Raw genomic sequence first — 56,008 nt, 5'->3', positions numbered from 1 at the left:
ACCGCCCCGAGGATCGGCCAGAGCGCGCCGTTCAACAGGTCGCTCATCATGCCGATCAAGCGAAGGGCGCGTCCGAACGTTCCGGGCGCGCCCTGTTTCGGACGATCAGCCGACGATGGCCTGAAGCTGGGCGGCGGCGTCGGCGATGCTGGGACGGCCGCCCCGGCCCCGACGGGCGGCGTCCAGGGCGGCGGCCGACATGGCGGCCTCGGCCCGGACGCTTTCCAGATCTTCGCGCAGGGCGCTGATCTGCTGGTTCAGGGTCTGGACGCGCTTCTCATGCTCGTCCTGGGCCGCGCTCAGCTTGGCCTGCAGCTTGACCATCCGGTCCTCGGCGCGGGCGATGGCCTTGTCGTGGCCGGCGGCCGCCTTGGCCAGGGCGTCGGCGCGGTCCACGGCCGCCACGCGGGCGACCTCCATGGCGGCCTGACGCTGACGCGCCTCCTCGATCTCGCTCTCCAGGGCGCGCACCCGCTCCACGGCGCGGTCCAGATTGATCTGCAGCGTGTCCGCCCGGCGCTCGGCCGCATGGCCCCCGGTCTGAAGTTCGCCCAGGCGCGAGGTCAGTTCGCTGTTCAACACCTCCAGGCCGTTGGCCCGGGCCGTGGCCGTGTCCAGCCGCGCGGTCAGGGAGGCGGCCTCGGCGCGGGCGGCCTCGACCTGGCTTTCCAGGGTGCGGATGGCGCGGGCCGCCTCGGCCTGTTCGGAGGCGGCGCGGGCCCGTTCGGTGGCCAGCTGGCCCTCGCCGGTCGCCGCGGCGCGCGCCAGGGCGGCCACCTCGGTCCCCACCTCGTCCACGCGGCGGCGCAGCACGGTGTTCTCTTCCAGCATCAGGGCGTGGTCGCGCTGGATCTGGGCGCGGGCGGCCTCAAGCTCAGACCGCGCCGTCTCGGCCTGGGTCAGCTGGATGCGCAGCGACTCCTGGTCCTGCTCCAGTTCGCGGATGCGCTGGACGGCGGCGCGATCGACCGCCTCGAAGCCTTCGATCCGGGTGGCGGACTGGGCCAGGTCGGCGCGCAGCCGGCCGATCTCGACCCGGGCCTCCTGCAGATTGGCCGCGCTCTCGGCGCCGCGCGCCTCCAGATCGTCCACCTTGGCCTCGGCCTCCGCCAGGGCCTCGGACAGGCGGCGGACCTCGGCGTTGGCCAGACCCAGCTGCCGGGCCGCCTCGTCATGGGCGTTGCGCAGATTGACCAGTTCGACATGATTGTCGCGCCGCGACCGGAACTCGGCCTCCAGCGGATCGCGCAGCTGACCCAGCAGGGTCTCGAAGGTCCCGAACCGCTGGGCCATTTCGGCCAGCTGATCCAGACTGTCCTGGATGGTTTCGAACCGTTCGCCGATCAGGCCGGCGACGTCCTGCTCCTCCGCCCGGGAAACCGGGGCGGCGGCCGGGGCCTCATTGCTCTGGGCCTTGCCGCCGCGGGACAGAACCCGGTCTATTCTGGTCAACTTCATGATCGCGCCCCTCCGTCTTCGCTCCGGCCAGCCGGCTCGGCCCCAGGTCGAATCAGCCGCTCCCCAAACGTTGACGAAAGGTTAATCCGAGGGAGCCGTCCAAGTCGAGACCCGCGTTCGCCGATCAGCCAGCGTATTTCGCCGCATCCTCGTCGGAAATATCCTCATTGGAATAGACGGCGGACACGTCGTCCTCGGCGTCCAGGGCGTCCAGCAGTTTGAACAGGGTTCCGACCGCCTCGCCCGTCACCGTCACTTCCGACTGGGGCTTCCAGACGATGGCGGTGGACTTGGGGTCGCCCAGCACCTTGGACATGGCCTCGGCCACCTCGTTCAGGTCCTCGAAGGCGGTCCAGATGGTGTGGCCCGGCGCGTCCTCATAGATGTCCGGCTTGACCAGATCGCTCTCGACGTCCTGGGCGCCGGCCTCGATGGCGGCCTCCATCACGGCGTCCTCGGTGCCCGCCTCGGCCGGATAGACGATCTTGCCCACCTTGTCCCACATGAAGGCGACCGAGTTCATCTCGCCCAGGGCGCCGCCGTTCTTCTTGAAGGCCGTGCCGATGTTCGACGCCGCGCGGTTGCGGTTGTCGGTCAGGGCTTCCACGATGATGCCGACGCCGCCGGGGCCCCGGCCCTCGTAGCGGACCTCTTCCATCGTATCGACGTCGCCGCCCGAGGCCTTGTTGATCGCCCGCTGGATCACGTCCTTGGGCAGGCTTTCGGCCTTGGCGTTGTTGATGGCCAGGCGCAGGCGCGGATTGGCCGCCGGGTCCGGCAGGCCCGACTTGGCCGCCACGGTGATGTCGCGCGACAATTTGGAGAACAGCTTGGAGCGCTGCGCGTCGGCGCGCCCCTTGCGGTGCATGATGTTCTTGAATTTCGAGTGGCCGGCCATGGGGATCGTCTTCGACAGTCTGAAACCTGAGCCGCGCTCCCTAGCCGATGCGCGGCAGGCTGTCACGATGCGGCGGCGGACGAAGAAGCGCAGTGGAACCTCAACCATTTGGGGGTATTGATCCCTCAAGCCGATAAGGAACCCCCGATGAACGCGACCGACATCTATGAAGCCGAGGGCCGCGCCGACGACGACCTGCACGAGGCCGACATCGTCGAATGGTACGAGACCCGCCCCGTCACCGTCCCCGCCGCCGTCGCCGCCGGCTCCATCATCGCCGCCTTCACCCTGGGCGCCCTGACCGCCGTCGGCGTTCTGTTCCTGACGGGACAGCTGGACGACTGAAGTCACCCTCCAGCCCCTCGCCTGCGGGGAAGAAGCAGGCCGTGGCGCGCAGCGACGCCCGAACCATAAGGGTCTTCGCCGTTTAACCTTGAAGCGACGACGCCTCGCCCCATCTGCCCTTCAGCACAGCCGAGGGGGGCGCCGATGTTCAGCCTGTTCTTTCATCCGAGGCGTTCCGACGACGGCCGGCCTGTCGCCGTCCGCGTCGTCGCCGGCGCCAAGAGCTCGGCCACGAGGGATGCGCCGAGTCCGGTCCTGGTGGAGCGCGTCTCTCACGACGAGGAGCCTCCGGCGCCGAGCCGGCCCAGGCCCCCGTCCTGAGGTCCGCCGTTCAAGGCTCCACGCGCAACGCCCTCACCCGGCAGGCCGCGCAATCCTCCGCCCGCACGATCAGGGTGTTGGTCCCTTCCAGGAAGGGCAGGGCCGGCGTCGTCGCCTGGCCCCAGCCGTCGCCCGCCGGAAGATCAATCGCCGTCGCCTTCCCTCCGTTCAGCGACACCGACACCCGGCCGCCGGTTCCGACCACCGTAAGCGCCCGCGTCCCGGCCGTCTCGGCCGTCACCGTATAGCGCAACCACTCCCCTGTCTCGAACTCGGCCACCACCGGCTCGCCCTCGACCACGGCGATGTCCACCCCGTCGTTCCTGAAGGTCCGGCCGGTGTTCCACCAGGGCACGCGCTCACCCGGCCCGTCGATGTCGGAATCATAGACGTCCGACCAGGCCGCGCCCGCCCGGCCCAGGTCATAGTCCGCCGCCCGGATCGTCGCCCCCGACGTCCCGATGCGGTGATCGGCAAAGGGGACCGCCGCGTCCGAATGGGGCCGGCGCAGCAGGGCGTCGACCACGTCGCGATGTTTGACGGTGTTCTCGAACCGGACGTCCTGGGTCGCCAGCCGCATCAGGGTCGCCTCCGCCTCCGCCGCCGACGGCCGCTCTCCCTTGCCGGTCCAATAGGCGACCAGCCGCGCCCAGCCGGGATTGGGTTTGATCTCCAGCGGCTGGTTGAAGCCGATCTTCTTCAGCGGCCAGAAGGCCCAGCCGATCCCCTCGCCCTCGACCAGGGCCACGGTCTGCGTGAACCAGGTGTTGGAGTTCTCGCCGGATTCGCCCAGCCACAGCGGCGCGCCGGTCTCCTCCCTCAACCGCAGCATCTCGGCGATCGAGGCCCGGTCAGTCGCGTTCCAATATTTGTGGAAGCTGATGACCGTATTGTCGTCCCACAGAGGCGTGACGCCGCGATAGTTGTTGCCCCAGCAGTTCCCCTCGATGACGATCATGTGCCGCTGATCGACCTCGCGGATCGCCGCTGTGATCTCCATCATCAGCGACCGCAGCGGGACGTTGGCCGTCTGCTCGCAGCCGTGGCCGCCGCCGGGCTTTTCGAAATCCCAGTTGGGTTCGTTGATCAGGTCATAGGCGCCGATGGCCGGCTCGTCCGCATAGCGTTCGGCCAGCCGCCGCCACAGGGCCACGGTCTTCCTGCGGTTCTCCGCGCTGTCCCACAGCGACGGCTTTGCCGGATCCCGGTCCGATATGGCCAGGTCGCTCCCCTGCCCGCCCGGCGCGGCGTGCAGGTCCAGGATCAGGTACATCCCATTGGCCTTGACCCAGGCCAGCAGGGCGTCGATCTCGGCGAAGCCCTCCTCCTTCCAGGTGTCCCGCCCCGCGACCGGCTCCTGATCCACCGGCAGGGTCAGCCGGTCGTAATGCATCGGCAGCCGCACCGAGTTGAATCCCCAGCGCCCCATGGCGTCGATGTCGGCCTTGGTCGTATGGTTGGCGCGCCAGGCGGCGTAGAAGGCTTCGGTCTTCTCCTCGCCGATCAGATCGGCGATCCGCCCCCGGATCACATGCTGCTGACCCAGGGCGCCGAGCTGAAGCATATAGCCTTCCTGAAGCACCCAGCCGCCCAGACCCATGCCGCGCAGAATGACCGGCGCCCCCGTCTCATCGACGATCCGCGTCCCCTCCGCCCTCAAAAACCCGCCCGTCTGCGCCGCCGTGTGGGCCGCCGCGCCGCCGGCGCAAAGCACCGCGCTCGCGGCCAAGGCCGCGATCCATCCCGTCCTCATGGCGTTCCTCCACGCGCTTTTTGTGGGAACGTTCTCACGCGCAGAGCGGATTGGCTAGGGCGGCGACGCCTGTCCCGGCCGGGAATATCCCAGATCTCCTAGCCGGCGTCGTATCGGAGGCGGGCGCCCTTGATGCTGTCCTGATTTTGATCCGCCCACGTCACGAGCTCCATCACGGGCGCGAGCAGCGTCCGCCCGACATCCGTCAGCTCGTAATCGACGCGCGGCGGAATGGTGGGAAACAAGGTCCGCTTCACCAGCCCGTCACGTTCCAGGCCGCGCAGGTTAATCGTCAGCATCCGTTGTGAAATGCCGTCGATGCGACGCCGCAGTTCATTGAACCGCACAGGGCCGTCCTTGAGCGTCGCGATGATGTACAGGGTCCATTTGTCGCCGATGAGATCGAGGATTTCACGAACCATCCGACAGTCGCTCCCTTCCCCGGGGGTGGGAAAATCAATGTCACTAAGGGTCATCGGAGTGCCTTCTTGCGGGCGACGGAGGGGGTCACTTTAATAGTGTTGGTAACAAGATTTCACTACTCTTTCCATCGGAGCCATCATGACCCGCATCCTCCTCGTGACGTCCAGCCCTCGGGGCGCAGAAAGCCTCTCCACCCGTTTCGCGACCGAGATCGCCGAAGGCCTGAAGGCCCGCTCGGGCGGCGCCCTTCTGACGCGGGATCTCACCGCCAACCCGCCGCCCCATATTACTCAGGCCTATATCCACGGCCGCGTCACGCCCCCAGAGGCGCGCACGCCCGAACAGGCTGCAGCGGTCGCCCTCGCCCATGAACTCGTCGATGAGGTGAAGGCCGCCGACGTGATCGTCTTGGGTTCGGGCATGATCAATTTCGGCCCCTCCTCGCAGCTCAAGGCCTGGTTCGATCACATCACCTGGCCCGGCGTGACCTTCGGCTACGGCGAAGACGGCCGGCCGTGGGGCTTCCTGACCGGCAAGAAGGTCTATCTCGTCACCGCCACAGGCGGCGTCTTCTCTGAAGGCGACTGGGCGCCCTTTGATTTCCAGACCGGCAATCTGCGCCATCTCCTGGGCTTCATCGGCCTGACCGACGTCGAACTCATCCGTGTGGAAGGCACCGTCTTCGGGCCCGAGGCGGCCAAGGCCGCCGTCGCCGCGACGGAAGCCCAGGTTCGCTCGGTCCTGGAACGGGCCGCCTGACGACGCCTGGCGGAAGGGACCCCAAAATGTTGCAGATCGACCTTTACGCCGAGATCACCTGTCCCTGGTGCATCGTCGGACATCACCGCCTCGACAAGGTTCTGGAGGAGTGTTTTCCTGATCTGGACGTCGATATCCGCCAGCATCCGGTGCTTCTGCTCCCCGATGCGCCGGCGGAAGGCCTCTACATTCCCGATCTTCTGCTGTCCCGCTACGGCGTGACGGATCCGAAGGCGTCATTCGCTCGGCCCGAGGCGGAGGCGAGGGCCTCGGGGCTCGACCTCGATCTGAGCCGCCAGCTCTGGACCTACAGGACGCAGCCGGCGCACGGGCTGATCCTGGCGGCGCGAGCCCGAGGCGCGCAGCACCGGCTGGCGGTCGCGATCACCGACGCTCACTTCCTGGGGGCGATGAACATTTCGGACCCCGATGTCCTGGCGGATATCGCCGTGAACCATGGGTTCGAACGCGAAGAAGCCCGCGCGATCGCGCTCGATCCCGAGCAGCATCGACACGTCGAACAGGAGGCGGCGCGCTCAATGGCGGCCGGGGTGAGGTCCGTTCCCCACTTCGTCTTCGGCGGGCGCATCGCCATCAACGGCGGACGCAGCGAAGACGAGATCGCCTCGGCCATCCGCGCCGCCGCATCCGCCTGAGATTGGCCTGTCCTGGCGCCGTCCTGATCGCCCCCCTTACCGCCCCGGCTCGCCCGCCGCCGCTCGAACGCGGTCGGCAATGGCGTTGGCCCTTTCGTTCAGCGCGCCTTGGGCGCCCTCAGCCACCGTTGGCGAGATCAGAAAGACGGCCAGGCCCTGGCGCGGATAAAGCGAGATCCAGGACGAGGTGTTGAAGGTGCCGCCGCCATGGTACAGCTGCCCCTCGGTTTCGGGTCTGTAGGTGTTCCAGAAATAGGCGCGGCCGAAGTCGCCGTCCTGGAACAGGGGCGTCGTAGCCTGGGCAGGGATCGGGTCCCGCCGGTCGAAATAGAGGGCGAGATATCGCCCCATGTCGGCGGTCGTGGCGACCAGGCCGCCGGCCCCGTCGCAGGTTTCGGCGGCCCGGTCGCGCACCGCCAGACGCGCGGGATCCTCGACCGCAGCGCCGCATCGAACGTCGATCGCTCCGTCGCGGGCCTGAAGGAACCGCCGCACCAGTTCGGGATAGGGGGCGCCGTAGATCCGTTCCAGAATCAGACCGATCAGCCGGGCGCCGGCGTTGCTGTACAGATAGGTTTCACCGGGATCGGACCGCAGCTCGACCGCGTTCAGCCGCCTCAGAAAATCCCGATCGTCATGGGCCGCCAGACAGGCGATGCGGGCCGGATCGGCTGGCTGGTCTTCGCACGCCAGCAGCATCGGCAGGCCCGACATGTGGGTGGCGAGATGACGGACGGTGACGGGCTTGCCGTTGCGGGTCAGCCGCGAGGGATCGACCTGCGGCAGATAGAGGGCGGCCGGCGCGTCCAGCGCGATCTTGCCGTCCCGCACCGCCTGGGCCAGCAGCAGGCCGGTGAAGGTCTTGGTCAGGGAGCCGATCTCATAAAGGGTTTGGTCGTCCGGCGCCCGCCCGGACGGCGATCGGCCGTAGTGGAAGGTATGGACCCGCCCCTGATAGACCACGGCGCCCGACACGGACTGATAGCGCCCATCCGCCATCAGCGGCGTCACCTCCGCGGCGGCCGCCGCCAGGATCGCCGCTTCACCCAAGATCGCCGTCCCCTGTGAGGGCTCCGTCGCCGCGCTCTGGACAGGCTGGGCCGAACAGGCGGCGAGCGGCGTCCAGACGGCGACGCAGGCCAGCGCAAGGGCGGCGGCCGAACCGACAGGAAGGCGAAACGTCATGCGAGCTGCTCCGATAGGCCCCCAGTCCACCACGCCGCCCCGCACGGGGCCAATGAAGCTTCGGTAATACGACCTGTCAGCGCGGCCTCACCCCGCCTTCAGATTCTCCACCACCGCCCTCAGCTTGGCGGGCAGGGGCTTGGGCCGGCGGGTTTCGGCGTCGACATAGACGTGGACGAAATGGCCGACGGCGGCGGGCACGTCGGTGCTGCGCTTGAAGACCGCAAAGCCGTAGGTGACGCTGGAGGTGCCGATCCGGTCGACCTTGATCCCCACCTCGATTACATCGGGGAACTTCAGCGCCGAGGTGTATTGGCAGCCGCTGTCCACCACCAGGCCGATGGACTCGTCCAGGGCGTTGGCGATCAGCAGATGGGCGTTCACCGCCGAGTCCACGAACTCGTAGAATTTGGCGTTGTTGATATGGCCGTACTGGTCGTTGTCGGCCCAGCGGGTCGAGACCATGTGAAAGGCGCGATAGGTCGCGCGTTCGGCCAGGGCGCCCAGTTCCGTCTTCGGCATCGTCATCATCCTCCCCGGCGATCGTCCGTGTCGCCGTCCAGGTGACGCTCGGGCTTGGACGACGTTGCGTCAAGCGCCTATCGGTAGGCGGACGATCACAAGCGCTCAAGCGGCTGACGACCGCGTCCTCGGCGATAGCGCAAGGAGAAGCTTGACTATGAGCATCACGACCCGCGCGGCCGTTTTGTCGAGGAGCGACGCCGCCCTTCCCTACGCCGACAGCCGCCCCCTGTCGCTCGAGACGGTGACGCTCGACCCGCCCGGCCCCGGCGAGGTGCGGGTCGCCGTCAAGGCCGCCGGCCTGTGCCACTCGGACCTCAGCGTCATCAACGGCGACCGTCCCCGCCCCCTGCCCATGGCCCTGGGGCATGAGGCCGCAGGCGTGGTCGAGGCCCTGGGCGACGGCGTCACGGACCTGGCTGTCGGCGATCACGTCGTCATGGTCTTCATGCCCTCCTGCGGCCATTGCGACCCGTGCGCCGGCGGCCGTCCCGCCCTGTGCGAGCCCGGCGCCGCCGCCAACGGCCGGGGCGAGCTTCTGTCCGGCGCCCGCCGCCTCTTTCGCGAGGGCGAGCCGGTCAACCACCACCTGGGCTGTTCCGCCTTCGCCGAACGGGCCGTGGTCTCGCGCCGGTCCCTGGTCAAGATCGACCCGGAGCTGTCGTTCGAAGAGGCGGCCCTGTTCGGCTGCGCCGTCCTGACCGGGGTCGGCGCCGTGGTGAACACCGCCGGGGTCAAGGCGGGCCAGAGCGTCGTGGTCATCGGCCTGGGCGGCGTGGGCCTGGCCAGCGTCCTGGGCGCCCTGGCCTGCGGCGCCTCGCCCGTGATCGCCGTCGATCTGTCCGAGGACAAGCTGGCCCTGGCGCGCAGCCTGGGTCCGGTCCAGACCGTCAACGCCGCCGATCCCGATGCGGTGGATCAGGTCCGCGCCCTGACCCTCGGCGGCGCCGACTTCGCCTTCGAAATGGCCGGCTCGGCCCGCGCCCTGGAGAACGCCTGGAAGATGACCCGGCGCGGCGGAACCACCGTCACCGCCGGCCTGCCCCCGCCCGAGGCGGCGCTCGCCGTCAACATCGTCTCCCTGGTCGGGGAGGAACGCACCCTGAAGGGCTCCTACATCGGAACCTGCGTCCCCAGCCGCGACATCCCCCGCTATGTCGCCCTCTACCGCCAGGGCCGCCTGCCGGTGGACCGGCTGATGAGCGGCGTCATCCCGCTGGACGAGATCAACGCCGGCTTCGACCGGCTTCACGCCGGGGAGGTGGTGCGGCTGATCGTTCGCCCGTGAAGAGACGGTAATTCCGGCGCCCGTTTTCCGCCGCAAAGCCGAGCGCCAATCCCGGCCCAAGCTTCAGCGGAGATTACCATGCGCCTGTCCCGCCCGTCCTTGGCCGCCGCCATGTCGGCCGTCGTCCTCGCCTTCGCCGCCCCGGCCTTCGCCCAGGACGCCCCATCCGACAACGCCCGGGGGCAGGACAATGCCGAAATGGCGGCCATCTTCGCCGCCGACCAGGCCGTCCGCCAGAACATCGACCCCCAGAAGTTTCGCGACCGCGCCTTCGTCGAGCAGATGCACGCCGCCGACGCCGCCCGGCGCGTTCAGACCCGCGCCCTGCTGGACGCCGGGGCGCTGAAGACCGGCGCCGACTATCGCGCCGCCGCCTTCGTCTTCCAGCACGGCTCGACGCCCGAGGACTATCTGCTGGCCCACAGCCTGGCCGTCGCAGCGGTGGCCAAGGGCGATGCGGACGCCGCCTGGATCGCCGCCGCCACCCTGGACCGCTATCTGCAGATGACGGACAAGCCCCAGATCTACGGCACCCAGACCCGCAAGACCCGCGACGCCCCGGCCACCCTCGAACCCTACGACCGCGCCCTTGTCCCCGACAGCCTACGCGCGGTCTTCGGCGTCCCGCCCCAGGCGGAACAGGACGCCCGGCTCGCCGCCGTCAACGCCGCGACCGAAGCCGCGACGCCAAAGCCCTGATCGCTCAGTTCGCCGCCGGTTTCGGCGGCGCGTTCTTCACATACTGGTCCAGCCAGCGGGTCATCTCCCACAGCGTATGGCCCACCGATTCCCGCGCGCGGTATCCGTGCGCCTCCAGCGGCAGGGTGACGTAACGCGCCGTCGCCCCCAGCCCCTTCAGCGCCGCATAGAAACGCTCGGACTGGACCGGGAAGGTGCCGGAGTTGTCGTCGGCCTCGCCGTGGATCAGCAGGATCGGCTCATTCATCCGGTCGGCGTAGGTGAAGGGCGACATCTCCGTATAGACCTCGGTCGCCTCCCAATAGTTGCGCTGTTCCGACTGGAAGCCGAACGGGGTCAGGGTGCGGTTATAGGCGCCCGACCGCGCGATCCCGGTCCGGAACAGGTCGCTGTGAACCAGCAGGTTCGCCGTCATGAAGGCGCCGTAGCTGTGGCCCCCGACGGCGATCCGGTCGCGGTCCGCCACCCCCATGCCGACCACCGCATCGACCGCGGCCTGGGCGTCGGCGACCAGCTGCTGCACATAGGTGTCGTTCGGCTCGGCCCCGTCCTTGCCGATGATGGGCATGGAAGGATTGTCGAAGATCGCATAGCCCTGGGTCAGCAGGAACAGATGGCTGGACCCGCCCGGCCGCACGAACCGGTTCTGCACATCCACCGTCTGGCCCGCCACCGCCGCATCGGTGAACTCGGCCGGATAGGCCCACATCAGCATGGGCAAGGGCCCGTCGCGATCCTTGTCGTAGCCGGCCGGCAGATACAGGGTTCCCGACAGCTTGACCCCGTCGGCCCGCTCATAGGTCACCAGCTGGCGCGTCGCCCCGGCCAGCTGCGGCGCCGGATCGGGGAAGTTGGTCAGGGCCGTGGTCTGGCCCGTCGTCAGGTCGTGGATCTGCAGGTTCGGCGGGTCCAGCCGCGTCTCGCGCTGGGTCACCACCCGCTTGCCGTCCGCGTCCAGGAAACCGACCACAAATTCGTAATCGCTCTGGGCCGAGGTCCATAGGCGTTCGCTGCGCCCCGTCGCCGGGTCCAAGGCGGCCAGGAAGGGGAATTCGCCCTGGGGCGTGGCGCCCGCCCCCTGCATCAGGATCTTGCCGTCGGGGGTGAAGCGGATCACCGGACGTCCCGCCGCATTCGGCTGGGTCACCGGCTGGCCCGGATTGTCGTAGCGGGCCTGATAGTTCCGCTCCAGCAGCAGCCGGCCCGCGCCGGGATTGGACGGATCGACCACGAACCGCGTCTCATGCCGGGTGTTGAACCAGCGGCTGTTGACCACAGCCAAGTCATCCTTGCCCCAGACGATGCCGGCGTACCGCTCCTTCAGGTCGATCAGCTTGACCGACTCGGCCGTGAAGGGGGCGGCCTGCATGAAGACCCGGTCGCGGAACTCGGCCTGATTGCGGACGTCGCCGCCGTCCAGGGCCTCGACCCAGGTCAGGGTCGCCGGCGCATCGGCCCGCCAGCCCACGGACCGCGGCCCCGGCGCCACGGCGTCGAAGGCGGTCGGCACATCGTCCCTCAGCGGCAGGTCGGCGACGGTCCGCACCACCCGCCCGGCCATGTCCGTCACCACGATCTCGGTCGGGAACAGGCCCGCCGGCACCGCATAGGAATAGGGCCGCTTGGCGATCTCATGCAGGATGTACTTCCCGTCGGGCGACAGCGAGGCGTCCAGATAGACGGCCGGGGCGCCGATCGTCCGTGCACGGCCGTTCAGCGGAACCAGGGTCAGCTGGCTGGTGAAATAGTGGTCGAACAGGGCCTCGTCGCCCGGATTGGACAAGAGGTCCTGATAGGTCCGGACCGGCGCCGCGCGCCCGGCCGTCTCCTCGATGTTCGGCCCGGTCGGCGCCGCCGTCACGTCCGGCGCAGCCCCCCGCCCGGCCGGGACCGCCTCGACCAGCAGGCCCGAACTGTCCGGCAGCCAGTCATAGCCGGCCCCGCCCGTCATATTGACCACCGGCTCGGTCAGCTTGCGCGCCTGCGCGCTCGCCACGTCCACGACCCACAGCTCCAGCCCCGTCGGCCGGTCCATGACGAAGGCCAGGTGTTTCGCATCGGGCGAGAAGCGCGCCCCCGTGAACCGCGCCCCCGCCGGCAGGGCCACGACCCGGGGCGATCCTCCGTCCACGGCCTGAAGCGTCAGCCCCGTCAGCCACGAGACCCGGCTCTCGGCCGGCCCGTTGTTGCGCGGATTGATCCGCGACCCCGCCAGCCGCAGCATCGGCTCGGCCAGGGCCTGGATGCTGGGCAGGTTAGACCGGTCCATAAGGACCAGGGTCTTGCGGTCCGGGCTCAGCATCGACGACGGCGTCGGCTTGGCGTCCAGAATGTCGGCGATGGGGGACGGCGGCTGCTGATAGGTCGTCTGGCCGGGCGCCGCGGACTGGGCCAGGGCCCCGCTCGCCGTCGTGGCCAGCAACACCGCCGCCAGCGCAAGGCCGGAACCGCGAACACGCATCATCATCGTCTGAAGTCCCCACTGATTTAAGCGCCAGACTAACGACAGCCAGACGATGGCGGCAACCCCAATCCTCCCCCCTTGGGGGAGGTGGCTCTGAGCGCAGCGAAGAGACGGAGGGGGCCCGCCCCCCTCACCCTCCCAGCAGCGCCTCGACCTGATCCCGTTCCGGCGCCGACGGCTGGGCCCCCGGCCGCGTCGCCGCAAAGGCCCCGGCCGCGCAGGCGAAGCGCAGCGCCTGCGCGGGCTCCATCCCCTCCAGCAGGGCCACGGTGATGGCGGCGACGAAGGCGTCGCCCGCGCCCGTCGCATCCACCGCCTGGACGGCGGGCGGCTCGGCCCAGGCCGTCTGAACGCCGCGCTGATACATCACCGCCCCGCGAGCGCCCTGGGTCACCACCACCCGGCCGCCGCCCCGGTGCAGGGCCTCGCCATAGAAGGCGGCCTCGGTCTCATTGACCACGATCAGGTCGGCGCGGCGCAGCAGGGCCTCCGAGACGGGCTGGGCGGGCGCCAGATTGGCGCAGACGAAGCCCGTGGCCCGGCCCACCGCCGCCTCGACCGTCTCGACCGGCAGCTCCAGTTGCACGATCAGGGCGCCCTCGATCCGCTGGGGCAGCTGTTCGGGCGTCACCAGATGATTGGCCCCGGCCGCCACCACGATCTGGTTCTCGCCCGTCGGATCGACGGCGATCAGGGCGACGCCCGTGGGCGCCGCCACATCGACCTCCACCCCCGCCAGATCGACGCCAAGCTCGGACATCAGGGCCAGGGCCTCGCCGGCCATGGCGTCGTTTCCGACCCGGCCGATCAGGCTGACCTCGGCGCCCAGTTTCTCGGCCGCATAGGCCTGGTTGGCGCCCTTGCCGCCGGGATAGCGGGCGAGCGCCGCCCCCGTCACCGTCTCGCCCGGCGCCGGCAGGCGCGGCGCCGTCGCCACCAGGTCCAGATTGATCGAGCCGACGACGGTGATCCTCATCCCCCACGCCCTCCTTGGGCGCCCTTCAGGGTCTCAACCATCAGGTCGAACACCCCTTGAGCGTCCGCCGCGACCGCCCAGCGATGCCGGGCCGTCGCCGGATCGACCCGAAACTCCACCGCCGTATGGCCGCGCGTCAGGTCCGATCCGGTCTCGACCTCGATCCGGCAGGGCTTCAGGCTGAACAGGTCGGGCCTCATCAGCCAGGCGATCGGACAGGGGTCGTGCAGGGGGGCGCCCCAGTCCGGGCTGGGCCAGCCGACCAGGGTCCGTTCAGTCCTCTGGGAAAAGCGCAGCAGGGCGGCCGTGGTGCGGGCCGGTTCGGTGCGGATCGTCTCTATGGCGCGGATGCGGGCCTCGGTGGCCCGCACCTGATGCGTCGCGTCCAGGCCGAAGGCGATCACCTGACAGCCCGAGCCGAAGACCACGGCCGCCGCATCCGGGTCGGCCCAGATGTTGAACTCGGCGGAAGCCGTGATGTTGCCGCCCTCCGACCGCGCCCCGCCCATGACCACGACCGGGCCCAGGTGTTCGGCCAGCCGCCGTTCGCGCTTCATCGCCAGGGCCAGATTGGTCATCGGCCCCAGGACGGCGATCGCCACCGATCCGGCCGGGCGCTTCATCACCAGGTCGACGATGGCGTTGGCCGCCGGTCCGTCGCCGATGATGCCCTGGGGCTCGAACGGCTCCAGGTCGCCCAGCCCCTCCGCCCCGTGGAACTCGCCGGCGCCGGCGGGCGGGCGTTTCAGCGGCCGTTCGGCCCCGCCGAAGACGGGCACGTCCTCGCGGCCGGCGATCTGGCGGATCATCCGCGCATTGCGCTGGGTCAGGGCGCCGGGGACGTTGCCGCCCACGGTGGTGACGGCCAGCAGCTCCAGCTCGGGGGCGGCGAAGGCCAGGAAGAGCGCTGCGGCGTCATCCACGCCGGGGTCGCAGTCGATGATCAGGGATTGGACAGTCACCCCCGTGGTTTGGCCGTCCCGACGCCGGGGGGCAAGTCCGTTTCATGGCTAAGCCTGTGGGAAGGGGCGCCTTTTTCCGGCGCAGCCCGCCCGGCTTGACGTCCGCCTCCCCCGGCGTCACCCTGAGGCCGTTCTCCGGGGTGTCGCAATCGAGCGGCTGAGATAGAGGTTCCTCCTCTGACCCGTCGAACCTGATCCGGGTCATGCCGGCGAAGGGATGAGTACGCTTTAGGTCCATGCGCCACAGGACCCTCGCGCCCGACGTCGGCGGACCTCAAACCGTTTGAGGCCGCCATGAACATCCAAGTCACCCCGCCCGTCCTGCCCGAAGAGCCGAATGTGGATCTGGCCCTGGCCGAGGCGCGCAAGGCGGTCGAGGCTGAGACCGGCCGTATCCCGACCGGCGAACGGGCCGGGTCGCGCAAGGTCTATGTCCAGGGCGTCCTCTATCCGGATATCCGCGTCCCCTTCCGCGAGATCGCCCTGCACCCCTCGGCGAACGAGCCGCCGGTGACGGTCTATGACTCCTCGGGCCCCTACACCGACCCGAACGTCACGATCGACATCAAGAAGGGCCTGCCGCACGTCAAATCCAGCTGGCAGCTGGACCGCGGCGACATCGCCCCCGTCCTGAACCCGCGCGAGGTCAAGCCCGAGGACAACGGCCATGCGTCGGGCCGCCACCTGGCCCCCCGCTTCGACACCTCCAACCACCGCGTCTTCAAGGGCGTCGAGGGCCGCCCGGTCACCCAGTACGAATACGCCAAGGCCGGGATCATCACGCCCGAGATGGAATATGTGGCGATCCGGGAGAATCTGCGGCGGGAGGCAGTGGCGAGTGGCGAGTGGCGAGTGGCGAGTGAGGGACAGGCCATCACCCTGGCCGACGGTTCGACCGTGCCGCTTCCCGCATCGACCTCGCCACTCGCCACTCGCCACTCGCCACTGGAGCGCGACGGCGAATCCTTCGGCGCCAGCATCCCCGACTTCGTCACGCCCGAGTTCGTGCGCTCCGAAATCGCCCGCGGCCGGGCCATCATCCCGCACAACATCAACCACCCCGAGGTCGAGCCGATGATCATCGGCCGGAACTTCCTGGTGAAGATCAACGCCAACATCGGCAACAGTGCGGTTCTGTCCAGCGTGGACGACGAGGTCGACAAGCTGGTCTGGGCCACCCGCTGGGGCGCCGACAATGTCATGGACCTGTCGACGGGCCGCAACATCCACAACATCCGCGACTGGATCATCAGGAACTCGTCCGTCCCGATCGGCACCGTCCCCATCTATCAGGCGCTGGAGAAGGTGGGCGGCATAGCCGAGGACCTGACCTGGGAGGTGTTCCGCGACACATTGATCGAACAGGCGGAACAGGGCGTCGACTATTTCACCATCCACGCCGGAGTGCGCCTGCCCTTCGTGCCGATGACGGCCAAGCGCGTCACCGGCATCGTCTCGCGCGGCGGCTCCATCATGGCCAAATGGTGCCTGGCCCACCACAGGGAGAGCTTCCTGTATGAGCATTTCGAAGACATCTGCGACATCATGCGGGCCTATGACGTCTCCTTCAGCCTGGGCGACGGCCTGCGCCCCGGCTCGATCGCCGACGCCAATGACGAGGCCCAGTTCGCCGAGCTGCGCACCTTAGGGCAACTGACCCAGATCGCCTGGGCCAAGGGCTGCCAGGTCATGATCGAGGGCCCCGGCCATGTGCCGATGCACAAGATCAAACAGAATATGGACGAGCAGCTGAAGCACTGCCACGAGGCGCCCTTCTATACGCTGGGGCCGCTGACCACCGACATTGCGCCGGGCTATGACCACATCACCTCGGCCATTGGGGCGGCCATGATCGGCTGGTTCGGCACGGCCATGCTCTGCTACGTCACGCCCAAGGAGCATCTGGGCCTGCCGGACCGTCAGGACGTCAAGGACGGCGTCATCACCTATAAGATCGCCGCCCACGCCGCCGACCTGGCCAAGGGCCACCCCGCCGCCCGGTTACATGATGATGCGCTGTCGCGCGCCCGGTTCGAGTTCCGCTGGGAGGACCAGTTCAACCTGGGCCTGGACCCCGAAACCGCCCGCAAATACCACGACGCCACCCTGCCCAAGGAGGCCCACAAGACCGCCCACTTCTGCTCCATGTGCGGCCCGAAATTCTGCAGCATGAAGATCAGCCAGGACATCCGGGATGCCGCGGCGGCGCAGAACGACGCGGGGGCGAGTCTGGCGGAGGCCGAGGCCGGCATGGCGGAGATGAGCGCGAAGTTCAGGGCAGGGGGCGGGGTGGTGGAGGTGAAGGTGTGAGGGGGCACATCTAGCGCTCACCTCCGAGCTGCATTACGTTCCTACCTTCGGTTAAGGGGGCTGCATGACTAAACAGATCGTCAACCGCGACTGGTTCAACCCAGACGCAAATCTTCCCTACGAGCTTCGCACGGGCAATTTTGAAGGTGCGATGCAGGATGTTTATGATTTCTTTCATGATGTGAATGGCCTTCTGCTCGCGAAAGGTCTCCACCGACTTGATGACATGCTTCGACCAGCAGCCATGTCCGGCCTCTTGTCAGACATGTTGACAGCCTCACTGGCAAAGCAGTCGCGGGTGCTCGTCGAAAACAGGTTCTTTAACGGACACCCAGATCTTGTCGTTCAAGGACGCTACCCGAACAATTCTGTTGCCGCAGGCGAGCATGGTATCGAGATCAAAAGCACCAGAAAACGCGGCGGCGCGGTCGACACGCACGGCGGTCGAGACCAGTTCATGTGCGTCTTCGTCTACGAGACTGATCACGAGACAGAGCCTGCGAGCGAAAGACGGCCGATGCTATTCACTGAAGTCTATCTGGCGCACGTCAGCGAAGATGACTTCCGCAGGAATGAGCGAGGAGAGCGCGGCACAAGAACCTCCACTCTCCACCGCAACGGAATCGCAAAGCTACGCCAGAACTGGGTCTATCTCGCGCAGAGATAACTTCTCCAGCTTTGGAATCGCGTTTTTTGCTAATTTGTAGAATTCTAAATCCTTCTCGATACCAATGCTGTGATAGCCAACCGCATTTGCGGCCGCGATGGTCGACCCAGACCCCGCGAACGGGTCCAACACCACACCCTCCTTCATAGGCAAGACCGCCCGGACGATCTGCCTCATAAATGCCTGTGGCTTTAAAGAGGGGTGGGCTGCCAATTGGCGCTCAGCAGAGGATGTAGGGCTTGATCGAATAACGTCACCAAACGGTCGATCTTCCGAAGGTCGAAGGAAACCACCAGTCTTCCACTTCCGGAGATTGTCCTGAACGCGCCCTTCAAGGGGATGTCTTAGGACAACCCACGGCTCGAACATCGACCGAGGCATCACGCTGACATCTGGAAACTCCGCGTGAGCATTCTTAGGTCGATCACCACCGCGCATAGTCATCACAAGCCGGGTGATCTGGCCCCGAAGCTCCAACCCACTTGCGCTCATCGCTGTCGCTACCGTGTGAGCCAGCAAAGGATTAGCGGCTACGATAACATTGGCTCCAGGCACGGTGGCCCTGAGTAGAAGGCATCCTAGCTCGTGGAAAAAATCTTCCAGAGCTTCCTTGTCGCCTTCGTTCAATACAGTAAAGCGGGGAAGCGGTGCCCTACGATGGCCATCAAACGACGGGGGAACGCGCCAAACGCCGCCCTTACCTGCTCGCAGCTTTGATTTCTCAGCGTCGGTGTATTCGACCAAGCCATATGGCGGGTCAGTCACAACAGCATGGATTGATGACGGCTCAACCTGTTTCAACCAGGCAAAAGAGTCTGCATTAATCAGTTTGCCTTTCCCGATCACATGCTCCGGGAAAACGACGGGTTGGATCGGGCCATGTATGGGCTCAGCCAGGCTGTATCGGCCACGTTCCAATCGCTGAAATTGACCGGGGCAATTCAAGCTGAGGTAAGAGCGCACGGAGGAAGCTGAGACGTGGCCTAACTGCCCCGCAACCGCATTATGAATCTCGCTGGCGGACGCTGCTGGTGCATGAGAGAGGTAGCCCACAATGGCATCCCGGATGATCCCCGGACTATGGCGGCGCATCGACTTCTCCTGCATTATGTTCTGCCTTTGTTTCGCACCTTGACGTCTAGACGTCAATGATCACGGTGGAGATTAACAGCCCGTTGATGATGCCCACCCTCGTCTTCCTCGCCGGACCCAACGGCGCCGGCAAGACCACCTTCATCAACCGCTTCCTACGTCAGCGGGCGGAGGTGTTTCGGTTCGTCAATCCCGACGAGGTGGCGCGCGATCTGGAGGGGGACGGCGCTTCGCGCGATCTGGCGGCCGGACGATTGGTGCTGGAGCGGCTGGAGGCCCTGTTTGCGGAACGGGCCGATGTGGTTCTGGAGACCACCTTGGCGACCCGATCTCACGCCGGGCGCATCCGTCGCTGGCGGGCGGCGGGATACCGGGTCGAACTGGTCTATCTGCGCCCGCCCTCGGCCGACTTCTCGGTCATGCGGGTGGCGCGGCGGGTCGCCCAGGGCGGGCACGGCATTCCCGAAGACACGCTGCGCCGCCGCTTTCAGCTCAGCCTCGACTATCTGGAGACGGTCTATAAGCCCCTGGTGGACCAATGGGAGGTCTATGGGGTTAGCGACGGCGAGCCCGATCTGTTAGATTGGGGACCGAAATGAGCAGCATCTTCGACCGCGAAACCACCCTGAAGGCCCTGCGCGACGCCGCCCGGATCGCGCGCGAAGGCACGCGCGAGGAGAAGTCCGGCAAGTTCCTGCCGCCGCCCGGCTGGAAGGGGCATCTGGTCACGGCCGCCGACGCTCCGCCCGCGCCCCGGAAAAAGAAGACGGCCTAACCCTCCCTTTCGTCATCCTCCGGCAAGCCGCGTCTTCGCGGCGCAGACCGGGGGACCCAGCGGCGCCGTCAGGCGAAATCCGCCCGCCGCACGCTGCGGGAAGACCTGGTCCGCGACAGGTTCGCGCTCTCGCGCGCCGCTGGGTCCCCCGGTTCCGCTGCGCGGCCCGGAGGATGACGAAAGGAGGGTGCGAAGCCCCCTGCCCCCACCCCTTCCCCCACGCCGCCCTCTGATTCCCCACGGCTTTTCTCGCCTTTCCGACAATCGACCCATCACCCCTTTCCCCCGACCTCATACTGAGGCGGCTCCGCATCGGGGCGGATCGGTCGGGAGGGACGGATGGACGCGACGGCAGGCGGCTGGGACCAGGACGGGGGCGCGGATTGGGGCGCGGAGGGGATGGAGACGGGCGCCGAACGGGTCTGGGACGATGAACCCCTGAACGACCGGCCCCTGTATGACGGGCGGCGGGTGCGCGATCCCTATCAGAGGGGCGGGGGTTACAGCCGGATATCGGAGGACCGGTGGGATGCGATCCAGCGGGCCTATGCGGCGGGCGAGCCGGGCGCCTCGGTCTGTCGGCGGTTCGGCCTGGCGCGCTCGACCCTTTACGCCCGCGCCCGCGACGAGGGGTGGCTGCGCCAGGATCAGGATCAGGCCGACCCCCTGGACTATGGGTTTGAGGCGGACGGGGCGGACGCGCCCGTGGACCTGGAGGCCGAGACGGCGGCGGGCCTGTGCGACTACGGCCTGTTGGCGGGTCACGCCCGGGTGCGGATGCAGCGGGCGATCCTGGCGGGGCGAGGGGTGGAGGCCGGGCGCTGGATGCGGCTGCACGCCCAGCTGACGGCCATGGCCCAGGCGGAAGAGGCGGCGAAGGCGGAGGCTGAGGCCCAGACTCTGAGTCCGCCGTCGGCCGAGGCCGCCCCCGCGCCCAAACCGCCTGCGCCCAAGCGCCGCTCCGGCCCCAAACCTCTGTCGGACTGCGATCGGTTTGAGGTGCTGGAACGGCAGATGAAGGCCCTGACGGACCTGGAGCGGTCCTTCGCCGGCCTGGACCTGAGCAATCCCGCCTATCGCCGCCTGCTGGAAAAGGCGGTGAAGGCGGTCGTCCTGATGGGGCCCGATCCGGTCGATCCGGCGCCGGACACATCGGACCAATCGGACACACCGGACACATCGGACACATCGGACACATCGGACAGTGTTTTTTCCACGCCCGTCCCCTCCTGACGGTTCCGATCCGGTCCTGAACAGGTGACGAGGGGCGCTTCAGCCCCTACCTAGGCGTCATGACCCTTCATGCCGCCCCGCCGCCCCTCCTCGACGCCGCCGGCGTTTCGACCGACGACGCCCTGTCGATCCTGAAGTCCGCCTTAGCCGGGGCGGACGACGGGGAGCTGTTCCTGGAACGCTCCGAGAGCGAGAGCCTGGTGTTCGACGACGGGCGGCTGAAATCGGCCGCCTATGACGCCACCGAGGGGTTCGGCCTGCGGGTCGTGGCGGGCGAGACCGCCGGCTATGCCCACGCCAATGAGATTTCGGCCGCCGCCCTGGGCCGCGCCGCCGACAGCGCCGCCCTGGCCAAGGCGGGGCATGAGGCCCGCGTCGCCGAGGGGCCGCGCGCCACGAACCAGAAGCTGTATGCCGAGGTCGATCCCCTGGCCTCGCCCGCCTTTTCCGACAAGATCGCCCTGTTGGCCGAGATCGACGCCTGGGCCCGGGCCCGCGATCCGCGCGTGGTCCAGGTCTCGGCCTCCCTGGTCGGCGAGCGGCGCGCGATCGAGATCCTGAGGGCCGACGACCGGGCGGTGCGCGACGTGCGGCCCCTGGTGCGGCTGAACGTCTCGGTGACGGTCGAGCAGAACGGCCGGCGCGAGAGCGCCTCCTCCGGCGCCGGGGGCCGGGCGGGCTTCGAGGCCTGGGTGGCGCCCGAACGCTGGCAGGCCCAGGTGGACGAGGCCCTGCGCCAGGCCCTGGTCAATCTGGAGGCCGTCGATTGTCCGGCGGGCGAGATGGACGTGGTCCTGGGGGCCGGCTGGCCCGGCGTCCTGCTGCACGAGGCCATCGGCCATGGGTTCGAGGGCGATTTTCACAGGAAGGGCTCATCCGTCTTCAACGGCATGATGGGCAAGCGGGTGGCGGCGCCGGGCGTGACCGTGGTCGATGACGGCTCCATCGCCGGGCGGCGCGGCTCCCTGTCGGTCGATGACGAGGGCACGCCCACGGGCCGCACCGTCCTGATCGAGGACGGGATCATGGTGGGGCTGATGCACGACCGGCTGTCGGCGCGTCAGCTGGGGGTCGCCGCCACCGGCAACGGCCGTCGCCAGTCCTTCGCCCACATGCCCATGCCGCGCATGACCAACACCTTCATGGAGGGGGGGCGGGATTCCAAGGCCGACATGATCGCCAATACGAAGCGCGGCCTCTACGCCGCCAACTTCTCGGGCGGCCAGGTCGACATCACCAACGGCAAGTTCGTCTTCCAGTGCAATGAGGCCTATCTGATTGAGGACGGGGTGATCACCGCCCCCGTGCGCGGCGCCACATTGATCGGCGACGGGGCCACGGCCCTGACGAAGATCCAGATGATCGGCGACGACTTCGCCTTCGACCCCGGCGTCGGCGTCTGCGGCAAGGCCGGACAGGGCGTGCCCGTCGGCATCGGCCAGCCCAGCCTCAAGATCGGCGGCCTGACCGTCGGCGGAACGGCGGTCTAGGGGGCGGAACCGGATCGCGCGACCGTGAGTTTCCCCGCCACACAGGAGAGGAAACACCATGTCCACTGAACGCACTGTCGAACATCCCGACGGCCGGGTCGAACGGATCACCGAAAACGACCGCGCCCCCGCCCCCACCATCGTCGAGCGCCGCAGCGGCGGCGGCATGGGCGGGATCGTGGCCCTGATCATCGGCCTGGCCCTGGTCCTGGTGATCGGCTGGTTCCTGATGAACATGAACCGCAATGACGCCATCGAGTCCAACGCCGTGGCCGGGGCGGCCGAAAGCGTCGGCAACGCCGCCGACAACATCGGCGAGGCCGCCCGCGACGCCGTGCCGGAACGTGCGACGCCCGCCAACTAACCCATTGATAATGCTTACGAAATAGGCGCGCCGCCTGGGACCTCGGCCGGCGGCTGCGGCCGCCAGTCGGGGCCCAGAGGCTCCAGCCCCTGGGCCTCCAGCCGGTCCAACAGGCCGCCGGGCTGGGCCAGCAGCCGCAGCGGGGCGATGGCGACCGTGGTCCCGCCCTCGGCCAGGGCCTGGTCCACCGCCTGGCCCCACAGGGCCTCCAGCGCCGGCCCCTGGCCCATCACCACCCAGTAGGAGCAGGCGCTGACGGCCTGATCCAGGGGCGAGGCCAGCACCTCGGCGACGCGGCGCCGGCGCCAGGCCTCGGCCCGCCGCTCGCCCTCCGCCTCGCCCAGCTCGGCCGCCGTCACCGCCCGCTCCATGCAATCCAGGTACCGCTCGGGCGGGGTGGTCAGCACCCGGTCGATGATCTCGTCCCCCCGCAGGGTGCCGACCGGCTCGGCCGGCTTGCGGTTGGTCCGCGCCGCCCGCCGCACCACGTCCGAGACCGGCCGATCGCGCCGGGCGTAGCCGCCCCGCTCCATCAGCTCGGCCGACAGCAGCAGCAGGCTGGTGCGGCTGGGCCCCTCGCCCGTGACCCGCTCCAGCCGCGCCTCCAGCTCCGGCGGCAGATAGTCGGCCGTGGTCCGGCCCTCGGGCAGGCGGGTCAGGGTCCGCGCTCGCCAGATGACCCGCCCCAGATCGGCCAGGGACGCCCGCCCCTGCACCGGGAACAGCACCCGATCCGCCCGCTCCACCGCCGTCGTCAGGGCTTCGGTCCGCCAATCCATGTCGCGCGACAGGCCGTCGATCGACCCGACCAGGATCAGGGTCGCGTCCCCGCGCCTGACCTCCCACATCGGCCCCTCGATCCGACGGGCGGTGACGACGATGTCCTCCACCGCATCGGCCGGCGGGTCCGCCTCCTGGGCTGTCGCCCGCCAGCCTGCGCTTGCGGCAAGCAGAATAGAACAGAGAAGAGCGGGGATACGGTTCATGAATTCACTGTATTCGCGCGCCTTTCGGTTTCGTAATGAAATGTCTGTAATGATGGCGGCGATTTAATCCACCTTTCCGCCTTGTAACTGGAGATGAACGTCCGCTGACGGCACATCCCTCGACAACATTCGAGGGGAAGACCGATGACGAAGACCTTGCTGCTGGCCAGCACCGCCCTGTTCCTGTCGGCCGCATCGGCCTTCGCGGGGGACGAGCCCCAGGTGGCCCAGGCGCCGGTTCCGACCGGCCCGGCGGGCCAGGCGCCCCTGGCCGACGCGACCCAGCGCGGCGTTCTGGTCTTCACGCCCGACTTCTTCGCGGCCCAGCGCCCCAATACGGCGCTCGACATGGTCAATCGCGTGCCGGGCTTCGAGGTCGACGACGGTTCCGGGGCGCGCGGCTTTGAAGGGGCGGTCGGCAATGTGCTGATCAACAACGCCCGTCCGGCCTCCAAGAACGACGGCGGCTCCAATGTGCTGAGCCGCACCCCGGCGCGTCAGGTGGAACGGATCGAGCTGATCCGCGGCGGCGCGCCCGGCATCGACATGCAGGGCTTCTCGGTGGTGGTGAACGTCATCCTGAAGACCGAGGCCAGCCGCCAGTCGATCCTGACGTGGAACACGACCCAGTTCGAAGGCGCGGGCCAGGATCTCTACGGCGGCAGCTATCAGTTCACCGCCCGAGACGGCGACCGCAGCTGGGGCGTGACCCTGTCCGACGGCATCAGCATGAGCGATTCGAACGGCCCCGGCCGGACGATCCGCCGTGACGTGGCAGGCAATGTGCTGCGCGACGAGGTTACCGACACCGACGGCTACGGCGGCGGCAATTCGATCCGCGGGACCTATGCGGGTCCGATCGCCGGCGGCAAGGTCGACCTGACCGCCCGCTATGGGATCAACGACTGGAACGGCTACTACAACAGCCGGTCGGCGACCGCCTTCCGCGAAAGCCTCGACCAGGAGGACAACAAGAGCGGCGAGTTCGGCGTCACCTGGGAGCGGCCGCTGAACGACCGGTTCAAGCTGGAAACCCGGCTGATGCATGAGTTCGGCAGCTGGGACGGGGTCTCGACCTACAACGTCCTCAGCAACGGTCTGGACGCCCCGGAAGAGCGGTTCGTCTATTCGGGCAAACGGTCCGAGACCATCCTGCGCGCCCTGATCCGTCACGAGCGGTCGCCCAAGCTGACGATCGAGACCGGCGGCGAGGTGGCCTACAACATGCGCCAGACCGATCAGGCCTATAGCGTGGGCGGCGCCCCGGTGGCCCTGCCCAGCGCCTCGGTCAAGGTGGAGGAGACGCGGGGCGAGGCCTTCTCCAAGGGCACCTGGCGGCTGCACCCGGACCTGACGCTGGAGGCGGGGCTGCGCCTGGAGGCCTCGACCATCAGCCAGTCGGGCGACGCCGATCAGGAGAAGAGCTTCTTCTTCGCCAAGCCCCGCTTCATGGCCACCTGGACGCCGATGCCGAACAACCAGCTGCGCTTCCGCTTCGAGCGCGAACTGGGCCAGCTCGACTTCTCCGACTTCGCCGCCTCGGCCGACCTGGAGGAACAGAACGTCTACGGCGGCAACGTCGATCTGGAGCCCGAGCAGCGCTGGATCTCCGAACTGACCTATGAGCGCCGTTTCTGGGGCGAGGGCGTGGTCTCCATCGGCTATCGCCACGACGAGATCATCGACGCCATCGACCGGATCCCCCTGGCGGGCGGGCTGTCGGCGGTGGGCAATATCGGCGAGGGGACGCTGGACCGGCTGTCGTTGAACGTGACCGTGCCGCTGGACAAGCTGGGCGTCTCAGGCGCCCGCTTCACCTTCAGGAACGACTGGAACAAGACCGAGGTCACCGATCCGACCACGGGCGAGAAGCGGCCGATCTCCGGCGTTCGTCCGACCCAGGCCAATGTCGGCATCGAGCAGGACATCACGCGCCTGAAGCTGCAATGGGGGGTGAACTGGCTGCCCTATCTAGGCCAGCCCAGCTATTCGCCCGATCAGGTCTCGCGCTGGCGCGGAACCGACTATTTCGAGCTGTTCGCCGAATACAAGCCCAGCCCGACCCTGGCGATCCGGGCCCAGCTGAACCTGTGGGACGACTTCACCCAAAGCCGCACCGTCTTCGCCGACCGCGACACCCGCGCGGTGGCCTTCGTCGAGGACAGCGTCGTCGACCCGCGCACCTTCGCCTCCATCCGGGTCCGCAAGACCTTCTGAGGCGGCTGACGCCAACGAAAAGCGCCGGCGGATCGCTCCGCCGGGGCTTCTTGCGTCGAACAGGCAGACTTTAGTGGATCCCGGCCATGCCCTTCTTGAGCAGGGGCGACATCAGCAGCAGGAAGACGCCGACGCCGACGCCCGTCCAGCCGATGGTGCCGAAGATCGACCCATAGGTCTGAAGCGCCAGCTCGGGGCTGGTGACGACGCCGGCGACGGTGTCGGTCGCCGTCGCCTTGGCGATGATGCCGGCGACGATATGGGCGACAGAGCTGGACAGGAACCAGACGCCCATCATCATCCCGACCACCCGCGCCACCGACAATTTGGTGATCATCGACAGGCCGACCGGCGACAGGCACAGCTCGCCGATCGTGTGGAAGAAGTAGGTCAGGAACAGGAAGATCAGCGGCACCCGGAAGGCGTCGTTGGCCTGGGTCGCGGCAGCCCAGGTCAGCACCAGGAAGCCCAGACCGACGAAGACCAGGCCGAAGGAGAATTTGACCGGGGTCGAAGGCTCCAGCTTGCGCTTGGCCAGCCAGACCCAGAGGGCGGCGATGATCGGCCCGCCCAGCACGATGATGCCGGGGTTGAAGGTCTGGGTCATGGCGGCGTTGAACCATGACGGCATCTGGGTGGACTGGTCTGCGAACAGGGTCAGGGACGACCCTGCCTGTTCGAACAGGGCCCAGAACAGGACCGAGAAGAAGATCAGCACCTGGGCGACCAGCATGCGCGACCGCTCGGCGCCCTTGAGCCGGAAGACCGTGAAGCCCACCACGGCGGCGAAGATGACGCCCGCGATCCACGGCAGGGCCGTCTCGATGATCTCGTGGCGCTGCATCAGCAGCCAGGTCGGGATGACGGCGACGATGCCGGCGATCCAAAAGAAGGGCACCAGCGGCACGCCCAGGATGGAACGGCCCTGAACGGGGACCGGCGGCGCGCCGCGGCCTTCGAGCCAGGACTGGCCCAGGACGAAGGTCAGCAGACCGAACAGCATGCCGATGCCGGCCAGGCCGAAGCCGTAGGCCCAGCCGTATTTGATGCCCAGATAGGAGCAGGCGATGGTCGCCAGGAAGGAACCGAGGTTGATCCCCACGTAGAAGATGGTGAAGCCGCCGTCGCGCCGGGGGTCGTTCTCTTCATAGAGAGCGCCGACGACGGTTGAGATGTTGGCCTTCAGGAAGCCGACGCCCACGATGATCAGGGACAGGGCCAGGAAAAGAACCGGCTCGCCGAGCGCCAGATCCCGCGTGGTCTCCAGCGTATAGGCGCCGGTCGCGGTGAAGGCGGGGAAGCCGGCCTTGGCGGCGGCCTCGGGCGCGGCTGCGGTCGCCGGATCCAGCGCTCCGGTCGGCTGGGCGTTGATCGCCGCTCCCGTGGCGACGGCCGCCACATCGGAGGCGTTGGCGGCGGAGGGCTCGGCGCCGACGGCGGAGACGCCTTCGGGCGATATGGCGACCTGGACCCGTTCATCGCCGTTGACGGCGAAGATGCGGCGGTTCTGGTCGCGGCCCTCGACCTGCAGCTCATAGGTGGTGTCACCGATGGTCAGGCGCTCGCGACCGCCCGTGCCTTCGAAGGCCATGGTGAAGTGCCCCAGGACCAGCAGAACGGCGCCGATGATGACGGCCTTGCGCGATCCGAGATAGCGGTCGGCGATCAGGCCGCCGAGGACCGGCATCAGATAAACGAGGGCGGCGTAGGCGGCGTAGATGCCTTGAGCCTCGGCCGGGCCGAACAGGAAGTGCTGGGTCAGATAGAGGACCAGCAGGGCCCGCATGCCATAGTAGGAAAAACGCTCCCACATTTCCGTGAAGAACAGGATCACCAGCCCCCGCGGGTGCCCCAGGAAAGTCTTACGAGGCGCGAGCGCCCCCCCATCCGTCACTGTCAACGGCTCACTCCCAACTGCCGCGCCTCAACGGGGCGCGCGAAAGGCGCATACCCAGCACAGGGAGCAAACCCGAACAAGAGTTAAGGTTATGCGCCCCCTCGCCGCACCCGGCGATGCGCCGAACTGGCGCCCGATATGCAGAGGTTCCCGCATCCCGCCGCCGGGGCGCCAATATGGCCCGGTCGAGGACGGGAGGGAGTGTTGAATGGCTGTGCGGCCGATCCGCCGATCCGACTATGCGGCGCTGAACGCCCTGCACCGCCAGGTCGGCTGGCCCGAGCGGTCCGAGGCGGGGTGGCGGTGGCTGGAGGCCAATCCGGCGCGACGGGACCTGGACGCCCCGACCGGCTGGGTCGTCGTCGATGAGGCCGATGCGCCCCAGGCCATGCTGGGCAATCTGGTCCAGAGGTTTCGGCGCGGCCCCGAGGTTCTTTACGCCGCCACCGGTTTTTCCATCATCGTTCCGCCCGAACGACGGGGCGCCAGCCGGCCCCTGATCAAGGCCATATTGGCCCAGTCGGGCCTGTTCGCCTGCTACACCCTGAACGCCAACGCCCGGTCGGCGCCGCTCTATCCCCTGTTCGGCTTCAAGCCGGCGCCGGCCCAGACCCACGCCCTGAAGCTGGCCTGGAGGGTCGATCCCCTGACCTGTGCGAAGGGCCGGCTGCTGCGCGGACTGCTGGGCGGAGTGTCGGCGGAGACGGCCCGGCGGTTGGGCGACCGGCTGATGAACCGCCGCCTGTTCAAACCCCGCCGCCTGAAGCTGCCGGACGGGGTCCGGGTGCTGACCGACCTGGGCGAGGGTTCGCCCTATGCCGACTTCTGGCGGGCCCTGGTCGCCGAGGGCCGGCTGATCGCCGACCGCAGCCCCGAGATCATGGCCTGGCGCATGAGCGACCCCGACATGACCCTGGCGCCTGTGGTTCTGGGCCTTTTTCACCGGGACCGGCTGCAAGGCGTCGCCCTGGCCCACATGAACAAGACCCGTCTGATCGATCCGCCCTGTCTGGACATCCTGGATCTGGCGGCGCTGGACGGGGCGGACGACGCGATCGAAATCCTGGCCCGGACCCTGATCGACAATGCGCGGGGCCTGGGCGCGGCCAAGGTCAGGCTGCAGGTGACGACGCCCCTGATGCTGGAGCGTCTGGGGCCGCTGGCCGCAAAGGCCCGGCGCGAGGGCGGATGGGGCCACGGCCACGCCCTCTTCCGCGATCCCGTCTCCGCCGAGGAATGGAGCCCCACCCCGTTCGACGGGGACTACGCCGTCTGCCTGCGCCCCGTGCCGGCGCCCCGCCGGTCGTCGATCAGGCGCGAAATCGAGCGAGACGCCGCCGTCTGAGCCGACCGGTCTTGCTCCGGGGCGGGCCGGCGATCGGACACGAAGAAAGGTGTCCGATGTGTCCGATCTGTCCGACGCCCTTTGATTTTGCTGAAGAATAGTCCGCCGTGGACCGGACAGTCCGTCGGCGAAAGGTCGCGCCGTCCTTTGCGATGTCGAATACCGAAACGTCAGTCTAGGCGCTGCGGAAGGACCGACGGCCGATTGGGCGGCTCGATCCGCAAGGCGTTGAAAAATCGATCTCTTTACGCCCTGACCTATAGGGACGTCGGCGCGAAGGCGAGGCGCGGACCGGGTCGCGGCGTCGTTCAGCGATCAGGCTCTAGAGCATGATCGTTTCGGACGGAACCGCTTCGCGGTTCCGACAGAAGCGTGAATCATGCTCTCGCTTTAATCTGGAGCCTGATTCACGGCTTCAGTGGAATCGCGAAGCGATTCCACTTCAACCGATCAGGCTCTAGGGCCGGGCCTTCAGCGTGTCGCGGATCTCGGTCAGCAGGGCCTCGGTCGGGGTCGGGGCCGAGGGCGCCGGATCCGGCTTGGCGGCTTCCTGGCGGCGCAGGCTGTTGATCCCCTTGACCAGCAGGAAGACGACGAAGGCCACGATCAGGAACTGGATCACCGTATTGGCGAAGGCGCCGTATTGGATCGCCACCTTCTCGACCGCTTCGGTCGCCGGGTTTTCAGGCCGCAGCACCCATTCCAGCTCGGAAAAATCGACCCCACCGGTCAGCAGACCGATCGGGGGCATCACCACCTGATCCACCAGGCTTTTGACGATGCCGTTGAAGGCGGCGCCGATGATGACGCCGACCGCCAGATCGACGACGTTACCCTTGATCGCGAACTCGCGGAACTCGGACAGAAGGCTCATGCGGGGTCTTTCGGTCGTTAGGCTTAGGCGTCCCCAGAAGCGTTCAGACGTTCGCGCAGTTCCTTGCCGCTCTTGAAGAAGGGCACGGCCTTGGCGGGAACCTCGACCGTCTCGCCGGTGCGCGGATTGCGGCCGACGCGGGCCGGTCGCGAGCGGACGGAAAAGGCCCCGAAACCGCGCAGTTCGACCCGGCCGCCGTCGGCCAGGGCGCCGGTCATTTCGCCCAGGATGACGTTGACCAGCCGCTCCACCTCCGCATGGGTCAGGTGGGTGTTTTCCGCCGCAAGCTTCTCGATCAGTTCGGATTTGATCATCAGGGCCCCTGCCAGCTCATGATCGGCAGGCCGCGCCCGCCGATGATCCACTGGACGGCACCCTAACCGGCGCCCGGCGCTCTAAAAAGCCCCTATCGGGCCGAGAGCCCTCGGATTCGCATGAATTATGTCCGGTTCCGGTCACTTGCGGCCGCCGGACGTAAAAAAGGCGGCGGGATCGCTCCCGCCGCCTTGGTCTTTTTTGGTCGCTATCGCGAAGCGCGCGGCGCTCCGCTGCTTGAGCGAGGTCCGCTATCGCGAAGCGCGCGGCGCTCCGCTGCTTGAGCGAAGCGCCTGACGCCTTGCGGCGAGCGCCTTACTCCTTGGAGCCGGCGTTCTTCAGCGCGGCGCCCAGGATGTCGCCCAGGGAAGCGCCCGAGTCGGACGAGCCGAACTGTTCGATCGCTTCCTGTTCGTCCTTCATTTCCAGCGCCTTGATCGAGACCGAGATGCGGCGCGAGGCCTTGTCCACGGCGGTGATCATGGCGTCGGCGCGGTCGCCGACGGCGAAGCGTTCCGGACGTTGCTCGTTGCGGTCGCGCGACAGGTCCGACTTGCGGATGAAGGCGGTGACCGGGGCGTCGTCTTCACCGAACTTGACCTCGATGCCGCCAGATTCGATCGCCGTCACGGTGACGGTGATCTGCTGGCCGCGACGGTACGCATCGCCCTCGCCGATCGGATCGCCGCCCAGCTGTTTGATGCCCAGGGAGACGCGCTCCTTCTCGACGTCGACGTCCAGGACCTTGGCCTTGACCATCTCGCCCTTGCGGTAACGCTGGATGGCTTCTTCACCCGAGACCGACCAGTCGAGGTCGGACAGGTGGACCATGCCGTCGATGTCGTTGTCCAGGCCGATGAACAGGCCGAACTCGGTGGCGTTCTTGACCTCGCCCTCGACGGTCGAGCCGATCGGGTGGTTGGCGACGAAGGCGTCCCACGGATTGTCCTGAGCCTGTTTCAGGCCCAGCGAGATGCGGCGCTTGGAGGCGTCGACGTCCAGGACGACCACGTCCACTTCCTGAGAGGTGGAGACGATCTTGCCCGGATGGACGTTCTTCTTGGTCCAGGACATTTCCGAGACGTGCACCAGGCCCTCGACCCCGGCTTCCAGCTCCACGAAGGCGCCGTAGTCGGTGATGTTGGTGATGCGGCCCGTGTATTTGGCGCCGACCGGATATTTGGCTTCCACGCCGTCCCAGGGGTCCGACTGCAGCTGCTTCATGCCCAGCGAGATGCGTTGGGTGTCCGGATTGATCTTGACGATTTGGACCTTGACGGTGTCGCCGACGGCGAGAACCTGCGACGGGTGCGAGACGCGCTTCCACGACATGTCGGTGACGTGCAGCAGGCCGTCGATGCCGCCCAGGTCCACGAAGGCGCCGTAGTCGGTGATGTTCTTGACGACGCCGTCGCGGACTTCGCCCTCTTGCAGCTGGCCGACCAGCTCGGTGCGCTGTTCGGCGCGGGCTTCTTCCAGGATGGCGCGACGCGAGACGACGATGTTGCCGCGCGGGCGGTCCATCTTCAGGATCTGGAACGGCTGTTCCTTGCCCATCAGCGGGCCGACGTCGCGGACCGGACGGATGTCGACCTGCGAGCCCGGCAGGAAGGCCGAGGCGCCGCCCAGGTCGACGGTGAAGCCGCCCTTGACGCGGCCGACGATGGCGCCGTTGACCGGATGACCTTCGGCGAACACGGCTTCCAGACGGGTCCAGGCTTCTTCGCGGCGGGCCTTGTCACGGCTGATGACCGCCTCGCCCAGGGCGTTTTCGACGCGCTCCAGATAGACTTCGACATTGTCGCCGACCTTGGGCAGGGCGCCGTCTTCGCCCTGGCCGAATTCGCGCATGGCGATGCGGCCTTCGGTCTTCAGGCCGACGTCGATGATGACGATGTCTTTTTCGATGCCGACGACGCGGCCGTGAACGACCTGGCCTTCGCCGAAGTCGCGGCCCGACAGTTGTTCGTCAAGCAGGGCGGCGAAATCGTCGCGGGTGGGGGTGAGGGTGTCAGTCATGGAGCTGAAAAGCGTTCCGTAGGGGCTGTGGCGCGCGGCCGAACGGCCCCGCGCGAGGTGGACGTCAAAAAGGATAGGCAGGTCGTCAGGATGCGAGGCCGGATCGGTCAGAACGCCCGCGGAAGCCGAGGACGAAGCGTTGGATTTGCAAAACCGGTCAGAGACCGTGTTTCGCGCGCGCCGTCTCGACGATACGGCGGGCCGCATCGAAGGCGGCCTCTATATCCATATCGGTCGTGTCCAGCAAGACCGCGTCTTCGGCCTGGACCATGGGGGCCGCGCCCCGGCCGGCGTCGCGCGCGTCCCGACGCTGGATATCGGCCAGCATCTCTTCGAAGCCGATGTCGAAGCCGCGCGCCGTCAGCTGTCTCCAGCGGCGCGTCGCGCGCACCTCGGGCGTCGCGGTGACGAACAGTTTGGCGGGGGCGTCGGGCGCGATGACCGTGCCGATGTCGCGCCCGTCCAGAACCGCCCCGACCGCCTGGGCCGCAAAGGCCTGCTGCAGATCCAACAGGGCGGCGCGGACGCCGGGATGGCCCGCCACGCGGCTGGCCGCCTCGCCCGCCTCGCCGGTCGTCAGGCGGGGATCGTCGGACAGGCCGGCGACATCCAGGGACCGCGCAGCCTCGGTCGCGGCCGCCTCGTCATCGAGAGACCGGCCGGCCTCCAGCAGTTTGACGCCGACGGCCCGGTACAGCAGGCCGGTGTCCAGATGCGGCAGGCCATAGGTCCGCGCCAGCCGCGCGGCGATGGTGCCCTTGCCCGAGGCGGCCGGGCCGTCGACGGCTATGATCAGGGACATCAGGCGGCGGAGTCCACGCGAACAGGGGCGAGGCGAAGACCCAGGGCCTGCATCACCTTGAAGATGGTCGAAAGCTCGGGCCGTCCTTCTTCGCTGAGGGCGCGATAGAGGGCGGTGCGCGACAGTTCGGCGTCGCGCGCCATCTGGGTCATGCCCTTGGCGCGGGCGACCACGCCGAGCGCATTTGTGATCAGGCGCGGATCGCCCAGTTCGGCGGCGGATTCAAACGACGCCACCAGAAACTCTTCAACCGCCTCCGGCGTGTCGAGAAAGTCGGCGGCGTCGAAGGGGACAGTCTCAATCGGCATTTCTCAACTCTCTCGCCAGAAGCAAGGCCGCCTCTATGTCCCGCCTTTGGGACGACTTGTCGCCTCCGCCAGGCACGACGACCCAGGTGCGGTTCCGTTGGAACGCGTACACGCGGTAGCCGGGACCGACGTCGATCCGCAGTTCGCTGACGCCCTCCCCGATGGGTTTGACGTCGCCCCAGTGCCCGAACTGAAGCCTTGTCAGCCGATCGGCGATCTTCGCCAACGCCCGTGCGTCCCGCAGCCTAGCGCGCCAAGCGACGAACTGCGGCGTCAGTTCAATCTCAACATCCCCACTGTCGTCTATAGGCGACATTTCGTCAAGCGATCCGCCCGCCCAGCCCGTTCATCATCTCGACAAAGCCAGGGAAGCTGGTGGCGATCATGCCGGGCTCATCGACCGAGACGGGCTGATCCGAAGCCAAGCCCAGGATCAGATGGCTCATGGCGATGCGGTGGTCGTGGGCGGTGTGGACAAGGCCGCCGCCGCGCACCGACCCGCCCTCCCCGGCGCCCGTGACGATGAAGCCCTCCGGCTCCTCCTCCACCTGGACGCCGCAGGCGCGCAGGCCTTCGACCATCAGCGAGATCCGGTCGCTTTCCTTGACCCGCATTTCGCCCACCCCGCGCATGACGGTGACGCCTTCCGCAAAGGCGGCCGTGGCGGCCAGGATCGGATATTCGTCGATCATCGAGGCGGCGCGGTCTTCGGGCACGACCACGCCCTTGAGCGCCGAATGCCGGGCGGTGACGTCGCCGACCGCTTCCCCGCCGGCCTCTCGGCGGTTCGATATCGTCAGGTCGGCGCCCATATCGCGCCAGGCAGCGAACAGGCCGGTGCGGAGGGGATTCAGCATGACCCCCTCGACCGTCACCGCCGAGCCCGGCACGATCAGGCCGGCGGCCAGGGGGAAGGCGGCGGACGACGGATCGCCCGGCACGGCGACGAAGGTTCCGGTCAGGGGTTGTCCCCCCTTCAAAGAGACGACCCAGCCCTGGCCCATCTCTTCGACACCCACCTCGGCGCCGAAGGCGCGCAGCATCCGCTCGGTGTGGTCGCGGCTCTTTTCCGGCTCGGTCACCGAGGTGACGCCCTGGGCGTTCAGCCCGGCCAGCAGTATGGCCGACTTGATCTGGGCCGAGGCCACGGTCTGCACATAGTCGATCGCCGTCAGCGTCCCGCCGGTCAGGGCGACCGGCAGCCGATCCTCGGCGGCCCGCCAGTCGAACCGGGCGCCCATGTCGGCCAGCGGGCCGGTGACGCGCTTCATCGGCCGCCTTCTCAGGGAGGCGTCGCCGTCGAAGGTCGCCGTCAGCGGATAGCCCGCCGCCGCCCCCATCAGCAGGCGAACACCGGTGCCGGCGTTGCCGCAGTCGATCACCGAGGCGGGCGTCTTGAAGCCCCCCGCCCCTTCGATCCGCCAGCGCCCCTCGCCGATCCGTTCGACCTTGGCGCCGAAGGCCTGGACCGCCCGGGCGGTGGCCAGGACGTCGTCGCCCTCCAAAAGGCCCTCGACCTCGGTCACGCCCGAGGCCATGCCGCCCAGGATCATCGAACGGTGGGACATGGACTTGTCGCCCGGCGCCCGCACCGTTCCGGCGAGAGCGTTCGAACGGCTGGCGGTCAGTTGGGACGGCATTTTCACCCGCTTCAGGCTGGCTTGTCGAAAGGGCCGCGCGGGCGGCGCGAAAGACAGCTTTTGACAGCGGCTCCGAGGGGTGGCAAGGGACCGCCCCGAATTCAACCCGTTGAAGGTTCCAAACGTGGCCAATCCCGAACTGGGCGCCAAACAGGTTTGCCCGAACTGCCAGGCTAAGTTCTACGACCTGAACCGCCGCCCCGCCCACTGCCCCAAATGCGGCACGGACTTCGATCCCGAAGAAGCCCTGAAGCTGCGCAGCCGCCGCGCCCGTCCCGGCTATCCGACCGACGACGAGGACGCCGAAGATCAGGTCAAGGACAAGGCGGCCGACGGCGAAGAGGACGAGGACGAAGAGATCCGCGCCCCGGAAATCGACGAGGAAGGCCACGAGCCGATCCTGACGCCTGACGACGACGACGATTCCCCCGCCGACGCCGCAGACGAGCCGGGCATGGGTTCGACCGACGGCGACGATGACGACCTGGGCGACGATGACGACGACTCGGTGCCCTTCATCGAGGACGAAGACGACGACGACCTGGACGACGAAATCGCCAAGCCGTCGCGCGACGACGACGACTGATCTTTTTTGTTGCGCCCGCCGTATTTCCCTTTAGGGAGACGCGGCGGGCGGACAGGCTTTCGGACCCTTGCGGTTTGAAATCTCTGCCCTTTTTCACACCTGGAACCGATGTGAAAATAAATGTCGAAACGGGCTTGATCCTAAAAAAGCTCTGACATAGGTTCCGCCGCCTCGCCGGGGGCCATCGCAAGATGAACCGGGCGAACCAGACCGCAAGGTCCGGGGCTTTAGCTCAGTTGGTAGAGCGCTTGCATGGCATGCAAGAGGTCAGCGGTTCGACTCCGCTAAGCTCCACCAGTTTCCAAGGGGCCGGCTGCGACGCAGCCGGCCCCTTTTAATTTTCCGGACCCTGATCGACTCCGCCCGCCGCCGCAAAGGCGTTTACCCTCAGTTGGTAAGTTGCGGCCTATGTTTCACCGAACGACGCTCAGAACGAGACGGTTAGTGAACATCCAGCATCATGACTTCGCCGTCACGGCCGGTTTCCCCGTCCAGCCGACAGCCATCATCGACCAGCTCGAAACAGCGCGTGCGCTGATCGAAAGCCGTTTCTCCGACGCCGGGGGCCGGCTGGCGGGGTCGTTGGAGATGGTGGGACGACTGATCGAATCCCTGGATCGGCTTGAGGTCACCCTGGACGCCAAATCCGTGTCGGACACGACCCAGGACCTGTTGTCCACGGCCGAGGGACTGAACGCCCTGCCGGAGGCCCAGCAGGACCGGATCGCCTATTTCGCCAACATCAAGGTCGCCGGCGCCCAGCTTCAGGCCAATATCGACTCGATGCGCACAACGCTGCGCTACCTCCGGGCCTTTGCGCTGAACGTCAAGATAACGGCCGGGTCCACCATCCGCGCGTCGGACGAGTTCGCCGGCTTCGCCGAGCGGATGTGCAGCCAGCTGGACCTGGGCGTCGGCCAGTTGGACGAACTCGCCGATCAGCTGACGGATCTGTCGACCCGCCTGCAACAGGCCCTGGAGTTCGAACAGACCCTGAGCGGCAAATACGCCGCCCTGATCCCCGCCGTGCCGGACCGGCTGGCGGTCGACGCCCGCGCCATTCAGGAACAGCATACCCAGATCGCCGACGTCGCCCGTTCGATCGCGGCCATCGCCCGCGACATCCAGACCAAGGTCAGCAAGGCCCTGATGGCGCTTCAGATCGGCGACATCACCCGTCAGCGCATCGAACACGTCCAGCTGGGCCTGCGCGTCGCCAGCCGCCTGGCGGCCCAGTCGGACTTGGCCGAGGAGGCGCGCGACCGGGCCGAACGTCGGCTGCTGCACATGCTGGCGGCCCAGATGTCCGATATCGCGGCCGATTTCGAGGCGGAAGCGGTCAAGGTGACCCAGAGCCTGAACGGCATGGCGGCGGACACGGCCCAGATCCTGGCGCTCAACGCCCTGGGCGGCCGGGGCGGCAAGGGCGGATTGCGCGAACTGGAAGAGAGCCTGGGACACGCGGGCCTTCTCGTCGGCGACGTGACTGCGGCCATGGCCAACGCCCACAGGATCAGCAACGAAACCGTCTCGGCGGTCGAGGCCCTGTCGCGCCGGGTCGGCGCCATCCAGGGCGTCAAGCGCGACATCCAGCAGATGGCCATCAACAGCAGCCTGCGCTCCAACCGCCTGGGCGACATCGGCAAGCCTTTGAGCGTGATCGCCATCGAGCTGAGCAGCCACGCCGGCCAGCTGGAGGAAGAGGCCGATCTGACGCTCAGCTCCCTGAACGCCCTGGCGGGCGTCGCCAATGACAGGCCGGCGGGCGGCGATCAGGACGGGCGGGTGGACGCCGGTCGTCTGAACGGGGTACGCAGCCGTCTGCGCCAGGCCGCCGACGTGGTCGAGCACGACCTGAGCGGCCTCAGCGACCAGGGCGCCGCCACGGCGCGGTCCCTGACCGTCGCCGCCGAACAGCTGGGGCTGAAGGCCGACATGGGCGACGCCCTTCACGCCGCCGCCGCCGCCCTGGTCGAGGCCGCAGGGCCCGAGGTGGACGACCTGTCCCAGATCGAGGCCGCCCTGGACGAGGCGATGAACGAGATCGGGCGCTGCTATACGATGGCGCGCGAACGGCTGATCCATGCCGAATACGCCGTTCCCAAGGACGCTGCGCCGGAAGGCGAAGAGGCTCAGGCCGAGACGGCGGCCGTCGAAGCGGCGCCGGCCGAGGCGGACGAGTTCGCCGACCTGCTGTTCTGAAGATCACGCAGCCCTGAAATGAGAACGCCGCGCCGACGTCTCCGTCGGCGCGGCGTCAACTGTCGAACAGGCCGAAGACCAGGCCTGGTTCAGCGCGACCGATCGACCGCCATGATTTCGCGCGCGATATGTTCCAGCGCCATGATCTTTTGGGCGGCGCCCCGGGCGATGGCCTCCTTGGGCATGCCGAAGACGATCGAGCTGGCCTCGTCCTGGGCCACGGTCACGGCGCCGGCCTCCTTCATCTCCAGCAGGCCGCGCGCCCCGTCGTCGCCCATGCCGGTCATGATGACCCCCATGGCGTTGCGGCCGGCCGCGCGGGCGGCCGAGCGGAACAGGACGTCCACCGAGGGCCGGTGACGCGAGACGGGCGGACCGTCCTTGATCGCCACCTGATAGCGGGCGCCCTGGCGTTCCAGCAGCATGTGTTTGTCGCCCGGCGCGATCAGGACGTGGCCGCGCAGGACGGGATCGCCGTGCTGGGCCTCCTTGACCTCGACCTCGCACAGGCTGTTCAGCCGTTTGGAGAAGGCGGCGGTGAAGCCGGCCGGCATATGCTGGACGATGACGATCCCCGGCGCATTGGCCGGCAGGGCCTGCAGGACTTCGCGGAGGGCTTCGGTGCCGCCGGTCGAGGCGCCCAGACAGGCGACCATTTCGGTGGTGCGGGCCATGGCCGCGCCGCTGGGCGGCGGCAGCATGGCGTCGGCCGTCAGCTTGGTGCCGGGATCCAGCGTCCGGGCGGTCGGGCGGCGGGCGCCGACGCGGGCGCGGGCGGCGGCCTTGACCACGTCGCGGATGCGGTCGCCGCTCTCGGCCAGATGGTCCGCCGCCCCGATCCGCGGCTTCAGGATGATGTCGACGGCGCCGGCTTCGAGCGCCTGCATCAGGGTCTCGGAGCCCGCCTCGGTCAGGGACGAGCACATGACCACCGGGATCGGGCGCTGAGACATCAGTTTCCGAAGGAAGGTGATGCCGTCCATGCGCGGCATTTCCACATCCAGGGTGATGACGTCGGGCACGTCCTCGGCGATGCGGCGGGCGGCGACGAAGGGATCGGACGCCACCCCCATGACTTCGATCTGCGGATCCGCCGACAGCACGTCCACCAGGGTCTGGCGCACGCTGGCGGAATCGTCGATCACCAGAACACGAACCTTGGGCATGAGGTCAGGTCTTCCGGAAGATGGTGTTGGCGACGGTGACCAGCGGCAGTTCGATGCCGGTGATGCTTTCCGAATGGCCGATGAACAGATAGCCGCCGGGCCGCAGACGGGCGCACAGACGGTTCAGAACCTTGGCCTGGGTCTGTTTGTCGAAATAGATCATGACGTTGCGGCACATGATCATGTCGAAAGGATCGCCGACCGAATAGGCCTCGTCCATCAGGTTCAGCCGCGCCAGCGACAGCTTGGACCGCAGGGACGGATGAATGCGGCTTTCGCGGCGGCTGGCGTCGCGCGCCCTCATCACCCAGCGCTTCATGTCCGCCGGCACGGGCGTCAGCATTTCGTCGGGATAGACGCCGCGCAGGGCCGTCTCCAGCACCTCGGTCGACAGATCGGTGCCCAGGATCTGATAGTCCGGCCCGCCCTCTTCGTCGGCGAACTTCTGCAGGACCATGGCCATCGTATAGGGCTCGGCGCCCGTGGAACAGGCCGCGCTCCAGGCGCGGATGCGACGCTGCCCGGCGGCCTTGAACTCGGGCAGGACGTGGCTGGCCATATAGTCGAAATGGCGCGGCTCGCGGAAGAAGTCGGTCTTGTTGGTCGTGACCGCGTCGATCAGGAAGACGGACTCGGTCTCCAGCCCGCCGTCCTTGAACAGATAGTCGCAATAGCGGTCGAAGGTCTCATGGCCGGTGACGCGCAGCCGGCGACGCAGCCGTCCCTCCAGCATGGTGCGCTTGGACGAGGGCATCTTGATGCCGCTGTAGTCGTAGATGTAGCGCGCCAACCGTTCGAAGTTGCGGGCGCTGATCTGATCAAGCGTGGGGGCGGACCGTTCTAGCGCCGCTTGGGACAAGGCGTTTCTCTCTTCTTTTTATGGGCCGTTCGCGCCGCCCTCAGGCGGCGCGTTCGACAGGGGCGAAGGCGGCGAGATCGGCCGCATCGCCGGTGGTGGACAGGAGCCGGGGCAGGTCGATCAGGACGACGAAGCCGTCGTCGCGCCGCACCACGCCGGAGATGTAGTCCGAGCGCCATTTGACGCCGATGTCGGGCGAGGGCTCGATCTGGTCGGCGGCGAAGCTGGTGACCTCGAACACCCGGTCGGCGACCAGACCCAGGCTCAGGGTCCGGTCCTCCAGCGGAATGTCCAGGACCAGGATCCGGGTGTTCAGGGTCGGTTCGACCGGCGCCATCCCCAGGCGGATCCGCAGATCCGCCGTGGGAACGCCCTGGCCGCGCACATCGGTCAGACCCATCAGATAGGCGGGGCTGTTGGGGATGCGCGACGGGGCCTGATAGGTCAGGATCTCCCGCACCAGCCCGACCGGGGCGGCGAAGACCTCCTCGCCCAGACCGAAGGTGACGTATTGACCTTCAGCCGCACCCGCTTTTTCCACGGGGCCGGACATCAGGCGCTCTCCCGGAAGTCCATGTCCTCGGCGTCGGCGCCGCCGCTGGTCAAGTCCAGGGCGAAGCCCTGGGCCCGGGCCTGCTGGGCGTGGACCGGAGACTTGGCGAAAGACTGGGCCGGGGCAGCCGCCTTGGCGACCGGACGGGCGGCGGGCTTGGGCGGCGACTTGAAGGTCGAGGCGCGGGCGGGAGCCCGGGCCGGAGCCCGTCCGCTGCGGCCGCCGGCCGAGTCGGTGCGGAAGAAGGCGATGGAGGCCTGAAGCTCTTCGGCCTGGGCCGCCAGTTCTTCCGAGGTCGCCGACATCTCTTCCGAGGCGCCCGCATTCTGTTGCGTCACCTTGTCGAGCTGCTGAATGGCCTCGTTGATCTGGTTGGCGCCGACGTCCTGCTCACGGCAGGCGGCGGAGATTTCCGAGACCAGTTCGGCGGTCTTGCGGATGTCCGGCACCAGGCGCTGCAGCATGTCGCCGGCCTCTTGAGCCGCCTTGACCGTGTCGCCCGAGACCGCGCTGATTTCGGCGGCGGCCGTCTGGCTGCGTTCGGCCAGTTTGCGCACTTCCGAAGCCACGACGGCGAAGCCCTTGCCGTGTTCCCCGGCGCGGGCGGCCTCGACCGCCGCGTTCAGGGCCAGAAGATCGGTCTGACGCGCGATCTCCTGCACGATGCCGATCTTGTCGGCGATGGTGCGCATGGCGTCCACCGCGCGGGTCACGGCCTCGCCGCTCAGTTCGGCGTCCTTGGCCGACTGGCGCGAGATCTTTTCGGTCTGGGCGGCGTTGTCGGCGTTCTGTTTGATGTTGGCAGCCATCTCCTCCATCGAGGCCGAGGCCTGTTCGGCGGCGGCGGCCTGTTCGGTGGCGCCCTGGCTCATCTGCTCGGAGGTGGCCGACAGTTCCTGGCTGCCCGAGGAGACGTTGTCGGCGGCCGACAGGGCGTCGGCGACGACGCCGCGCAGGCGCTCGACCATCGACTGCAGCGACAGGCCCAGGGTGTCCTTGTCCGACAGGGGCTTGGGCTGGACCGTCAGATCGCCCTGAGCGATCTCGTCGGCCATGGCGGCGGTGGCGCGCAGATTGGCCGTCATGCGATCGACCGTATCGACCAGATCCTTGATCTCGTCATTGGTCGTGACCTTGATGTCCTGATCCAGGTCGCCGATGGCGACCGCCTCAATGGCCGTGGAGACCTTGCGCAAGCCCAGGGTGACGGTGCGCGAAATCCACAGGGCGGCGACCACGCCGATCACCAGTCCGGCGACCACCAGGGCGATGAACATCGTCCGGGCTTCGGCGAAGACCTTGTCGCCTTCGACGCTGGCGGCCTTGCCGCCGTCGACGTTCAGGTTCACGAGCTTCAGCAGGTCGGCCGACAGGTCGTCATACAGCGGCTTGCTGGCGCGCATGGCCTCGGCGGCGGCCTCGTTCTGATTGACGCGCGAGAAGGTCAGCATCCGCTCGCCGTCCCGCAGATAGTTTTCGAACTTGCCGGCGAACTGATTGTAGAGCGCCCGCTCGTCGTCCGAGGAGATGAGGGCCTCATACTTCGTCCGTTCGCTCTTGATCGTGTCGAGCGTGGCGGCGATGTCCTTCTCGACCTCGGCCATGCGCGCCGGATCGGTCGAGGTGATGTGGGCGTACTGCTGGGCCCGCAGGTCCGATGTCGCCGTATTGATGCTGTGGATGGCGTCGATGCTCGGCATCCAGTTTTCGGTGATGACGGTCGACTGGTCGTTGACCGCGCTCATCTTCATGACGCCGACGACGCCGAGAATGAGGGAGATCGCCAGGACGGCGGCGAAGGCGCCGGCCAGTTTTGCTTTAATCGTTAGGCGCATTTCAGAGCCCCTTTTCTGAAGTCAGGCCGGCGAATGGCGGACGCGGGTTACTGAGGACGGTACTGGGTCGGCGATGTTGGAGGACGGAGATTCCGGACATCAGGCGCTTTCCCGGAAGTCCATGTCCTCGGCGTCGGCGCCGCCGCTGGTCAGGTCCAGGGCGAAGCCCTGGGCCCGGGCCTGCTGGGCGTGGACCGGGGATTTCGCAGGGGACGCCGACTTGCCGACCGGACGGGCGGCGGACTTGGCGGGCGCCTTGAAGGTCGAGGTGCGGGGGGCGCGGGCCGGAGCCCGTCCGCCGCGACCGCCGGCCGAGTCGGTGCGGAAGAAGGCGATCGAGGTCTGAAGCTCTTCGGCCTGGGCCGCCAGTTCTTCCGAGGTCGCCGACATCTCTTCCGAGGCGCCCGCATTCTGTTGCGTCACCTTGTCGAGCTGCTGAATGGCCTCGTTGATCTGGCTGGCGCCGACGTCCTGTTCACGGCAGGCGGCGGAGATTTCCGAGACCAGTTCGGCGGTCTTGCGGATGTCCGGCACCAGACGTTGCAGCATCTCGCCCGCTTCCTGGGCGGCCTTGACCGTGTCGCCCGAGACCGCGCTGATTTCGGCCGCGGCCGTCTGGCTGCGTTCGGCCAGTTTGCGGACCTCGGAGGCGACGACGGCGAAGCCCTTGCCGTGTTCCCCGGCGCGGGCGGCCTCGACCGCCGCGTTCAGGGCCAGCAGATCGGTCTGACGCGCGATCTCCTGCACGATGCCGATCTTGTCGGCGATGGTGCGCATGGCGTCCACGGCGCGGTTGACCGCCTCGCCGCTGGCCTCAGCGTCCCTCGACGACTGACGCGAGATCTTCTCGGTCTGGGCGGCGTTGTCGGCGTTCTGTTTGATGTTGGCGGCCATCTCCTCCATCGAGGCCGAGGCCTGTTCGGCGGCGGCGGCCTGTTCGGTCGCGCCCTGGCTCATCTGCTCGGAGGTGGCCGACAGTTCCTGGCTGCCGGAAGAGACGTTGTCGGCGGCCGACAGGGCGTCGGCGACGACGCCGCGCAGGCGCTCGACCATCGACAGCAGCGACAGGCCCAGGGTGTCCTTGTCCGACAGCGGCTTGGGCTGAACCGTCAGGTCGCCCTGGGCGATCTCGTCGGCGATCGCCGCCGTCGTGCGCAGGTTCAGCGTCATCCGTTGCAGGGCCTGGCCCAGGATGTCCTTGTCCGACAGGGGCTTGGGCTCGACGCTCAGGTCGCCCATGGCGATCTGGTCGGCCATGGCGGCCGTGGCCTTCAGATTGTCGGTCATGGTGTTGAACACCCCGACCAGATCCTTGATCTCGTCGTTCGACTTGATTTCGATCCGCTGGTCCAGATCGCCGATGGCGACGGCGTCGGCGACCGTCATCAGACGGCTGAGGCCGGCGCTGATGCCCAAGGCGATCCACAGGGCGAAGGCGACGGCGATGGCCAGGGCCGCGATCGTCAGACCGATGACCAGGTTGCGGGTGTCGGCGTACTGTTTGGACGTGTCCTGATCGGCCTTCACCATGGCGGCCTGGTTGCGCTCGACGATCTTGGCGAAGATCTCCGACATTTCGACCGCGATCTCGCGCGATTCGCCGGTCGACAGAGCGATGGCCTGGGCGTGCTGGCCCGAGCGCACCAGGTCGGCCATGCGGCCCTCCATCGTCGTCATCTGAGCCAGCAGGGCCTCCAGCCGCTGCCAGTCAGGCTTGTTGACCTCGGACGCCTTCTCCTCGCCGGCTTTCAGAAGTTCAGCCATCTCCTCGCGGGCCGTCTCACCCGTTTCGATGTGACGACGCATTTCCTCCGGCGTGGTCGAGAGGATCAGGTTCTTTTCAGCCCGGATCGACTCCAGCAGGCGGATGTTCGCCGTCTGCGAATTCTCCAGTCGCTTGGCCGGGCCCGACATGACGTCGTCCATGGCCTTGTTGAAGCTGCCCAGGCTGTGAATCCCGAGGAACGCAATCCCGATCAGCAGGACGATCATCATCCCGAAGCCGGCGGCCAGCTTGGCCTTAATCGTGAAACGCATGGCTGTTCTCCCCGAAAAGCCGGTCAATGACGAGTGGCGGACGCGACCGGCGAGCGGGCGTCGTGCTGTTGGTTGAAGAGGGTCTGGAGGGCGGGGACGACGATGAATTCGCCGTCGCGCTTGACCAGGCATTGGATGAACTCGGGCCGCCAGCGCATGCCGACGCTGGGCGGAGCCTCGGCGTCGGCGCGGGCCAGGGTGGTGACCTCGTGGACCTTGTCGGTGCGCAGGCCGACCAGGGTCGGCTCTCCGTCCAGGTCGATCTCGATGACGACGATACGGCTGTCGATGGTGGGCTCGCCCCGCTCCATGGCGAAGGCGACGCGCAGGTCCGACAAGGGGATGACCTTGCCGCGGAAGTTGATCACGGCGCCGGCGAAGGCGCCGGCCCCCGGCACCACCGTCTCGGGCGCCAGGTCCATGATCTCCTGCACCGCGACGGCCTCCAGGGCGAACAGTTCGCCGTTCAGCTCGAAGGTCAGGACCTCCATCTGCTCCGCGCCGGTCCAGCCGGTGGCTTCAGCCGTCTCGCTCATACCGCCTCACGCATCTGCGCCTCCTGCTGCTGGCCCTTGGCGACCAGGTGGCCCACGTCCAGGATCAGGGCGACGCCGCCGTCGCCCAGGATGGTGGCCCCCGAGAAGGTCGGCAGGCCGGAATGAAGCTTGGACATCGACTTGATCACCGTCTGGTGGTCGCCGATGATCTGATCGACGACCAGGCCGATCCGCTCTGCGCCGGTGGAGACGACCACCACCTTCTGATGCAGTTCGGGCGGGGTGCCGGTGTCGAACATCTCGCGCAGGCGCAGGAAGGGCACCAGGCTGTTGCGCAGGGAGATGAAGCTGCGGCCGCGCGAACGCAGATCCTCGTCCAGCGACAGCTCCAGACACTCCTCGACCGCGTCCAGCGGAATGACGTAGCGGCCGTGGCCGACGCGAACCAGAAGGCCGTCGATGATGGCCAGGGTCAGGGGGATGCGCAGCGACACCTCCGACCCCTCTCCGGGCCGGCTGGCGATGTCGATGGAGCCGCGCAGGCCCTCGATGGTGCGTTTGACCACATCCATGCCGACGCCGCGACCCGACAGATTGGTCACCGCCGCCGCCGTCGAGAAGCCGGGGTGGAAGATCATCTGCAGCAGGTCATGGTCGCTGATCGCCGCGCCGGGCTCGATCAGCCCCTGGCTCTCGGCCTTGGCGCGGACGCGGTCGCGGTCGATGCCCCGGCCGTCGTCGCGGATGGTGATGACCACTTCGCCGCCCGACTGATGGGCCGACAGGCGGATGCGGCCCGTAGCCGGCTTGCCGGCGGCGGCCCGGTCCTCGGCCGTTTCCAGACCGTGGTCGGCGGCGTTGCGGATCAGGTGGACCAGGGGGTCGGCCAGACGCTCGATGACGGTCTTGTCGATCTCGGTGCTCTCGCCGTCGGTCGACAGTTCGATCGCCTTGCCCGTCTCGCGCGCCAGGTCGTGGACCAGGCGGCGGAAACGGCCGAACAGGGTCGAGACGGGCACCATCCGCAGCACCATCATGGTGTCGCGCAGTTCGCCGGACAGGCGCTCGATTTCTTCCGACACGGCGCGCAGGGCCACGTCGGTCCCGCCGGCGGCGATCTGGCTCAGGCGGGACTGGGCGATGACCAGTTCGCCGACCCGGTCCATCAGCTCATCCAGGCGGTCGGCCGGAACGCGCACGCTCTCAGCAGCCTTGGCGGCCTTGGCGCCGCCTGCTTCAGCCGGTTCGGCGGCGGGCGCAGCAGGGGCGACGGCGGCGGGCTTGGCCGCCGAAACCGGAGCCTGAGCCGGCTCGGCGGCGGCCTGGACCGGGTCGCCTTGGGGGGCGGCTTGGGGGGCGACTTGGGAAGCCTCTTGCGGGGCGGCGGCTTCGGCGTCCACCGCTTCGATGCTCAGGGTCATCTCGTCCATGACGAAGATGAAGACGTCCTCGATCGCCGAGCGGCCGTGCTCGGTCGTCAGGGTGACGGTCCAGCCCAGATGGAGGTCGGTCGGCTCCATCCGGCTGAGCGGCGGCACCCGCGAGGTATCGACCACCACACAGGCCTCGCCCAGGTCGCGCAGCTCGTTCAGCAGGGCCAGAGGGTTGGCGCCGTTGCGGAAGGCGTCGGCGGGCAGTTCGAACTTCACGCGCCAGGTCGTCGCGCCGGCCTTCGGGGTCTCCGGCGCGGCGGCGCCGTCAGCCTCGCGCACTGCGCGCTCCAGATCGGCCAGCAGGGCGTCGCCTGCGGCGCCGTGATCGCCCGACGGATCCTCCAGCAGCTGTCGCATGTGGTCGCGGGCGGCCAGAACCGCAGAGACCAGATCCGTGGTCGCCGCCACCTCGCCCTTGCGGACCCGGTCGAAGGCGGTTTCGCAATGGTGGGTGAAGCCGGCCAGGGCGTCGAAGCCGAACATGGCCCCCGACCCCTTCAGCGTGTGCAGGCCGCGGAAGACGGCGTCGACCAGATCCCGGTCTTCGGGACGATCCAGCAGGTCCAAGAGGCCCTGTTCGATCAGTTCCAGGTTCTCGCGCGCCTCAACCTGGAAGATGGCGATGGCTTCGTTCATCGGCCCAGCACCTTCTTAGCGATCCGCACCAGCTGGTCGGGATCGAACGGTTTGGTCAGCCAGCCCGTGGCGCCCGCGGCCTTGGCCCGCGCCTTCATGCCCTCGTCGGACTCGGTGGTCAGGAAGACGATCGGCACGCCCATCTGTTCGGGCATGCGGCGCATCTCTTCGATCATGGTCAGGCCGTCCATGACCGGCATGTTCAGATCGGTGATGATCAGGTCGAAGGCGCTGGCCTTGGCCTTGGCGATGCCCTCGGCGCCGTCGCCGGCCTCGGCGACCGAATAGCCGGCGCCGGTCAGGGCGATCTTCAAGGCCATGCGGATGCTGGGCGAGTCGTCAACGGTCAGGATGGAAGCCGTCATTGAACCGATCCTTCATGAAACCAGAACCGCAGGTCGTCCTCGGACGCCTCGGTCAGAAAACCCGCCGCTTCCAGCACCGGGCGAAACGCCTCGCCCGGATGCGCCAGGCTCAAGGTCTTGCCAACGGCCTGGGCCTGACGGCGCGCCGCCTCGATCAGCTGGACGCCGCACAGATCGACGGCCTGATCCTCGACCAGGTCCAGGGTGACGGCGTCGTCCTCTTCGAAGGCGTCCAGAATGGACTGGCGCAGACCCGCGACATTGCGAACCACCAGGGCCGCATCCACCAACACTCGTCTCATCCATCCCCCGCACGGCTATGGCGCTACAACTGGAAGCATCATTGACGTGGATGGTTAAATGCCGCTCAAGCTTGCCATACGCAGATGTACCTAGACTTGCGCGGGCAATATTTCACCGGCCCGATTTACTCCGACTTCATCTCCGTGCGGCATACTGAGGAGCTGAATCGTGTTGAGTGTTTAGGAGTTCAATGTTGAACAGGTTCGCTCCTCAAGCCGAGACGGCTTACGAAGGCGATGCTTTTCACGCCCAACTCGCAGAAGCTTGTCCAGCGAATGTATGGCTGCTTAACCCCTCGGGGCGAATAGTCTACGTCAACAGCGCGGCGCGGCGACTTCGAACTTCCGCTCCGAACGACCCCGCCCAGGATTGGCGCGACATATGGCCGTCCGCCTGCCGCGCCTCGGTGGATCTTGCGGTCAGGGAGGCGCGGGCCGGTCGCGCCTTCTCCTTCCGCGCCCGGCTTTCCAGGTCCGAAGGCTCTGAGGACGGCGCGGGCCTCTATCTGAACACCCTGGTCAGCGCGGTCCGCGACGATCAAGGCCGGATCGTGCGGCTGTTGGCCAAGTCGGAGGACGTGACGGCCGAGACGGAATCGAGCGCCTTTCTGAATACGGTCATCGATGTCCTGCCCCTGGCCCTGACGGTCAAGGACGCCCGGACCGGACGCTTCATCCTGGCCAACAGGGCCGCAGAGACCCTGTTCGACCGGGTGGGGGGCCTGGCGGGGCTGAAGCCCGCCGAGGTCCTGCCTTCGAGCCTGGCCGAATGGACGGCCGCCGCCATGACCAGAGGCCGAGAGACCGCCGTGCATGAGGATCACGGCCGCGGCGGCGTCCGCTATCTGGAGGCGACCAAGGTCGCCACCTATGACGACGACGGTCTGCGCCATCTGATCGGCCTGGCGGAAGACGTGACCCAGAGACAGCGAGACGCAGACGCCCTGCGATCCGCCCTGGAGCAGGCCGAACGCGCCAATCACGCCCGCAGCGCCTTCATATCGAACATCACCCACGAGATCCGCACGCCGCTGAACGGGGTGATCGCCGGCGCCGACCTTCTGGACAGTCGCGCCGACACCGTCGACATCCGCGAGATCGCCGCAATGATTCGGGCCTCGGCGACGTCGCTTCAGCACCGTTTCGAGGATCTGATGGCCGTGTCGCGCATGGGCGCTGCGCCCAGCGCGCCCAAGGCCGGGCCGTTCGAGCCGACCGCCTTCGCCGAACAGCTTGTCGCGCCCCACCGCGCGGCGGCGGAGGCCAAGGGTCTGGCCCTGCATCTCGAGATTTCGCCCGACCTCCCGGCCCGGCTGTTGGGCGACGCGGAGGCCCTGGGGCGCATCCTGACGCCCCTGTTGCAGAATGGACTGAAGTTCACCGACCGGGGCGAGATCCGCCTGAGGATCGAAGGCCGCGAGAACGGCGTGATCCGTTTCGCCTGTCTGGATACGGGCGTCGGCTTCGCGCCTGAAAAGAAGGACGCCCTGTTCACCCCCTTCCATCAGAGCGACGACGCCCTGACGCGGCGCTTCGGCGGCATGGGGCTGGGTCTGGCCCTGGCGCGCGAGCAGGCAAGGGCTATGGGCGGCGAGGTGGACGGCGAACCGCGCGAGGGCGGGGGCTCGGTCTTCTGGCTGGACATCCCCCTCGCCGCCGTCTGCGACGACCCGGGGGCTGCGGCGGCGCAAGGGCGAATGAACGTCCTGGTCGTCGACGATCACCCCACCAACCGGCGGATCGTCGAGATGATGCTGGACGGCGTCGCCGACGTGGTCATGGCGGAGGACGGGGTGGAGGCGGTGGAGGCCGTGGAGCGCGAACGGTTCGACCTGATCCTGATGGACATCCAGATGCCTCGGATGGACGGAATCAGGGCGGTCGCTCGCATTCGCGACCGGGAACAGGCTGCGGGTCGGCCGCCGGCGCCCATCATCATGCTGACGGCCAATACCCAGGCGGAGCATGTGGCCGCCTGTCGGGAGGCCGGGGCGAACCGTCACCTGGGCAAGCCCTTCACCTCCGCCGGGCTGTTCGGCGAAATCCAGGCCGTCATGGGTCACTGACGGAAACGCGCGTCATCGCGGGCGGAACCTTGGCCTTTCGCCGCGCGCTTGAGGCGGATGGTCTCTACGATCGAGAAGCTGAACCTGGAGGCGATCGAACAGTCGCCGGTCCTGCGGATCGCCGGGGCCAGCCTGACCGTCGGCGGTCTGGTCGGCGCAGGCGTGATCCTGATCGGCGCCTTCTGCGTCAGCTGGCTGATCACCCGCGCCCTGCGGCGCGTGCGCGAACGGGCCGAACGCAGCCGTCAGGCCCTGTATCTGCTGGAGCGGCTGTCCGGCTATGCGGTGATCATACTGGGCGTCATGGCGGCCCTGTCGACGGCGGGGCTGAACCTGTCGTCCCTGGCGGTCTTCGCCGGCGCCCTGGGCATAGGCGTGGGTCTGGGCCTGCAAGGGGTGGTCAAGGAGTTCGTCTCGGGCCTGTTCCTGATCTTCGACCGGATGGTCTCTGTCGGCGACTATATCGAGATCGAGGACATCGGCATTCGCGGCGCCATCATGGAGATCGGGCCGCGCGCGACGCGGGTCAGGACCAATGACAACGTCAATGTCCTGGTGCCCAATTCGCGGCTGATCGAACAGCCGGTCACCAACTGGACGCTGAAGGGCGACACCCGGCGGATCCATGTCCCCTTCGCCGTCGCCTATGGATCGGATCGGGGCAGGGTGCGCGAGGCGGTGCTGGCCTGCGCCCGGTCCAGCCCCTTCACCCTGCCCGAGACCGAGGCGCGCAAGAGCCAGGTCTGGCTGGTGGGGTTCGGCGACAAGGGGCTGGAGTTCGAGCTGCTGGTCTGGCCGACGCGCGAGGCGGTCAAGCGACCGGCGGCCATGCACGCCGCCTATACCTGGCTGATCGCCGACGCCCTGGACGGCGCCGGCATCGAAGTCCCCTTTCCCCAGACCGACCTGCGGATTCGCAGCGCCTTCGGCCTGGAGGGCGACGAGGCGCTGGGCCGGTTCGGCTACGGCGATCGTGCGTGGTCGGCGACGAACCGCCCCGCCCCGCCGCCCGGTCCGGCCCAGGGTCAGACCTCCGGCGCCAACAATGACGCCGCCGAGGACCTGATGCTGGCCGAAGACGAGGACGGGCCGCTGGAGCGCGCGCCCGACCTCCCACCGGGGCGAACGGGGGGCTGAAGGCTTTTCCGTCCCGACACCCGGCGCTCACCCCGAGGGCGACGGACGCTGATTGGCGTCAGTGTGCGGCCTTCGCCTTAAGTCGATAGGCGTGAAGCAGGGGCTCGGTATAGCCGTTCGGCTGCTCCACCCCTTGGAACACCAGGGCGCGGGCCGCCTGATAGGCCAGGTTTGTATCGGGGCTGGCGTCCGGATCGGGCGCCATGGGACGATACGGCGGGTCGCCGGCGTTCTGGGCGTCCACCTTGGCGGCCATTCTCAGAAGGGCCGCGTCCACCTGTTCGGCCGTGCAGACGCCGTGCAACAGCCAGTTGGCGATATGCTGGGAGCTGATCCGCAGGGTGGCGCGGTCCTCCATCAGGCCGATGTCGTGGATGTCGGGCACCTTGGAGCAGCCGACCCCCTGGTCGATCCAGCGGACGACATAGCCGAGAATGCCCTGGGCGTTATTGTCCAGCTCGGCCTTCACCTCGTCCTCGGACCAGTTGACGCCGTTCGCCAGGGGCGGGGTCAGCAGATCGTCCAGCCCCGGCGTCGGCCGCGTCGCCACCTCGGCCTGGACGGCGAAGACGTCGACCGCGTGATAGTGGAGCGCATGCAGGGTGGCGGCGGTCGGCGACGGGGTCCAGGCGGTGTTGGCGCCGGTCCGCGGATGGGCGATCTTCTGCTCCAGCATGTCGGCCATCCGGTCGGGCGCGGCCCACATGCCCTTGCCGATCTGGGCCTTGCCTGACAGGCCGCATTTCAGGCCGATGGCGACGTTGCGCGCCTCATAGGCGGCGATCCAGGCGCTGGACTTGACGTCGCCCTTTCGCACTACCGGGCCGGCCCGCATGGCGGTGTGGATCTCGTCTCCGGTGCGGTCGAGGAAGCCGGTGTTGATGAAGACGATCCGGTCCCTCACCGCATGGATGCAGGCGGCCAGATTGGCCGAGGTGCGACGCTCCTCGTCCATGACCCCGACCTTGATCGTGTGGCGCGGCAGGGCCAGCAGATCCTCGACCGCGTCGAACAGACGGTTGGTGAAGCCGCACTCGTCCGGCCCGTGCATCTTGGGCTTGACGATATAGACCGAGCCGGTCGCGCTGTTGGACAGCCCGCCCAGCCCCTTGATGTCGTAGAGCGCGATCAGGCTGGTGACGACGGCGTCCAAAATCCCTTCCGGCGCCTCGGACCCGTCCGGCAGCCGGACGGCGGGGGTGGTCATCAGATGGCCGACGTTGCGCACGAACAGCAGCGAACGCCCCTTCAGCGTCAGGGTCGAACCGTCCGGCGCGATGAAGGCCCGGTCCGGGTTCAGGCGGCGGGTCAGGGTCTTGCCGCCCTTGTCGAAGGTCTCGACCAGGTCGCCCTTCATCAGACCCAGCCAGTTGCGATAGGCGCAGACCTTGTCCGCCGCATCGACGGCGGCCACCGAATCCTCCAGGTCGCAGATGGTGGTCAGGGCCGATTCCAGCACCACATCGGCGATTCCGGCCGGATCGGTGCGCCCGACCGGATGGGCGCGATCGACGATCACCTCGATATGCAGGCCGTTGTGGCGGAACAGGCGCGAGCCCTCGGTGCGCCCCGCCAGCTGAGCCGGGTCTTTCAGCACGGCGGCGTCGATGTCGGTCAGATCGGACCAGGAACCGTCGGTCAGAGGGACGGCCTCGTCCAGAAACGCCTTGGCGCGGGCCACGACCCGGGCGCCGCGTTCGGGATCATAGCCGCCGCCTTTCGGCAGGTCGCCCAGGGCGTCCGTCCCGTAAAGGGCGTCATACAGACTGCCCCAGCGGGCGTTGGCCGCGTTCAGCAGGAAACGGGCGTTTAGAATCGGGACCACCAGCTGCGGCCCCGCCATCCGGGCGATCTCGGCGTCCACCCCGGTCGTGCCGATGGTGAAGGGCTGAGGCTCTTCAACCAGATAGCCGATCTCGCGCAGGAAGGTCTGGGAGGCGGCGACGTCATAGGGCCGGCCTCGACGCCCGTCGTGCCAGTCGTCGATCCGGGCCTGAAGGGCGTCGCGATGGGCCAGAAGGGCGCGGTTTTCCGGGGCGAACCGGGCGAAGACGGCCGCCGTTCCCGACCAGAAGCCCGCCGGGTCCAGACCCAGGCCCGGCAGGACCTCCTGTTCGATCAGGGCCGCGAGTTCGGCCGCGACCTGCAATCCAGCGCGATCTTCATAAACGGTCATGGGGAACCCTTTCCGGCGGCGGCCAGGCTGTAACAATGCGTGATCACGTAAGCCGACCACGCCGGGCTTCGCAAGGGTCACGTCGCGTCAGCCCCTTCGCTTTTCGTCTAGGGGGACGCGGGGGCTCGGTCGCCTCTTGCCGAGAGCGCGCCCGGCGTCATGATCGGCGGTCATGAGCCTGTTTCGCCCCCTTCGCCTCTACGGCGTCCTCCTCGCCAGCCTGGGGGTGGTGATCGCCGTCGCCCTCTTCACCCCCGTGGCCGACGACGCCTTGACCCGGACGGCCTATGGCTGGATCGCCGGGGTCGCGGTCTTCATCGCCGCCACCCTGGCGCGGATGGCCCGGGCCCAGGACGCCGATGCGATCCGCCGGCGCGCCGCCGCCCTGGATCAGACCGGTGCGGCCGTCCTGCCGCTCAGCCTTCTGGCGGCGGCGGCCAGCGTCGTCGTGGTGGTCGGCGAGGCGCGCAGCCACGGCTCTCCCCTGACGGGCGGCCTGCTGGCCCTCGGGACGGTCGCCCTGTCCTGGACCTTCATCCATCTGATGTTCGCCCTGCACTATGCTCACGCCTTCTATCAGCGGGACCACGAGGGCGGGGACCGCGGCGGCCTGATGTTTCCCGGCGAGACCCAGCCCGACTATTGGGATTTTCTGCATTTCGCCCTGATCATCGGCGTGGCCTGCCAGACGGCTGATGTGCAGATCAGCGACCGGGGCGTGCGTCGGCTGTCCAGCGTCCACAGCCTGACCGCCTTCGTCTTCAACACCGTGATCGTGGCCCTGGCGGTCAATCTGGCGGTGGGCGCCCTAGGTGCGGGGTAATGGGCGCTGGGTGATGGGCGCGGGGTGAGCCCGCCGGTCACAAAGGCTTAACCGCGTCCGTGAACGGGACTGCAAGCCAAGGCGGCTAGAAGGGGATCACGGACGACATCGCGTCCGGATCGCCGAAGGCGTCGCGCCCATGCTGTTTCTTCTGAACGACGTCGTGTTCGACCTGGACGAGGCCTGCCCGGTCACGCCCGCCGACGCGCGCCGGTTCGAGAAGCTGGGCTTCGACTATGTGCTGGAGCTGGGTTGCGAGCTGTTCGCCGAGGATCCGCTGCTGCACCGCAACGATCCCGCACGGGCGCGCCGTCTGGCCTGGCTGATCGCCGAGCGCAGCCCGGACGTCAACGCCGCCCTGTTCGCCGCGCCCGAGGCCGGGTGCAATCCCGATCTGGTCGAGCCGCGCTTCTGCACCCTGCCCGACGCCGTCATGGGACAGCTGCACGACAAGGGCCGTCGCCTCGACGCGATCGCCGCCGATCGCGCCGTCTGGAACCGTCTGGCCGCCTGAAGCGGCGGCCTTCAAACCCGCGTCAGAGCGCCGTGAACAGGATGTGCACGACGGCGGCGACGGCGAAGATGAAGCCGAAGCCCATCGCCAGCCCTATGGCCGGGTGCATCTTGCGCGGGCGCTCGTAGGACGAGCGATCGAGGCCCGAAACGCGGTCTTCTGGATGGATCACAGCCATCGTCATTTCCTTTCCCTATGAACCCGGATCGCTCCGGGAGAGGAACGCCCGGCTCTGACGGCCTGATCGCTTCCTCAAAGCCGAGCATGACTCCAATAGCCCCTTATGGCGAGGGGTTATTTGATGTGGCGCAAAGGCGCAGCGACGGGCAGGATTCTTCGCGTAATCTGCACGCGGCTCTTTACGATCCCGCACAACCTTTGCGACAACTCAGGTTGTCGGGGGAGACGGGATGGACGTCAGTCCCATTCGGCGGGGACGGGGAACAAGCCATGAAACGATCGGGACTGGTCGCCGTATTGGCCGCCGCCTTAGCGACGCTGAGTCTGACGGCGACGGCGGCGCGCGCCGATTGGCTGAAGGCCGAAAGCGAGCGATTCATCGTCTATAGCGAAGGCAGCGAACGGTCGCTCCGGGACTATGTCCAGAAGCTGGAGACCTTCGACCGTGTGATGCGCTATCGGTCCGGCCTGCCCATGGACCAGGCGCCGCTGCGCAAACTGCCGATCTATCTGGTCGGCTCACGCTCCGGCATGCTTCGGGTCAATCCCGCCACGCCGCAGAATGTCGTGGGCACCTATTTCCCCACTTCGGAAGACATCTTCGCCGTCGCGATCAGAGGCGAAAACGACGAGATACTGCTGCACGAATATGTGCACCATTTCATGCTCGAAAGCGCCCCCGCCGCCTATCCGGGTTGGTTCGTCGAAGGCTTCGCCGAATACTATATGACCGCGGAAATCGAGGCGGATGAGGTTCAGCTGGGCGGTTACAGCGAGAATCGGGCCTATTGGCTGGTCAACGGCACATGGCTGCCGCTTGAGGTTCTGTTGCGCTCTCGTCCCGGCGAGGTCAGGCGCAGCAGCTATCGTGAGACCTATTATCCGGTCGCCTGGCTGCTGACCCACTGGTTCTTCAGCGACCCCGACCGCCTGCGACAGCTGAGCGCCTATCTGATGGCCGTGTCGGACGGTGAAGATCCGGTTGAGGCCATGGAGAGCGCCACTGGCCTGAGCCTGGCCCAGCTTCGCTCCGAGCTTCGCCAATATCTGATGAGCCGCCGGCTGATGGGGCGGGTGATCAAGAGCGACTTTCCGGCGGCCGACATCGTCGTCACGCGCCTGCCCCGATCCGCCAATGATCTGCTGCTCATCAATCAGAGACTGAAGATCGGGGTGAAGGACGAGGATCGTGCGGCCCTGGGCCAGGAGGTGGCGCGGATCGCCGCGCGTCACGGCGATGCCCCCCTGGCCCTCTTGGCCGCCGGTCACGCCGGCCTGCATTTCGGCGACACGGTGGCGGGCGAACGGGCGCTGCAGCGGCTCGTCGAACTGGAGCCCGACAATGTCGAAGCCCTGCAATTCCTGGCCGAGGAACGGTTGCGCCTGGCGGAAGAAGCGGAGGATGAGGCGGAACGTGTGTCACTGAAGCGAGAGGCCAGGGTCTATCTGGGTCGAGCCTACGCCGCGACGGACAACGATTATCGAACCCTGATGCTGATCGCCGAGATGAGACACGGCGAGCCGGGCTATCCCAACGACAACGACATGCTCACGCTCGGTCTGGCCTTTGAGCGGGCGCCGCAGTTGGCGGGGGTTCG

General features: G+C 67.8%; 52 protein-coding genes, 1 tRNA gene and 1 riboswitch (2 of these 54 running past the window's edge). Of the genes, 22 read left to right on the top strand and 31 right to left on the bottom strand.

The window, feature by feature from the left end; translation table 11 throughout:
- The 3 genes from ACW178_RS04890 to ACW178_RS04880 form a co-directional block, all read right to left on the bottom strand.
- Positions 1-50: the start of an MgtC/SapB family protein gene (locus ACW178_RS04890; protein ID WP_183217746.1), read on the bottom strand. 649 nt of this gene lie to the left of the window's left edge; only the first 50 of its 699 coding nucleotides appear in the window; it begins with the start codon at positions 48-50; its stop codon lies beyond the left edge, outside the window.
- Between the two features lie 55 nt (positions 51-105).
- Positions 106-1,458 carry a hypothetical protein gene (locus tag ACW178_RS04885; protein WP_287103700.1) on the bottom strand — a complete coding sequence of 451 codons (1,353 nt, stop codon included), beginning with the start codon at positions 1,456-1,458 and terminating at the stop codon, positions 106-108.
- Positions 1,459-1,582: 124 nt separating this feature from the next.
- Positions 1,583-2,356 (bottom strand): YebC/PmpR family DNA-binding transcriptional regulator, encoded by a 774-nt coding sequence (locus tag ACW178_RS04880; protein WP_054764700.1) that lies wholly within the window; start codon positions 2,354-2,356, stop codon positions 1,583-1,585.
- A gap of 147 nt (positions 2,357-2,503) precedes the next feature.
- Here ACW178_RS04880 and ACW178_RS04875 point away from each other — a divergent pair, with 147 nt between their 5' ends.
- Positions 2,504-2,701, top strand: coding sequence for a hypothetical protein (locus ACW178_RS04875; protein WP_152949480.1), 198 nt, complete (start codon positions 2,504-2,506; stop codon positions 2,699-2,701).
- Between the two features lie 331 nt (positions 2,702-3,032).
- On the opposite strand, the gene ACW178_RS04870 is transcribed toward ACW178_RS04875, so the two are convergent.
- Entirely contained in the window at positions 3,033-4,775 is a 1,743-nt protein-coding gene (locus ACW178_RS04870; protein ID WP_492024923.1) for a cellulase family glycosylhydrolase, read from the bottom strand.
- Positions 4,776-4,873: 98 nt separating this feature from the next.
- Positions 4,874-5,197, bottom strand: a complete 324-nt coding sequence (locus ACW178_RS04865) for a winged helix-turn-helix transcriptional regulator (protein ID WP_197273343.1) — start codon at positions 5,195-5,197, stop codon at positions 4,874-4,876.
- Positions 5,198-5,336: 139 nt separating this feature from the next.
- Between ACW178_RS04865 and ACW178_RS04860 the strand changes: the two genes are divergently transcribed.
- Together ACW178_RS04860 and ACW178_RS04855 are read left to right on the top strand one after the other, a co-directional pair.
- Positions 5,337-5,957, top strand: coding sequence for an FMN-dependent NADH-azoreductase (locus ACW178_RS04860; protein WP_054764696.1), 621 nt, complete (start codon positions 5,337-5,339; stop codon positions 5,955-5,957).
- Positions 5,958-5,983: 26 nt separating this feature from the next.
- Positions 5,984-6,613 (top strand): DsbA family oxidoreductase, encoded by a 630-nt coding sequence (locus tag ACW178_RS04855; RefSeq protein ID WP_054764695.1) that lies wholly within the window; start codon positions 5,984-5,986, stop codon positions 6,611-6,613.
- 36 nt (positions 6,614-6,649) lie between these two features.
- On the opposite strand, the gene ACW178_RS04850 is transcribed toward ACW178_RS04855, so the two are convergent.
- Both ACW178_RS04850 and ACW178_RS04845 read right to left on the bottom strand, forming a co-directional pair.
- Positions 6,650-7,798, bottom strand: a complete 1,149-nt coding sequence (locus ACW178_RS04850; protein ID WP_492024922.1) for a serine hydrolase domain-containing protein — start codon at positions 7,796-7,798, stop codon at positions 6,650-6,652.
- An 87-nt stretch (positions 7,799-7,885) separates the two neighbouring features.
- Positions 7,886-8,320 carry an acyl-CoA thioesterase gene (locus tag ACW178_RS04845; protein ID WP_182714881.1) on the bottom strand — a complete coding sequence of 145 codons (435 nt, stop codon included), beginning with the start codon at positions 8,318-8,320 and terminating at the stop codon, positions 7,886-7,888.
- Positions 8,321-8,477: 157 nt separating this feature from the next.
- Between ACW178_RS04845 and ACW178_RS04840 the strand changes: the two genes are divergently transcribed.
- On the top strand, positions 8,478-9,608 hold the full coding sequence (locus tag ACW178_RS04840; protein WP_191558742.1) for a zinc-dependent alcohol dehydrogenase family protein: 1,131 nt from the start codon (positions 8,478-8,480) through the stop codon (positions 9,606-9,608).
- Positions 9,609-9,686: 78 nt separating this feature from the next.
- Positions 9,687-10,307 carry a hypothetical protein gene (locus ACW178_RS04835; RefSeq protein ID WP_191558743.1) on the top strand — a complete coding sequence of 207 codons (621 nt, stop codon included), beginning with the start codon at positions 9,687-9,689 and terminating at the stop codon, positions 10,305-10,307.
- A 4-nt stretch (positions 10,308-10,311) separates the two neighbouring features.
- On the opposite strand, the gene ACW178_RS04830 is transcribed toward ACW178_RS04835, so the two are convergent.
- From ACW178_RS04830 to ACW178_RS04820, 3 genes are all read right to left on the bottom strand, one after another.
- Positions 10,312-12,774 (bottom strand): S9 family peptidase, encoded by a 2,463-nt coding sequence (locus ACW178_RS04830; protein WP_287103704.1) that lies wholly within the window; start codon positions 12,772-12,774, stop codon positions 10,312-10,314.
- Positions 12,775-12,901: 127 nt separating this feature from the next.
- Positions 12,902-13,747, bottom strand: coding sequence for a ribokinase (locus ACW178_RS04825; protein ID WP_191555009.1), 846 nt, complete (start codon positions 13,745-13,747; stop codon positions 12,902-12,904).
- Positions 13,744-14,709, bottom strand: a complete 966-nt coding sequence (locus tag ACW178_RS04820; protein WP_492024921.1) for a nucleoside hydrolase — start codon at positions 14,707-14,709, stop codon at positions 13,744-13,746. Before ACW178_RS04820 ends, ACW178_RS04825 begins: the two co-directional genes overlap by 4 nt.
- A gap of 126 nt (positions 14,710-14,835) precedes the next feature.
- Positions 14,836-14,945: riboswitch (TPP riboswitch) on the top strand.
- A gap of 58 nt (positions 14,946-15,003) precedes the next feature.
- On the opposite strand from ACW178_RS04820, the gene thiC reads away from it, so the two are divergent.
- Together thiC and ACW178_RS04810 are read left to right on the top strand one after the other, a co-directional pair.
- Complete coding sequence (gene thiC, locus ACW178_RS04815) at positions 15,004-17,019, top strand: phosphomethylpyrimidine synthase ThiC (RefSeq protein WP_492024920.1); 2,016 nt, start codon at positions 15,004-15,006, stop codon at positions 17,017-17,019.
- A gap of 64 nt (positions 17,020-17,083) precedes the next feature.
- Entirely contained in the window at positions 17,084-17,686 is a 603-nt protein-coding gene (locus ACW178_RS04810; RefSeq protein ID WP_492024919.1) for a hypothetical protein, read from the top strand.
- Here ACW178_RS04810 and ACW178_RS04805 read toward each other — a convergent pair.
- Complete coding sequence (locus ACW178_RS04805) at positions 17,651-18,793, bottom strand: DNA-methyltransferase (RefSeq protein ID WP_492024918.1); 1,143 nt, start codon at positions 18,791-18,793, stop codon at positions 17,651-17,653. The two genes, ACW178_RS04810 and ACW178_RS04805, sit on opposite strands and share 36 nt — an antisense overlap.
- Positions 18,794-18,864: 71 nt before the next feature.
- Here ACW178_RS04805 and ACW178_RS04800 point away from each other — a divergent pair, with 71 nt between their 5' ends.
- The 5 genes from ACW178_RS04800 to ACW178_RS04780 all read left to right on the top strand — a co-directional run bounded on the left by ACW178_RS04800 (position 18,865) and on the right by ACW178_RS04780 (position 22,640).
- Entirely contained in the window at positions 18,865-19,377 is a 513-nt protein-coding gene (locus tag ACW178_RS04800; RefSeq protein ID WP_492024917.1) for an ATPase, read from the top strand.
- Positions 19,374-19,553 (top strand): hypothetical protein, encoded by a 180-nt coding sequence (locus ACW178_RS04795; RefSeq protein WP_348685522.1) that lies wholly within the window; start codon positions 19,374-19,376, stop codon positions 19,551-19,553. Before ACW178_RS04800 ends, ACW178_RS04795 begins: the two co-directional genes overlap by 4 nt.
- A 339-nt stretch (positions 19,554-19,892) precedes the next feature.
- Positions 19,893-20,786, top strand: coding sequence for a hypothetical protein (locus ACW178_RS04790; protein ID WP_492024916.1), 894 nt, complete (start codon positions 19,893-19,895; stop codon positions 20,784-20,786).
- Between the two features lie 59 nt (positions 20,787-20,845).
- The gene (gene tldD, locus ACW178_RS04785) at positions 20,846-22,276 is read left to right on the top strand and encodes a metalloprotease TldD (protein ID WP_152949466.1); all 1,431 of its coding nucleotides are present in this window, start codon (positions 20,846-20,848) and stop codon (positions 22,274-22,276) included.
- A gap of 58 nt (positions 22,277-22,334) precedes the next feature.
- Positions 22,335-22,640, top strand: a complete 306-nt coding sequence (locus tag ACW178_RS04780; protein ID WP_183218263.1) for a hypothetical protein — start codon at positions 22,335-22,337, stop codon at positions 22,638-22,640.
- Between the two features lie 14 nt (positions 22,641-22,654).
- Here the strand turns inward: ACW178_RS04780 and ACW178_RS04775 are convergent, their stop codons facing one another.
- On the bottom strand, positions 22,655-23,626 hold the full coding sequence (locus tag ACW178_RS04775) for a TraB/GumN family protein (RefSeq protein ID WP_492024915.1): 972 nt from the start codon (positions 23,624-23,626) through the stop codon (positions 22,655-22,657).
- Positions 23,627-23,770: 144 nt separating this feature from the next.
- On the opposite strand from ACW178_RS04775, the gene ACW178_RS04770 reads away from it, so the two are divergent.
- Positions 23,771-25,843, top strand: coding sequence for a TonB-dependent receptor plug domain-containing protein (locus ACW178_RS04770; RefSeq protein WP_287106508.1), 2,073 nt, complete (start codon positions 23,771-23,773; stop codon positions 25,841-25,843).
- 70 nt (positions 25,844-25,913) lie between these two features.
- Here ACW178_RS04770 and ACW178_RS04765 read toward each other — a convergent pair whose 3' ends face one another.
- Positions 25,914-27,677, bottom strand: a complete 1,764-nt coding sequence (locus ACW178_RS04765) for a peptide MFS transporter (protein ID WP_054764683.1) — start codon at positions 27,675-27,677, stop codon at positions 25,914-25,916.
- 271 nt (positions 27,678-27,948) lie between these two features.
- Between ACW178_RS04765 and ACW178_RS04760 the strand changes: the two genes are divergently transcribed.
- Entirely contained in the window at positions 27,949-29,085 is a 1,137-nt protein-coding gene (locus tag ACW178_RS04760; RefSeq protein ID WP_191555002.1) for a GNAT family N-acetyltransferase, read from the top strand.
- 457 nt (positions 29,086-29,542) lie between these two features.
- Here ACW178_RS04760 and mscL read toward each other — a convergent pair whose 3' ends face one another.
- The 7 genes from mscL to aroA all read right to left on the bottom strand — a co-directional run bounded on the left by mscL (position 29,543) and on the right by aroA (position 35,043).
- Positions 29,543-29,959 carry a large-conductance mechanosensitive channel protein MscL gene (mscL, locus tag ACW178_RS04755; protein WP_182714923.1) on the bottom strand — a complete coding sequence of 139 codons (417 nt, stop codon included), beginning with the start codon at positions 29,957-29,959 and terminating at the stop codon, positions 29,543-29,545.
- A 23-nt stretch (positions 29,960-29,982) separates the two neighbouring features.
- A complete protein-coding gene (locus ACW178_RS04750; protein WP_152949461.1) occupies positions 29,983-30,273 on the bottom strand; it encodes an integration host factor subunit beta in 291 nt (96 codons plus the stop codon).
- 316 nt (positions 30,274-30,589) lie between these two features.
- Positions 30,590-32,293 carry a 30S ribosomal protein S1 gene (gene rpsA / locus ACW178_RS04745; protein ID WP_054764680.1) on the bottom strand — a complete coding sequence of 568 codons (1,704 nt, stop codon included), beginning with the start codon at positions 32,291-32,293 and terminating at the stop codon, positions 30,590-30,592.
- Between the two features lie 157 nt (positions 32,294-32,450).
- Complete coding sequence (gene cmk, locus ACW178_RS04740; RefSeq protein ID WP_183218273.1) at positions 32,451-33,095, bottom strand: (d)CMP kinase; 645 nt, start codon at positions 33,093-33,095, stop codon at positions 32,451-32,453.
- Positions 33,095-33,403 (bottom strand): addiction module antidote protein, encoded by a 309-nt coding sequence (locus ACW178_RS04735; RefSeq protein WP_182714921.1) that lies wholly within the window; start codon positions 33,401-33,403, stop codon positions 33,095-33,097. Before ACW178_RS04735 ends, cmk begins: the two co-directional genes overlap by 1 nt.
- Positions 33,393-33,629, bottom strand: coding sequence for a type II toxin-antitoxin system RelE/ParE family toxin (locus tag ACW178_RS04730; protein ID WP_233455876.1), 237 nt, complete (start codon positions 33,627-33,629; stop codon positions 33,393-33,395). The genes ACW178_RS04735 and ACW178_RS04730 overlap by 11 nt, the downstream gene beginning before the upstream one ends.
- 94 nt (positions 33,630-33,723) lie before the next feature.
- Positions 33,724-35,043: a 3-phosphoshikimate 1-carboxyvinyltransferase gene (gene aroA, locus ACW178_RS04725; protein WP_054764676.1), complete on the bottom strand. Its 1,320-nt coding sequence runs from the start codon at positions 35,041-35,043 to the stop codon at positions 33,724-33,726.
- A gap of 124 nt (positions 35,044-35,167) precedes the next feature.
- On the opposite strand from aroA, the gene ACW178_RS04720 reads away from it, so the two are divergent.
- The 3 genes from ACW178_RS04720 to ACW178_RS04710 all read left to right on the top strand — a co-directional run bounded on the left by ACW178_RS04720 (position 35,168) and on the right by ACW178_RS04710 (position 37,831).
- Positions 35,168-35,629 carry a TIGR02300 family protein gene (locus ACW178_RS04720; protein WP_054766821.1) on the top strand — a complete coding sequence of 154 codons (462 nt, stop codon included), beginning with the start codon at positions 35,168-35,170 and terminating at the stop codon, positions 35,627-35,629.
- Between the two features lie 221 nt (positions 35,630-35,850).
- A tRNA-Ala gene (locus ACW178_RS04715) sits at positions 35,851-35,926 on the top strand.
- Between the two features lie 147 nt (positions 35,927-36,073).
- Positions 36,074-37,831: a hypothetical protein gene (locus ACW178_RS04710; protein WP_492024914.1), complete on the top strand. Its 1,758-nt coding sequence runs from the start codon at positions 36,074-36,076 to the stop codon at positions 37,829-37,831.
- Between the two features lie 89 nt (positions 37,832-37,920).
- Here ACW178_RS04710 and ACW178_RS04705 read toward each other — a convergent pair whose 3' ends face one another.
- The 9 genes from ACW178_RS04705 to ACW178_RS04665 form a co-directional block, all read right to left on the bottom strand.
- Entirely contained in the window at positions 37,921-38,997 is a 1,077-nt protein-coding gene (locus tag ACW178_RS04705) for a protein-glutamate methylesterase/protein-glutamine glutaminase (protein ID WP_054764674.1), read from the bottom strand.
- 4 nt (positions 38,998-39,001) lie between these two features.
- Complete coding sequence (locus ACW178_RS04700) at positions 39,002-39,856, bottom strand: CheR family methyltransferase (RefSeq protein WP_152949454.1); 855 nt, start codon at positions 39,854-39,856, stop codon at positions 39,002-39,004.
- 40 nt (positions 39,857-39,896) lie between these two features.
- Positions 39,897-40,409, bottom strand: a complete 513-nt coding sequence (locus tag ACW178_RS04695) for a chemotaxis protein CheW (RefSeq protein ID WP_287104771.1) — start codon at positions 40,407-40,409, stop codon at positions 39,897-39,899.
- Positions 40,409-42,244 (bottom strand): methyl-accepting chemotaxis protein, encoded by a 1,836-nt coding sequence (locus ACW178_RS04690; protein WP_492024913.1) that lies wholly within the window; start codon positions 42,242-42,244, stop codon positions 40,409-40,411. Before ACW178_RS04690 ends, ACW178_RS04695 begins: the two co-directional genes overlap by 1 nt.
- Positions 42,245-42,343: 99 nt before the next feature.
- Positions 42,344-44,281, bottom strand: coding sequence for a methyl-accepting chemotaxis protein (locus ACW178_RS04685; protein ID WP_492024912.1), 1,938 nt, complete (start codon positions 44,279-44,281; stop codon positions 42,344-42,346).
- Between the two features lie 23 nt (positions 44,282-44,304).
- The gene (locus tag ACW178_RS04680) at positions 44,305-44,817 is read right to left on the bottom strand and encodes a chemotaxis protein CheW (protein WP_287106244.1); all 513 of its coding nucleotides are present in this window, start codon (positions 44,815-44,817) and stop codon (positions 44,305-44,307) included.
- Complete coding sequence (locus ACW178_RS04675; protein WP_492024911.1) at positions 44,814-46,847, bottom strand: chemotaxis protein CheA; 2,034 nt, start codon at positions 46,845-46,847, stop codon at positions 44,814-44,816. The genes ACW178_RS04680 and ACW178_RS04675 overlap by 4 nt, the downstream gene beginning before the upstream one ends.
- A complete protein-coding gene (locus ACW178_RS04670; protein WP_054764668.1) occupies positions 46,844-47,212 on the bottom strand; it encodes a response regulator in 369 nt (122 codons plus the stop codon). The genes ACW178_RS04675 and ACW178_RS04670 overlap by 4 nt, the downstream gene beginning before the upstream one ends.
- Positions 47,209-47,514, bottom strand: coding sequence for an STAS domain-containing protein (locus tag ACW178_RS04665; RefSeq protein WP_082382600.1), 306 nt, complete (start codon positions 47,512-47,514; stop codon positions 47,209-47,211). Before ACW178_RS04665 ends, ACW178_RS04670 begins: the two co-directional genes overlap by 4 nt.
- A gap of 191 nt (positions 47,515-47,705) precedes the next feature.
- Here ACW178_RS04665 and ACW178_RS04660 point away from each other — a divergent pair, with 191 nt between their 5' ends.
- Both ACW178_RS04660 and ACW178_RS04655 read left to right on the top strand, forming a co-directional pair.
- Complete coding sequence (locus ACW178_RS04660; protein WP_492024910.1) at positions 47,706-49,580, top strand: PAS domain-containing hybrid sensor histidine kinase/response regulator; 1,875 nt, start codon at positions 47,706-47,708, stop codon at positions 49,578-49,580.
- 57 nt (positions 49,581-49,637) lie between these two features.
- Complete coding sequence (locus ACW178_RS04655; protein WP_152949448.1) at positions 49,638-50,717, top strand: mechanosensitive ion channel family protein; 1,080 nt, start codon at positions 49,638-49,640, stop codon at positions 50,715-50,717.
- A gap of 58 nt (positions 50,718-50,775) precedes the next feature.
- On the opposite strand, the gene ACW178_RS04650 is transcribed toward ACW178_RS04655, so the two are convergent.
- Entirely contained in the window at positions 50,776-52,893 is a 2,118-nt protein-coding gene (locus ACW178_RS04650) for a malate synthase G (RefSeq protein ID WP_492024909.1), read from the bottom strand.
- Between the two features lie 172 nt (positions 52,894-53,065).
- Here ACW178_RS04650 and ACW178_RS04645 point away from each other — a divergent pair, with 172 nt between their 5' ends.
- The gene (locus ACW178_RS04645) at positions 53,066-53,716 is read left to right on the top strand and encodes a DUF1345 domain-containing protein (RefSeq protein ID WP_152949446.1); all 651 of its coding nucleotides are present in this window, start codon (positions 53,066-53,068) and stop codon (positions 53,714-53,716) included.
- 139 nt (positions 53,717-53,855) lie between these two features.
- Positions 53,856-54,230 (top strand): hypothetical protein, encoded by a 375-nt coding sequence (locus tag ACW178_RS04640; protein WP_054764662.1) that lies wholly within the window; start codon positions 53,856-53,858, stop codon positions 54,228-54,230.
- A gap of 22 nt (positions 54,231-54,252) precedes the next feature.
- Here ACW178_RS04640 and ACW178_RS04635 read toward each other — a convergent pair whose 3' ends face one another.
- Positions 54,253-54,408 carry a hypothetical protein gene (locus ACW178_RS04635; protein ID WP_182713469.1) on the bottom strand — a complete coding sequence of 52 codons (156 nt, stop codon included), beginning with the start codon at positions 54,406-54,408 and terminating at the stop codon, positions 54,253-54,255.
- A 272-nt stretch (positions 54,409-54,680) separates the two neighbouring features.
- On the opposite strand from ACW178_RS04635, the gene ACW178_RS04630 reads away from it, so the two are divergent.
- Positions 54,681-56,008: the 5' portion of a tetratricopeptide repeat protein gene (locus ACW178_RS04630; protein ID WP_492024908.1), read on the top strand. 247 nt of this gene lie beyond the right edge of the window; only the first 1,328 of its 1,575 coding nucleotides appear in the window; its start codon is at positions 54,681-54,683; its stop codon lies off the right edge, out of view.

The organism is Brevundimonas sp. AVps4 (assembly GCF_058681525.1).
This window is presented reverse-complemented; position numbering and strand designations above follow the sequence as displayed.

Excerpts from the sequence above, each read along its gene's own strand:
- ACW178_RS04870 (WP_492024923.1), bottom strand. The coding sequence starts at position 4,775 with ATGAGGACGGGATGGATCGCGGCCTTGGCCGCGAGCGCGGTGCTTTGC.
- rpsA (WP_054764680.1), bottom strand. The coding sequence starts at position 32,293 with ATGACTGACACCCTCACCCCCACCCGCGACGATTTCGCCGCCCTGCTT.
- ACW178_RS04865 (WP_197273343.1), bottom strand. The coding sequence starts at position 5,197 with ATGGTTCGTGAAATCCTCGATCTCATCGGCGACAAATGGACCCTGTAC.
- ACW178_RS04665 (WP_082382600.1), bottom strand. The coding sequence starts at position 47,514 with ATGAGACGAGTGTTGGTGGATGCGGCCCTGGTGGTTCGCAATGTCGCG.
- ACW178_RS04830 (WP_287103704.1), bottom strand. The coding sequence starts at position 12,774 with ATGATGATGCGTGTTCGCGGTTCCGGCCTTGCGCTGGCGGCGGTGTTG.
- ACW178_RS04775 (WP_492024915.1), bottom strand. The coding sequence starts at position 23,626 with ATGAACCGTATCCCCGCTCTTCTCTGTTCTATTCTGCTTGCCGCAAGC.
- ACW178_RS04860 (WP_054764696.1), top strand. The coding sequence starts at position 5,337 with ATGACCCGCATCCTCCTCGTGACGTCCAGCCCTCGGGGCGCAGAAAGC.
- ACW178_RS04670 (WP_054764668.1), bottom strand. The coding sequence starts at position 47,212 with ATGACGGCTTCCATCCTGACCGTTGACGACTCGCCCAGCATCCGCATG.
- ACW178_RS04750 (WP_152949461.1), bottom strand. The coding sequence starts at position 30,273 with ATGATCAAATCCGAACTGATCGAGAAGCTTGCGGCGGAAAACACCCAC.
- ACW178_RS04675 (WP_492024911.1), bottom strand. The coding sequence starts at position 46,847 with ATGAACGAAGCCATCGCCATCTTCCAGGTTGAGGCGCGCGAGAACCTG.
- aroA (WP_054764676.1), bottom strand. The coding sequence starts at position 35,043 with ATGCCGTCCCAACTGACCGCCAGCCGTTCGAACGCTCTCGCCGGAACG.
- ACW178_RS04885 (WP_287103700.1), bottom strand. The coding sequence starts at position 1,458 with ATGAAGTTGACCAGAATAGACCGGGTTCTGTCCCGCGGCGGCAAGGCC.
- ACW178_RS04845 (WP_182714881.1), bottom strand. The coding sequence starts at position 8,320 with ATGCCGAAGACGGAACTGGGCGCCCTGGCCGAACGCGCGACCTATCGC.
- ACW178_RS04645 (WP_152949446.1), top strand. The coding sequence starts at position 53,066 with ATGAGCCTGTTTCGCCCCCTTCGCCTCTACGGCGTCCTCCTCGCCAGC.
- ACW178_RS04680 (WP_287106244.1), bottom strand. The coding sequence starts at position 44,817 with ATGAGCGAGACGGCTGAAGCCACCGGCTGGACCGGCGCGGAGCAGATG.
- ACW178_RS04635 (WP_182713469.1), bottom strand. The coding sequence starts at position 54,408 with ATGGCTGTGATCCATCCAGAAGACCGCGTTTCGGGCCTCGATCGCTCG.
- ACW178_RS04840 (WP_191558742.1), top strand. The coding sequence starts at position 8,478 with ATGAGCATCACGACCCGCGCGGCCGTTTTGTCGAGGAGCGACGCCGCC.
- ACW178_RS04780 (WP_183218263.1), top strand. The coding sequence starts at position 22,335 with ATGTCCACTGAACGCACTGTCGAACATCCCGACGGCCGGGTCGAACGG.
- ACW178_RS04790 (WP_492024916.1), top strand. The coding sequence starts at position 19,893 with ATGGACGCGACGGCAGGCGGCTGGGACCAGGACGGGGGCGCGGATTGG.
- ACW178_RS04770 (WP_287106508.1), top strand. The coding sequence starts at position 23,771 with ATGACGAAGACCTTGCTGCTGGCCAGCACCGCCCTGTTCCTGTCGGCC.
- ACW178_RS04735 (WP_182714921.1), bottom strand. The coding sequence starts at position 33,403 with ATGCCGATTGAGACTGTCCCCTTCGACGCCGCCGACTTTCTCGACACG.
- ACW178_RS04690 (WP_492024913.1), bottom strand. The coding sequence starts at position 42,244 with ATGCGCCTAACGATTAAAGCAAAACTGGCCGGCGCCTTCGCCGCCGTC.
- tldD (WP_152949466.1), top strand. The coding sequence starts at position 20,846 with ATGACCCTTCATGCCGCCCCGCCGCCCCTCCTCGACGCCGCCGGCGTT.
- ACW178_RS04705 (WP_054764674.1), bottom strand. The coding sequence starts at position 38,997 with ATGCCCAAGGTTCGTGTTCTGGTGATCGACGATTCCGCCAGCGTGCGC.
- ACW178_RS04850 (WP_492024922.1), bottom strand. The coding sequence starts at position 7,798 with ATGACGTTTCGCCTTCCTGTCGGTTCGGCCGCCGCCCTTGCGCTGGCC.
- ACW178_RS04855 (WP_054764695.1), top strand. The coding sequence starts at position 5,984 with ATGTTGCAGATCGACCTTTACGCCGAGATCACCTGTCCCTGGTGCATC.
- ACW178_RS04800 (WP_492024917.1), top strand. The coding sequence starts at position 18,865 with ATGATGCCCACCCTCGTCTTCCTCGCCGGACCCAACGGCGCCGGCAAG.
- ACW178_RS04835 (WP_191558743.1), top strand. The coding sequence starts at position 9,687 with ATGCGCCTGTCCCGCCCGTCCTTGGCCGCCGCCATGTCGGCCGTCGTC.
- ACW178_RS04660 (WP_492024910.1), top strand. The coding sequence starts at position 47,706 with ATGTTGAACAGGTTCGCTCCTCAAGCCGAGACGGCTTACGAAGGCGAT.
- ACW178_RS04655 (WP_152949448.1), top strand. The coding sequence starts at position 49,638 with ATGGTCTCTACGATCGAGAAGCTGAACCTGGAGGCGATCGAACAGTCG.
- ACW178_RS04640 (WP_054764662.1), top strand. The coding sequence starts at position 53,856 with ATGCTGTTTCTTCTGAACGACGTCGTGTTCGACCTGGACGAGGCCTGC.
- ACW178_RS04875 (WP_152949480.1), top strand. The coding sequence starts at position 2,504 with ATGAACGCGACCGACATCTATGAAGCCGAGGGCCGCGCCGACGACGAC.
- mscL (WP_182714923.1), bottom strand. The coding sequence starts at position 29,959 with ATGAGCCTTCTGTCCGAGTTCCGCGAGTTCGCGATCAAGGGTAACGTC.
- ACW178_RS04795 (WP_348685522.1), top strand. The coding sequence starts at position 19,374 with ATGAGCAGCATCTTCGACCGCGAAACCACCCTGAAGGCCCTGCGCGAC.
- ACW178_RS04825 (WP_191555009.1), bottom strand. The coding sequence starts at position 13,747 with ATGAGGATCACCGTCGTCGGCTCGATCAATCTGGACCTGGTGGCGACG.
- ACW178_RS04810 (WP_492024919.1), top strand. The coding sequence starts at position 17,084 with ATGACTAAACAGATCGTCAACCGCGACTGGTTCAACCCAGACGCAAAT.
- ACW178_RS04685 (WP_492024912.1), bottom strand. The coding sequence starts at position 44,281 with ATGCGTTTCACGATTAAGGCCAAGCTGGCCGCCGGCTTCGGGATGATG.
- ACW178_RS04805 (WP_492024918.1), bottom strand. The coding sequence starts at position 18,793 with ATGCAGGAGAAGTCGATGCGCCGCCATAGTCCGGGGATCATCCGGGAT.
- cmk (WP_183218273.1), bottom strand. The coding sequence starts at position 33,095 with ATGTCCCTGATCATAGCCGTCGACGGCCCGGCCGCCTCGGGCAAGGGC.
- ACW178_RS04880 (WP_054764700.1), bottom strand. The coding sequence starts at position 2,356 with ATGGCCGGCCACTCGAAATTCAAGAACATCATGCACCGCAAGGGGCGC.
- ACW178_RS04760 (WP_191555002.1), top strand. The coding sequence starts at position 27,949 with ATGGCTGTGCGGCCGATCCGCCGATCCGACTATGCGGCGCTGAACGCC.
- ACW178_RS04650 (WP_492024909.1), bottom strand. The coding sequence starts at position 52,893 with ATGACCGTTTATGAAGATCGCGCTGGATTGCAGGTCGCGGCCGAACTC.
- thiC (WP_492024920.1), top strand. The coding sequence starts at position 15,004 with ATGAACATCCAAGTCACCCCGCCCGTCCTGCCCGAAGAGCCGAATGTG.
- ACW178_RS04695 (WP_287104771.1), bottom strand. The coding sequence starts at position 40,409 with ATGTCCGGCCCCGTGGAAAAAGCGGGTGCGGCTGAAGGTCAATACGTC.